Origin of the sequence: Acetobacter syzygii (assembly GCF_000964225.1) — a bacterium.
GTDB classification, from domain to species: domain Bacteria; phylum Pseudomonadota; class Alphaproteobacteria; order Acetobacterales; family Acetobacteraceae; genus Acetobacter; species Acetobacter syzygii.
Genome location: NZ_BAMZ01000006.1, coordinates 1 through 57,671, shown reverse-complemented (window position 1 = coordinate 57,671; position 57,671 = coordinate 1). Strand labels below are relative to the sequence as shown.

Here is a 57,671-nt window from a genome sequence, read left to right as displayed (position 1 = left end):
TTGTGACCATGCCCAGAAAGTCGCGGCGGCCGGGAGCCTGTTCGGGAGCTGGGGTGGTTTCAGTCTCACGTGTCATGGTTGTGCGTGCTTTCTGTTCTTCACTGCGTTTTCAGGCGTTTCCAGATTTTGCGTTTCCATGCAATGGCCAGCGCCAGCAACACGGCCAGATAGGCCATAACGGCCTTGCCAATGCTGTGGCGTTCATTGCTGTGTGGATCGGACGCCCAGACCAGAAAAGTCGTAATATCGCGGGCCTGCTGCTCCACTGTGGCAGGGGTGCCATCAGGGTATTGGATCATGCCGTTCATAAGTGGGGGGGGCATTCCAATCATGTGTCCGGCGACCCAGTCGTTATAAAACTTGCCCGGTACTATGGGGGCATCGGCTGGAGGCGGCATACGGTAGCCAGTCAGGAAGGCGTATAGCCAGTCCGCCCCGCCGGGGTGTGTCATGGCCAGACGGGACTGGTCCGGTGGAGCAACGCCCCCCATCATGGCGGCAGCCGCCGCATCGCTGGGGAAGGGGGAATGCAGGTGGTCATCGGGCAGGCCGGGCCGTGTTGTTGGCTGGCCCATGGCATCTGGGGTGCCTGCCTGTGGTTTGGCCTTGGCTGTTTCGGCTATCTGCTGCTGGGTCAGGCCAATGCCCGCCAGATCATTATAGGTCAGGTTGCGCATACCGTGGCAGGTTGAGCAGACCCGCTGGTACACCACAAAGCCGCGTTGCAGGCTGCCCTGATCATACTGACCCAATGGTCCATCAAAGCTCCATGGCTGATGGGGCGGGGCTTTGTCCGGCTCGTTGGCCAGTGCCACGCCAGAAAGACCAAGGGCAGATATTACCCCAAGGGCGGGAAGGGAAAAAAGACCCCGCATCAGTGCTCTCCTTGTGCGGCGGCAATGGAGGAGGGAAGGGGACGTGTTTTTTCCTTGCGGGAGACAAGGGGGAGCAACACGAGAAAATAGCCGAAGTAATAAATACCAGCCAGACGGGCCACAATAAGCCACCCCCCCTGAGCGTGGTGCTTGCCTGCCGCTGCGAGCAGAATAAATGCAGCAACCAGCCCGAACAGGCCAATACGGCACAGCGGGCGGAAGCGCATGGAGCGCACGGGTGAGCGGTCCAGCCAGGGCAGGGCAAAAAGGATAAGCAGGGAGGCCGCAGAGGCCAGCAGACCACCAAATTTGGAAGGCACGGACTGGAGCAGGCCATAAAAAGGCAGGAAGTACCACTCCGGTTCAATATCCGCCGGTGTGTGCATGGGGTCAGCCGGTGTGTAATTGTCGGCTTCGATCAGCACGTTGGGCCAGAAGAACATCAAAGCGGCAAACACCATGGCGAACACAATAAGCCCGACCAGATCCTTGCTGATGTAATAGGGGTAGAACGGTACCGTATCCTTGGGGGTGCGGGGTTCAATACCCAGCGGGTTGTTGGAACCGTTGACATGCACAATGGTCACATGCAGCCCCACAACCCCAACGACCAGAAACGCCAGCAAAAAGTGCAGCACAAAAAAGCGGTGCAGGAACACATCGCCCAGATGGTCACCCCCAGCCATAATATGCTCAAGGCTGGGACCAATGCCGGGAATGGCGCCAACGGCTTTGGTAATAACATCCGCTCCCCAGTAGGACATCTGCCCCCAGGGGAGCATGTAACCGGCAAAGGCCGTGGCCATGACCATAACCAGCAGCACAAGCCCGCTCAGCCACAACAGCTCGCGTGGGGCTTTGTAAGACCCGTAATACAGACCACGGAACAGGTGCACATATAGGGCGGCCAAAAACAGGTTGGCCCCCGTCATATGCATGGCGCGCAGCAGCCACCCCCCAGCAAGCTGGCGGTCTATGGCTTCGACCGACAAAAATGCCCCTGCATTGGTGGGGGTGTAGTTCATGGCCAGAAAAATGCCCGTAGCCAGCATCAGCAGCAGAACAACGGTCAGAATGGCGCCAAAATTCCACAATCCGTTCAGATTACGTGGCAGGCGGAAGTCAATATATTCAGCCCGGAAGGCAGAAATAACAGGCAGGCGGGCCTCTATCCATCCGGCAAGGCCGGTCATGGCAGGGGCGGCTGGGGTGGCTTTGTTCGCCGGGTCTGGTTGGGTCATGGTTGGTCCATGGAGGCTGATGGAACTCCGACATACAACGAGCACACAACAGGATAAAAATACAGGGCGCGCAAAAAACCTGCCTGAACTCGCGGTTACAAAAAACGGCCCGGCCAGGTATTTTCGGCCATGGCTCCATTTATGCCCTCTCTCATAACAGTGCCGGAACGTGTGGCAAGGGGGGCTGGGTATTTCCGCTCTGTTTTGTAACCCGTCATGCGGTTGTTCAGAATGAGCCATAACCAGATGTGAAGCGTTTTATTCTTGCAACCCGTGACTGTTAGCCCCATCATATCAGTTAGCAGTCGCCATTGTGCGGGTGCGACGTTCTCAGGGCAGGGTGTAATTCCCTACCGGCGGTAAAGGAGGAGCCTGCTCCTCCAAGCCCGCGAGCGCCTGTTTCGGCAGGGTCAGCAGATCCGGTGTAACTCCGGAGCCGACGGTCACAGTCCGGATGAAAGAGAACAAAGGAGAGACTCGCTTCCTGTCCGTTACGCCCGTATTGGGTGTGCGCAAGGAGCGGGAGAGCCTTTTTACGCCCTGAGTCCGTCTGTTGTGTGCAGGTCATGGACAAAGAGAGCAGGGTGAATAGCATTCCACAATCTTTTTCCCGCGCAATGCCAGCATGTGTTGGTGCAGCCTTTGATCTGGCTGTTTCCGAAGCATGGCGTTTTGCAGGGCAGACCGCGCCAAACCCGGCTGTAGGGTGTGTGCTGCTGGATGCGCAGGGAACTGTGCTGGTCATTGCCGCGCACCACAAGGCGGGCATGTTACATGCCGAGCGGCTGGCAGTGGAGCAGGCGCGGGCACTTGGCGTGGCGGAGCGGATTCATACTGCTGTGGTTACGCTGGAACCCTGTAACCACACGGGGCGCACGCCGCCTTGCACGCAGGCTTTATTATCGACCCCTGTTCAACAGGTCTGGATTGGATGTGCGGACCCCAACCCCCATGTGCAGGGTGGTGGAGCAGCCTATTTGCAGGCCAATGGTGTGGCGGTGCACTGGCTGGACCATGCTCCCAATGGCGCGGCCAGCATGGCTCGCTGCCGCGCGCTTTTGGCACCGTTTGCATGGCGTATGGTGCATGGCCGACCGTGGATAACAGTCAAGCAGGCTGTTAACGCACAGGGGAGCATGGTGCCACCAGCTGGCAGCACAACCTTTACCACGCCAGCATCGCTCCATTTTGCCCATGCCCTGCGGCGCGTAACCGATGGTATTGTTACGGGCACAGGCACAGTCAGGGCTGACCTGCCCGGTTTTACCGTAAGGCATGTGCCAGATCATGCGGAGCGGCGGCGCGTATTGGTGGTGTGTGGCGCACGGCACAATGTGCCTGCACACTGGCTGGCACAGGCGGAAGCGCGGTTTGATGTGCTGTTCTGCCCCGATGTTGCCGCCCTGCCCACTCTGCTGGCCAGTACCCCGGCCCTGTGGATTATGGTGGAAGCAGGGCCAGCCCTGCTGCGCGCCATCCATGAGCAGGGGCTGTGGGATGACTGGCTGAGTATTCGGCAGGATGCCCAAGGTCAGGACCATTTTTCTGTTTCAACCCGACACGATATCTCTCCCCTTTCTCTTTTTCCAGAATGGGCACGATGCACGCAGGAGCAGGCATGTTTTCCGGTATTATAGAATCCCTCGGTCAGGTCCTGAAGGCGGAGCAGGGGGCCCAGTCCCTTATGCTGGAAGTCGAGACCGGGCTGACCGATGTGGCAGAAGGGGAGAGCATTGCCGTTAACGGTGTGTGCCTGACTGCCGTGGCAGAGGCACAGAATGCGCCTGTCCGCTTTTTTGTCAGCAGTGAAACACTCGACCGTACCATGCTGGGCAGGCTCAGGGCCGGGGCGCGGGTCAATCTGGAACGTGCGGTTACGCCTTCCACCCGTCTGTCGGGGCATATTGTGCAGGGGCATGTGGATGGGCTTGCCCGGTTTGTTGGGGCAACCCCGGTGGGGGATGCCCGGCGCGTGGAGTTTGAGGTGCCCGCCGAACTGCGGCGCTATATGGTGGAAAAAGGCTCGGTTGCGCTGAACGGAATCAGCCTGACACTGAACGAGGTGGGGGCGGTGCAGGACGGCGTATTCCGCATTGCCCTTATGATTATTCCCCACACATGGGACCACACCACACTGGGCACAGCGCAGGTGGGGGATGCCGTGAATGTGGAAGTGGACATCATTGCAAAATATGTGGAGGCACAATGTCAGGTAAAATGACAGAGGGGCAGAAGAGCGTGCCGTTCCAGCCTTCCGTGCGCCTGCTCCGTGCCGTAGCCGCCGTGCGTGCGGGCCGCATGGTTGTGATGGTGGATGATGAAGACCGCGAAAATGAGGGGGACCTTGTTATGGCTGCGGAGTTCATGACCCCGCAGGCCATGAACTTTATGATCACCCATGCCCGTGGCCTTGTCTGCCTGCCGCTGACTGCCGAGCGGGTTGCGCAACTGGAATTGCCCATGATGGTGCGCCAGAGCGATAACACCGCCCAGTATGGCACAGCGTTTACGGTCTCGATCGAAGCGCGGGAAGGTGTGAGCACAGGCATTTCCGCCGCAGACCGGGCGCATACCGTTTGTGTTGCCGCTGCGGATGATGCAAAGCCTGCGGATATTGCAACTCCGGGCCATATTTTCCCCCTTCGTGCCGATCCCGGTGGGGTTCTGGCACGTATAGGCCATACCGAAGGCTCCATTGATCTGCTGCGCCTTGCAGGGCTAAAGCCTGCCGCCGTCATTTGCGAAATCCTGAACGAAGACGGCACAATGGCCCGCCGCCCCCAGTTGGAAGTGTTTGCCCGCCAGCACGACATGCCCATTATTTCCATTGCGGAACTGGCTGCGTGGATTGCCGCGCAGGGGCTGACACCGCTGGAACAGCCAGATCAGGGCAAAGCTGCGGATACAGAAGCAGAGCATGTGCCTGATCTGGCCGAAGCCGCCCTGCCCAGTGTGTATGGCGGCGATGACCTGATGATCCACGCGTTTAAGGATGATAACGGCGTGGAACATGTGGCGCTGGTCAAGGGGCATGTCAGCCCCACTGGGCCAGTTCCTCTTGTTCGCCTGCATTCCGAATGTGTGACGGGCGATGCGCTGGGGTCTTTGCGGTGCGACTGTGGCTCCCAGCTTCAGGCCGCATTACGGGCTATTGGGCAGGCGGAATGTGGTGTGCTGGTTTACGTGCGCGGCCACGAGGGCAGGGGGATTGGGCTGGTCAACAAGATCCGTGCCTACGAATTGCAGGATGCAGGGCTGGATACGGTGGAAGCCAACCATAAACTTGGCTTTGCGACCGATGCGCGCGACTGGCGTGCAGCAGCTGGAATCCTGCGCAGTCTTGGTGTTGGTCAGCTTGACCTGCTGACCAACAACCCGGACAAGGTGCGTGCGCTGGAAAGCCGGGGTTTTGTTGTGCGCAAAAGACTCGGCCTGGAAATTCCGGCCAACACCTTTAACCGGGCGTATCTTCACGCCAAGCGCAAACGGATGGGCCACCATTTGAGCTGCGATACCGTAACCCCTGCCACGCACACGGTCCCAGCCTGAGTTTTTGTTGACTTCAAAACGCACTGTTCAAGGATAATAGCACTTATGGGTACACGTTCCCCGGTCAACCTGCCTGACCTCAAAGCTCTTACCCCCGCTCCCCGTCTGGCGCTGGTTGTCAGCCGGTTTAACGAGACGGTCACCGGCGGTCTGCGTGATGGTGCCATTGCATGGCTGGAAGAGCACGGCATTACTGTTTCTGACGCAGATGTGTTTGCAGCTCCCGGCGCGTTTGAAATGCCCTTGCTGGCGCAGGCTCTGGCCAAAAGTGGACGATATGAAGGGGTCATCTGCCTTGGCTGCGTGGTTAAGGGAGACACCGCCCATTTTGAATTTATCAGTCTGGGTGCGACCATGGGCATTATGCAGGCAAGCCTTGCCACGGAAGTGCCCGTAGCGTTTGGTATTCTCACAACCTACACGGAGGAACAGGCAACTGTGCGTTCCTCCGATGATGTGCATAATAAAGGGCGCGAAGCCGCTGCGGCATGTGTGGAATCTCTTGCTCTCCTGCGTCAGATCAGGGAGGGATAACAGGAGCAGCATACCAGTGTAGGCTGCGGGCCTTGCGGGCGTGGGAAGGGAGACTGCATGAAGCGCATCACTCTTGTAGCCGGTATTCTGGGGCTGGGGCTGACGGTCTGGATGCTCTCGCGCTTTGGCGCTCATGCCATTTTTGCGCTTGTTGTGACTGGCGGCTGGGGACTCCTTGCCGCCATTGTTTTTCATGCTGTTCAGGTCTCATTATCCGCGCAGGCGTGGCGGGTTATTGCCCGGCGTGACCTGCCCCCCCACCTGCCATTGCGTGATTTTTTTATTCTGCGCTGTGTGCGTGAGGGTGTGAACAACCTGCTACCCGTGGCGCAGGTTGGGGGGGAGGTTGTTTCCAGCCGTCTGCTTGCCCGTCGTGGTTTGGGTTTGCGGCGTGCAGCCGCAGCCACAATCTGCGACCTTACGCTTGAACTGCTCAGTCAGGTGCTGTTTACGGTGGCGGGGCTGCTTTTGTTGCTGGCTCTGGTCCAGCGCTCTGCCGTGACCGACCGATTGCTCGAAAGTGCCATGGTGCTCGCTGTTATTGGTGTGGCCGTATTTGCCAGCCAGTGGCTGGGGGCTGTTGCCGTGGTGGAAAAACTGCTGGAGCGGATAGCCACCCATCTGGGCTGGGGCGGTGTAGAGGGCATTCGCGGCATTCATCAGGAAGTGCTGGGGCTTTACAAAACCCGCAACAATGCTGTGACAGGTCTGATCCTGCAATTTTCCGCATGGGCGCTTGGTGCGGTGGAAGTCTGCCTGATCCTGCACTTTATGGGGCATGACTGCTCTTTGGCGACGGGTTTTGTAATCGAAGGTGTGGGCGAGGCGGCCAAGTCCGCCGGATTTGCGGTTCCCGGTGCATTGGGTGTGTCCGAAGGGGGGTATCTGGTTGTGGGGGGGCTGTTTGGAATTGCACCTCCCGTGGCCATTGCGCTCTCGCTTATCAAACGTCTGCGCGAAATTGCTTGGGGTGTGCCCTCACTGGTATTGTGGCAATGGCTGGAACATGCTTGGTCAGGCCGTGCAAATAACACGGAAAAATCTCATTTTCCTCACTCAGGCCGGTAAAAGAAGAGTGGTCTGTGTATATCCTCCCTTGCATCGTGCGACGCTGTTAGGCAAACCAAGGCGGTTTTGTGCCTGACGCCATGACTTTTCTAGGATCCTGTCGTTTATCATGCTCTTTGCACCCATAGGTCGTTTTATCACCCTTTGTGCGCGCCATGCGTGGCTGGTCGTGGCACTCTTTTGCGTGTTGTCCGGCGCAGGCGTTTATGCGGGCATGACCCAGCTTGGCGTGACCACGGACACGAGCAAAATGCTCTCGCCCCGACTGGAGTGGAAGCAGCGTTCGGATGAGATGGGGCGCCTGTTTCCACAGAAGGAGAACCTTCTGGTCGCTGTGGTGGAGGCCGATCTGCCGGAAGAAGGGCAGGAGACTGCCCGGCAGCTGGCCGAAAAGCTGGGGGCGGATCATCAGCATTTTTCCTTTGCCAACAGGCCGGATGCCAACCCTTACCTTGAGCGCAACGGGCTTATGTTCCTGGAGCCCAAGCCACTGGCCAGCATCCTGAACGATACGATCGCAGCCCAGCCCTTTTTGTCTGCCCTTGCTCAGGACCCATCCGCCCGCGGGTTGTTTGGTGCGCTTTCGCTTATTGCCGAGGGGGTCAAGGCAGGGCAGGCCAATCTGGCAGGTTTTCAGGCACCATTGACCGGCTTTGCCAACACGTTGGAAAAAGCAGCCGATGGCAAGGCGGACCTTATGTCCTGGCAGCGCCTTCTGGGAGGGCAGCTGTCTGATCTGGCGGGGCGCTACCAGTTTGTCATTACCAAGCCTGTTCTGGATTATGGGTCCTTCCAGCCCGGTGGCGCTGCGGCGGATGCCATGCGCGATGCCATAAAAACTCTAGAGTTTGTTAAAAATGGTCATGCCAAAGTGTATCTGACCGGGCAGGTCCAGCTTGATGATGAAGAGTTTGCAACCGTGGCGGAGGGTATGGTTGCCGGGCTTATTGGGTCTTTGGCGCTGGTAACACTGTGGCTCACACTGGCGGTGCGCTCATGGCGGGTGGTGCTCCCCATTGTGATCACACTGGTTGTGGGGCTGTTGCTGACAACCGGCTTTGCAGCCGTTGCAGTTGGTACGCTGAACCTGATCTCTGTTGCATTCGCCATTCTGTTTGTGGGGATTGCGGTCGATTTTGCCATCCAGTTTTCCGTTCGCTTCAGGGCACAAAGCCCTACCGCTACGGGTAAGGATGGAATGTACGAAGCCCTGCGCATGACGGGGGAAGAAACCGGACATCAGATTCTGGTCGCCTCCCTTGCCACTTCCGCTGGTTTTCTGGCGTTTACGCCCACAGCCTTTCTGGGGGTTGCGCAGTTGGGGCTTATTGCAGGCATTGGCATGTTGGTGGCGTTTATCTGCACCACAACCTTGCTGCCCGCCCTACTGTGCATTTGCCACCCCCCCCTGAACTGCCCCAGCATGGGATATGTGTGGATGAAGCCGGTGGATGTTAAAATCCGCCACCACCGCAAATGGCTGCTGGCATTTTTTGGTGTGATCGCCATTGCGGGGCTCGCACTTGTGCCAGCCCTACAGTTTGATGGTGACCCCCTGCACACCAAAAACCCTAATTCCGAGGGTATGCGCGCGCTTAGCCTGCTGATCAATAATCCGCAGACATCACCTTACAGCGCAGAGCTTTTGGTTAAATCGCTGGATGAGGCCCGGAAGGAGGCTGATCGTCTGGATGAACTGCCTGATGTGCATGACGTGATGTGGCTTGGGTCTTACGTACCAACCCAGCAGCCAGAAAAACTCGCTCTTATTCAGGATGCAGCCTCCATGCTGCTGCCAACCCTGATTGTGCCCAACCCCAAGCCCGCACCCGATGCCGCAGCCCTGCGTGAGTCTGCGGCCAGTACGGCCAAGGCACTGGGCGAGGTGCTGGATAAACTACCTGCTAACGACCCGCTGCGCAGGATTCAGGCTGCGCTGGCCCGTCTGGCCACTGCACGGGACGAAACCGTGCTGGCTGCCAATACGGCGCTGGTACGCTTTTTGCCGCCAGAACTTGCGCAGCTCAAAAGCATGTTGCAGGCAGGGCCAGTAACCATTCATGATGTGCCACCCGTTATTGCCAACGACTATCTGTTGCCAGATGGTCGCGCCCTTGTGGAAGTGCACCCCAAAGGAGTCATGAGCAGTTCTGGCGCGCTCCGCAAATTTGTGGGTTCTTTGCAAAAAATCGAACCGGATATGGCCGGTACGGCAGTCGATATTGTGGAAAGTGCACGCTCCATTGTGCGGGCATTCGAGCAGGCCGCCGGAGCAGCGGTGGTCATGATCGCCATTATTCTTATGATCGCCCTGCGCAGGATCAAGGATATGGCATTGGTGCTGGCACCGTTGCTGCTTTCGGCCCTGATGACGGTCATACTGGTTGTGCTGCTGCCCGAAACGCTCAACTTTGCCAATATTATTGCCTTGCCGCTGCTGCTGGGTGTTGGCGTATCGTTTAATATCTATTTTGTTATGAACTGGCGTGATGGGGTTCAATACCCACTGGCTTCCCCCACGGCGCGGGCTGTGCTGTTCTCTGCCCTGACAACGGGTACGGCTTTTGGTTCCCTTGCCTTGTCGCATCATCCCGGAACGGCCAGCATGGGGCGGCTGCTCCTGCTTTCTCTGGCGTGTACTTTGTTGGGAACACTGGTGTTTGTTCCGGCCCTGCTACCCAAGCGCCCGGAGGATGAGGCCTAAGCCACAAGACGGGTTTTGTTGGCAGAACAGATTAAATTCAAGGTTGTAGGTTATCAGCGCCAGTATAAAAAAACCTCCCCATAACGTGGGGAGGTTTTTTATTGGCACTGCTGTATCTGGTCACCCCTGCAGGAAAGAGATCCTGCCGGGGAGGAGAAAGCGGGAACGATCAGCTTTTGGACCATTCAGGGTGGTGTGGCACCTCAATGTCGCGGCCTTTTAGCATCATATCCCAGTAAACACGGGGGAATACGGTTGTTTTGAGGAACCATGCAAATCGGCTGGGTTTGCGCTGATCGTAGGGGAAGCTTGGCGCGGGTTTGCCGCCATACAGGAACTCGGCCAGAACAATTTTACCGTATGCCACAGTAAGCGGACATGCGCCGTACCCATCGTACTGCCCGGTAAGGGGACGACCATCGAGGGAGGCCAGAACGTTCTGGGCAACCAGCGGAGTTTGTGCGCGGGCAGCTGCCATGGTTTTGGCGTTGGAGGTATTCATAACATCGCCAATGCCAAAAATGGCCGGGTATTTGGCGTGCTGGAGTGTTGTGGCGTTTACATCCAGCCAGCCAGCGGCATCGGCCAGGGGGCTTTTCTTAACAAAATCAGGTGCACTCTGGGGTGGGGTTACGTGGAGCATGTCAAACTCCTTTACCACCTTGGTCACTTTGCCATCCGGGCCGGTTACGGCAAAGGTTGCCTTGCGTTCGGGGCCGTTTACCGCAATCAGATTGTGTTTGTAGTGCAGGTTAATGCCGTAATAATCCACCGCTTCCTGCAAAGCAGGGCGGAAGTAGGCCACGCCAAACAGCGCATCGCCAGCAAGGCAGAATTCAACATTGGTGCGGTTGAGCGTACCCTGCTTGCGCCAGTGGTCGGAGGCAAGATAGGCAATTTTCTGTGGCGCACCTGCACATTTGATTGGCATGGGGGGCTGGGTAAACAGAGCGGTGCCACCAGCAAGGGACTGGATGCAGGTCCATGTGTATTCCACAGTGTCTTTGGAATAGTTGGAGCAAACGCCGTTGCGCCCCAGGGTTTCGCTCAGACCCTCAATCTTATCCCAGTCCAGTTGCAGGCCGGGGCAGACAATAAGGCGACCGTAGCCAACGGTGCGCCCGTCTTCGAGTGTGAGGGTATTGTTATCAGGCTGGAAGGTGCTGACCGCAGCGCGCAACCATTTGCAGCCTTTGGGAATCACTCCACCTTCCTGCTCCAGTGTGTCACGCAGCTTCATGACTCCTGCGCCAACCAGTGTCCAGCCCGGCTGGTAGGCATGGGTGGTGGCGGGGTCAATAATGGCAATATCCAGTGTAGGGCGTTCGCGCAGCAGGCGGGCTGCAACGGCAATGCCAGCGGAACCGCCACCAACAATAACAATGGTGTGCCGCAGGTCGGGTTCCGTGCTGGGTGCTGTTTGGGTCATGGAGTGGTTTCCCTCTTGGTCTGCCATAAATTATGCGTGACACTATTCCAAACACTGACAATTAAATAAAGTATTTAATTGTCAGTGCGCCATGTTCTGGCGACAGGTCAGTCCTTAAGCCAAACTTCAACCGGGCCGCTGAGTTTCATGGTCAGGGGGTTGCCATGGCGGTCAACTGTTTTGCCAACAGCTACTCGGACCCAGCCTTCGCTGACGCAATATTCTTCAACATTGTTTTTTTCCACGCCCTTGAACCGCACGCCCACGCCACGTTCGAGCAGGGCTTCGTTGTAGAATGCGCTGTTGGGGTTAACGGAAAGACGGTCAGGCATTGCATCGGACATAGTGCATATTCCTTGATAAAACGGTTGTTCGGACCCTGTTTTAAAAGCTTTTGGGCAGAAAGGCCATGCAATGCCCGCCGCGTTATGGTGCGGTGTTGGAACGTGCGCCCCGGTCGTGTGCCAGCCAGTGCTGCAGGGAACTGACCTTGTTTTGCGTAAAAGCCGCAAGCCGGTGCATCAGCAGATAAACAACGGGTGTTGAGTAAAGGGTCAGCAACTGGCTGGTCGCTAGCCCGCCCAGAATGGCAATGCCCAGCGGCAGGCGCAGTTCTGCGCCGTAGCCTTGGCCAATAATCATGGGAATGGCGGCAAAGGCTGCTGCCATTGTGGTCATGAGTATGGGGCGGAAGCGTGTCAGGCACGCTGTTTTTATGGCCTCATGCGGGGGCAGGTTTTGTGTGCGCTCGGCATGAAGGGCAAAGTCGATCATGAGAATGGCGTTTTTTTTCACAATCCCCACAAGCATGATCACGGCGATCATGCTGATCAACGAAAAAGGCTGACCTGCCAGCCACAGGGTCAGCACTGCGCCAAATGCGGCAGAAGGCAGGGTGGAAAGAATGGTCAGCGGCTGAATATAGCTTTCGTACAGAATGCCAAGTGTAATGTACATGGTGGCAATGGCTGCCACAAACACCAGCAGTTCGTTCACAAGGTCTTTGTGCAGGTCACCTGCTTCGCCCGAAAAATCTCCCTTCAGGCTTTCGGGGGCGTGCAGATCACGCATGACCTTGCGAATTTCCGCCTCGGCTTCGCTCAGCGAATGCCCCGCGGCAAGGTCGAAGGAGAGCGCTCCGGAGACAAATCCGTTTTCATGGCTGACCTGTAGCGGTGTTGGTGCGCTGGCAATGCGCGAGACCGTGGGGAGGGGCACCATTGTCTCGGAGGAAGAGGAAACCGCCGAACCATTGGATGCACCGGCGCCCCCACCCGCCAGCCGGTTGGCAATGGCGTTGCGGAAGGATTGTTCGGACAGGGAGGCGCTCAGGCTGTCTGTGGCATCAGTCGGTTTTTTAACCCGTATGGTATTGGATGCCACGGCACCAGATGCGGTACCACCTGCGGTAGAGACCCAAAGGGTTTTCAGCATTTCCGGGTTATCACGGAACTGCTTTTGCACTTCCATGATCACATAATACGTGGTGAGCGGGGTAGAAATGCTGGAGGCTGTGCGCTGGCCGTAGGCATCGTACAGGGCATTGCCAATAAGCTGCGGTGTTATCAGGTAGCGGGCTGCATTATCGCGGTTGATCAGAACGTGCAGCGCCATACCATGCCCGGTTGTGTGGCTATTGACTCCGGTCAGAACGGTGCTTTTGCGCAGAGCCTCGGTAACGCGTGGGACCCATTGGTCAATATCGGCCTCGTTCTCGCTACGAAAAACAAAGCTGTAGGCCCCTTCATGTACACGTTGGCCACCACCATTAATGTCCCCGGCATTGGAGATGCTGGCTGTCAGTCCGGGTATGGTGCGGACTGCCTGCTGGATGTGCGTGGCAATGGCTTCCGGCGTTTGTGTGCGCTGGCTTTTGGGGGTGAGCTGGGCATACACCTCGGCTTCGTTGGCGGCATCTTCCCCCGTAAAGCCAATAACTCCTTCAACCCCCGGTGCGGCCTGCATGGCATCCAGAACCTTGCGGGTTTTGGCGGACATGGCAGCAAAGGAGGATGTCTGGTCCACGCTCAGATAGCCTTGCAAAAGAGCAATATCTTCTGCCGGTAAAACGGTTTTGGGAATAATGACGACCAGCCCGATTGTGGCAACAAAGCTCAGGGGCAGGGAGAGCAGCGTAAGCCATGGGTGGCGCAGGGCCACATCCAGCGAGCGGCGGTATACGCGCATCATCCATGCCAGAGCATGGTCCGTACCATCGGCCAGAAGGTGCGCTGCCCGCACAAACGGATTGGCCGATCTGGCAGGGCCGGTATGGGTTGGCGGATGCACTTCCAATAAGTGCGCGCACATCATGGGGGTTAGGGAAATTGCCAGAAAAAAAGATACCGAGACAGCGATTGTCAGGGTCATGGCGAATTCAAAAAAAATCTTGCCTGCAATGCCGCCCATCAGCAGCAGGGGCAAAAATACGGCAATGAGTGAAATGGTAATGGAAAGAATGGTAAAGCCAATTTCCTGCGCACCAAGCAGAGTTGCCTGCACGCGGCCCATGCCTTCTTCCATATGGCGTGCAATATTTTCCACGACCACAATGGCGTCGTCCACCACAAAACCAGTGGCAATGGTCAGCGCCATGAGCGAGAGCGTGTCCAGTGAAAATCCCAGAAGATGCATAAAGGCCAGCGACCCCGCCAGCGAGACAGGGACCGTAACCGCGGGAATAAAGGTGGAGCGCCAGCTCCGTAAAAATGCCAGCACCACCAGCACTACCAGCAGCACGGAGCCCAAAAGCGTTTCCTGCGTATCTTCCAGCGCACCACGGATGGAAATGGATCGGTCGGAAACCAGCGTAAATGCCACATCCGCTGGTAGGGCATTGCGGAGCAGGGCTGCACGAGCACGTATGGCGTCTGTAACCTCAATAACATTAGTGCCCGGTTGTGCGCGAATAATGGCCAGTACTGCGGGCTGCTTGTTGTACCACCCCGCGGTACGTTCGTTCTGTGGGCCGGAGCGGACGGTTGCAACACTGTTCAGCCGCACAGGCCGGTTGTTGCGGTAACCAATAACCAGATCGCGGTATTGTTCGGGGCTATGGGCCTGATCATTGGTCTCCAGCATCAGGCGCTGGCCGCCGGTTTCTATAAATCCTTTGGGGGTGTTGGCATTGGCCGAAGCCAGTGCGGAACGTACATCCTCAAACCCGATGCCGTACTGGTAGAGGAGCTGGGGGTTGACCTCCACCCGTATGGCGGGCTTGTCGGAGCCGACCACATCGACCCAGCCTACTCCCTTAACACCTGCCAGCATGGGTTTAAGGTGGGTTTCTCCCAGATCGCGCAGGGCGGTAACACTGCGGGTGGCAGATGTAAGAGCTGCCACCATAATAGGGCTGTCAGAAGGATTGGCCTTGTAATACTGTGGCTGGTCAAGCAACGTGTTGGGCATATCCGCGCGGGCAGCACGCAGGGCGGCCTCCACATCACGTGCGGCTCCGTTGATGTCCCGGTTATTATCAAAAAACAAAAGAATAAAAGCGCTGGAATCTGTCGTATCCGAGCGCATACTGCTTATCCCTGCAATCTGGCCAAGCCGCCGTTCCAGCGGAGTGGTCACGGCACTGGCCAGTTGCTGCGGCGAACTGCCGGGCTGGGAGGCAATAACATAAATAACCGGCACGGAAATATTGGGCAGATCCGCCACCGGCATGGCGCGGTATGCAAACAGGCCAGCCACCACAAACGCAACCGCCATAAGGGTTGTGCCAACGGGGCGCATAATAAACAGCCGACTGATCGACACCGGCAGGGCTCCTTGTGGCTTTGCGGGAAAAAAGCTTGCTCGGCTGTCTTCAGTTCTGTTGTTCGGTAGAAGGTGGGGGAAGATTAACGTCTATCCGCCCCGCTCCATCGCGTTCTGTTGCCAGCGTGCCTGTGGCCTTGCGCACACTAATGTTGCCTTTGCCCTGCACATGCAGGGCCGCAACACTCGTGGTACCCCCAAAGCTGGCATTCCCTTGCCCGGCATTGTTAATGTCCAGCGCCTTGAGTGTGCCTGCTGGCACGCTCAGGCTGGCTGTGCCAGCAAGGTACACTGCGAGTGCCGGAGCATTGGCCTGATGGATGACAATAGGGGCCGATACCGTGGAGCGCAGGCGTGCGGAACCCGCCAGCGTGCCAATGGTAATGGCACCAGATGAGTCCGATGCCAGATCAATCGGTCCACTTCTGCCAATATCGATCGCACCAGACCCGGACCGGATGGACATAGGCCCCGAGCGGTTATCAATAACAATGCGTGTTGCCTGTGGGCTGTCAATCGCAAGTGGCATGGCAGCGGGAGTGCGCAGTTCCAGGTTGCCTCCTGCGGGGCAGCCTTTTTGCGTAAGGGTTATGGTGCCATCCGGGGCTGTGGAACTTTGCAGGGCAGCAGGATCCGCACCACGAAGATCAATTGCATCGGATAAGGCTGCGTCCGTTACAACATGCAGGCTGTTCAGGCAGGGTGCGCTGACCTGCACCCGCTGGCCGGGTATGGGCCGCGCAAGGGCAGGGGCAGTCAGGCACAGGCCTGCTGCACAGAGCGTAAGGGCAAACGGGAACGGAGAGGCACAATTAAGCATACTGGCATTTGTGCCAGTATGGGGGGCGGGCGTCCATACTCTTCCTAGTGCCGTGTGCCGCTGCCACCTGTGCCGCCCATGAGTGCGTCATGCAGCCTGTCCAGTGCTTCGCTTAGCGTGTCATGTGCGCGTTTGCCCTTGCTGCCAACAATGGTCACGGTGGTCGTCATGCCTGCGGCAAGCTGCGTACCGGGAGGAATACTGTCTATTTGCACCCGGACCGGAATACGCTGTGCCAGTCGCACCCATGTATAAACCGGGTCCACCGAGGGCAGCCCCTGTGTGGAGGGGGTGGCGTTGGGTGTGGCAATCCCGCGTGTAATACTTGTAACATGCCCCCACATGGGCTGCCGGTAGCCCATAAGGTCCAGCCGTGCCCGGTCCCCAATATGAATGGAGCGGATTTTGGTTTCCTCAAAATAACCATCCACCCAGTAGGACGAGGCATCAATGACCTGAATGTTGGGTTTGGCTGCTGTTGCGTAGTCCCCCACGCGCATGATCAGGTTGGTCACATAGCCCGTAACCGTGCTGCGGACATGGGTTCGATCAAGGTTGATATTTGCCTGGGAAAGAGCCGCCATGGCCGAAGCATACTGGGCTTTGGCAACTTCCGCCGTGGCTTGGAACACCTGCTTTTCCTCGCGGGATGCGGCGGCATCGGTCAGGTTGTTGCGCCGGTATTCCTGCGATGCCTTGAGCACCATGTCGGCCTGTCGTTCATTGACCAGAGCGGTGGCAGAGGCAACGTCCACCTTGAAGTCAAAAGGGTCTATATCGTACAGAATATCGCCTGCGTGGACAAACTGGTTATCTCGGACCTTTACATCAATAATCTGGCCGGAAACACGCGGAGCAATATCGGCGACCTGCACACGGACCTGACCGTTACGGGTCCAGGGGGCGGCGGTGTAATAATCCCACAGCACAAGGCAGACCACGGCCGCAATGGCCAGAATAATGCCGGTCGTCACAAATTGCAGAAGGCGGCGCGCACGTTCAAACACGGCGGAAAAGCCCTTTCACAGCAGGATGGTGTAAAGGCCGATAAGGCAGATAAGAATGCCAAATTCGGCCAGCGGCAGGTTCCAGACCACACGACGGGCCCGCACCTTGGCTAAAAGCGGATTAAGTGCCAGCAGGGTGGCAATGGCCAGCCCCGCATGTACCACAAAGGACGAAACAAGCAGGCCGCCAATATCCAGCACAGGTTGAAGTTGCATGTTAGCGGGCCTTCCATTGCTGGTCGGGTATGGGCAGCAGGTCATACAGGTGCAGGGCCGAACGGTTGTGTTCCAGCAGGCGGATTGCCCCCACCATGGCAGAAACAGCTGCCAGTGCCGTAGCCATCTGACCGTGGGGCAGGTCAATGGCATGGTCGAGCAGAATGCGGGCCTTGTGCCGCATACGGACCAGAGCAGCATCCACATTGTAAATAATGGTAGCGCGATAGGCAGATTCCGCATCCAGCCGTATGGCGGGAATGGTGGCAGCACGTTGCAGGTGGCGGCGTGCGCGGGCCAGTTCCAGATTGAGGGTGTCCAGGCTTGCAAGGCGGGCAAAAACCCGCTGGCGGGCCTTGTTGGCTGGCAGGTAACGGTTCCATTCCAGAATACGGCATAGCCGGTCATAGTGGCGGCTGATCAGGGCGGAACCTGCCTGCTCGCCGTGGCCTTCAAACTGGAGCAGCAGGTCATGCCCTATGGTAATGCCAACCCGGAACCGCCTGCGCGATGCGGAGGGTGGGAGCAGCAACACCAGCGAAATAAAGATGATGATCGCAGCAAATAGGTAAAGCACATTGCGATCTATAAAAGCCGATGGTTCGTAATTCTGCTGGTCTGCAACGCCTAAAATAACAAAGAAGAAGACGCCGGCATTAAATCCGATGGTGGCCGTTCTCGGGTGCATCAGCAGCAGGCATCCGCCAAAAATCACCGGAATAATAGCCATGGCCAAAAAGGGCATATCCGCCCCTTTGGGCAGGATGCCAAAGTTCAGCACCGCTGCGACAAAAATAGCCAGTGGCGTGCCCAAAAGGGCCCCCATGCCAAAGCCACGTACATTATAGGTCGTGGCGGCAAGGGTCAGGATAATGGCAACCTGAGACAAGGCGGAATATGTGGCTGGAATATCGGAAATAATGCACAGGCCCGCGGCAACGGAAAAACCAATGAGTGTGCGCAGCCCGTTCAGCAATGCGGCAATCACGTCATCATGCTGTTCAATTTTAAGCTCTGGAGCCTGCGTTCTGGCACGTTGGCCATGTTCAAATGCGTCAATGCCATCCACCGCCCACCGCGCATCGGATAAAAGGGCCATGGAGCGTTCGATCAGCCAGGCCTCATCCAGGGTTGGACCAAGGCTGAGTTCGTTCGTATGGGCCTCGCGCGCCAGATCTTCCAGATCATGCACGGCCTGAGCGGGGGAATTTACGGGCGTACCATCGCCAAAAGCATCACGGATATGCTTGAGCACCGTGGTCGAGACTTCTCCCTTGCGTAGAACAAGCGCAATGGCCTGACTGCACGAGAGCATTTCCAGCAGCGCCACCATGGCCGAGCGGGCCCCGGCAAGCCGCAGGCGTGCATCGGGCAGTTCGGTTTTGGCAAAGGAAATTTGGGAGGTCAGGGCAATAATTTCCCCCGCCAGTCCGGCGCAGGCCATGCTATCGGGAATGCTGTGGCCTGCCAGCGCATCCTTGGCAATGCGGCGCACCATGTCCGATGTGCGGCGCAGGTTGGCGGTCAGTTTTTCAAAGGCTGTTGGGGAGCCAAAAATATCGTTAATCGCAGCGGTGGAGGCAATTCCCACAACAATGCAGGACACACGGTTAACCGTAACGTCAAAAATACCTGCCGGGTTATCAATGCAACTGATCCCCACAATGGCGACCGTATAGCCCGAAAGCATGGCGGCATACGCCCGAAAATCCCGCTCCAGAGTGCCCACAATGGTGCATAGCGTTAACCATAGCGCCACACCGCCCAGAAAAACTCCCCGCTCCTGATTGAAGCAGGCGGTCAGGAAGAGCGCGACAAAAGCCCCAATAATGGTGCCAGCCAGCCGGTACAGCGCTTTGGAGAGCACCTGTCCACGCAACGGCTGGGCCAGAATCATAACCGTAACAGCCGCTGTGCCGGGAGAGGAAAGCTGGAGCCAGAAGGCGGTAGTCAGGGCCAGAACGGCGGACAGCCACGTGCGCACGCAAAACAGGAACCAACCGGGGGAAAACACGGATGGTGGAAGCTGGAGGAACCACCCCTTCCACGCGGGTCTGTGCATAAAAGCTGTTTTCTCGGCGGTCATTCCGGTTCTGCTTTTGTTGTGGCCACTGAGGTGGAATTGCCCCCGAATCCAGACTGTTAGATGTATATTAAAATAAAATATAATGTTTGAGAAAAGTTCTGCCCAGCGTTTGGTATTGCACCAAGCGCGCACCAGACCTGAAGCATAAGCCTGCACACTATCATGTGGCGCATCAACTCCGGCCCAAACCGAACAGCCATGCGTGGCATCAGCCTGATGACGGAGCACCATGCCATATTCTGCCTTGTCGAGCTATTGGTGGAGCGGGCACAACACTGTGTATGAAAATTGTTCATACCTCCGACTGGCAGATTGGCCGGACCTTCAGCTTTGTGGATGACGAGGCATTGGGCGCGCTTCAGGCAGAGCGGCTGAATGTTATCCAGCGGATAGGCACGCTGGCCCGGCAGGAGGGCGCGCAGCATGTGCTTGTTGCTGGCGATGTATATGAGCACGAAACACCATCCGAGCGTACATTGCGCCAGCCAATGGAGCGTATGCGCCAGTTTGGGGACATACAGTGGCACCTTATACCCGGTAACCACGATGCGCATACGCCACAAGGTGTGTGGCATCGCCTGCAACGCGATCATGCGGTGCCAGATAACGTCAGTCTGCACCTGCAATCCGGGCCTGTTCTGCTGGATAGCGGCCACAATGCCTGGCTTTTACCGGCCGTTCTGCAGCGGCGGCACACCGTATCCGACCTTACGGCCTATATGGATCAGGCTCCCACGCCTGAAGGCGCTTTGCGTATTGGGGTGGCGCACGGTTCGGTTGTCGGGTTTGGTCAAGGGGACGAGGCCCAGCATAACCCCATAGCCATTGACCGGGCAGCAAAAGCCGGTCTGGCTTATCTGGCCATGGGGGACTGGCATGGATTTTGCCAGATCAACGCGCGCACGGTCTATTCCGGTACACCGGAGGTGGACCGTTTTGGCACAGGTGGTGCTGGGGGTGGGGAATGTGTGGTGGTCACGTTTGATGGCCCGAATGCTCCCCCCGTTCTCAACCAGCACAGAACTGGCCGGTTTGTATGGCGTAAGTTGGAGAACGTGGTGCTGACCAGCCGGGCAGACATAGATGCGCTGGAAAACAGGGTGCGCGCCATAGCGCCTGACCAGCCCGATACCATTCTGGCATGGCTGGAAGTTGCGGGCATGTTGGGGGTGGAGGAACTGGCACTGTACGAAAACCAGATTGAGCGCCGTTTACGGAGTGCTGTGACCTGCCTGCGTTTGTCCGGTGCACCCCAGTTGGCTGCTGGACCGGATGATCTGGATATGCTGGGTGTTGGTGGCCCCGTGAGGGAGGCTGCCTTGGCGCTACTGGAACAGGTGCAGGCTGGAGGGCCAGAGGCAGCCGTGGCGCAGGAGGCGCTGCAAAGGCTGTTTCTGCTGTGGGGAGAAGTGCGGAGGGCAACAGCATGATCCTGACAGATATTCAGATCGAAGCCGTACGTCGCTTTGCCTCCCCCGTACGGGTTGAAGGGCTTGGCGCAGGGCTGAATATTCTGGCAGCCCATAACGAGGCAGGTAAATCCACCGTTCTTATGGCGCTCCGTGCAGCTTTGACGTTGCGGCATAGTTCCAAGGCCCAGCCAGTTAAAGACCTGTTCCCTTACGGAGGAGGATCGCCCCATGTGGGGGTTGCTTTCCAATGGAAGGGGCAGTCCTGCTGGCTGGAGAAAAAATTTGGTAACGGCAAGCTTGCCCGCCTTGATCTGGGGGCAGAGCGCTTTGATGGTGATGAGGCGGAAGAGCGCTTACAGGCCCTGTTTGAGCTGGAAAAAACCAGCAAAAGCGAGGCGGCCGGATTGTGGAATGCCCTTCTGGTTGCGCAGGGGGAGAGCTTTACGCAGCCTCCCTTATTGGGTGGGGGGCGCACAAGCCTGCAAAACTGCCTGCAACAGAGCATGGAAGGTGTAACCGGCACGGCAGAGGCCGGTGCTGTGCTGGCATTGGTCAACAGGCAGCTTGCCCAGTACCAGACAGCCACAGGCAAGGTAACCGGCCGCTTACGGCAGGTGCAGGAAGAGAGCGAAAAAGCCCGGCAGCAGGTGGCATTCCTGATAGACCGCAGACATGCGCTGGAGGAGGATATCAAGGCGCTGGAGCAGACCCGCCGTATGCTGCGCGAGAGCGAAAGCCCCGAAAGACGCAGGCATGCGGAGGAGGAACTGGCAGGTCTCAGGCAAACGCGGGACCAGCTGCGTGGCCTTGCAGCAGAAGAACAGGTGGCACAGGCCTGCCTGCGCGAGGCAGATGTAAGGTTGCAGGCCATTCAGGCTGAACAGGAGCGCCGCCAGGCCCATAAGGGGGAGATTGCTCGTCTGGAGCAGCATCTGGCCCATGCACAAGCCGAACAGGTGGATCTGGCCCGCAGGGCGCAGGTGGCGGACCAGAATCTGGTGGAGGCACAAAACAGGCTTGTGGCTGCCACGCAGCAGCACCGGCAGGCAAGGGCGGTGCTGACCCGCGCCATGCAAAGGGTGGAACGGGCCCGTAACCAGCAGGCGCTGGAACAGGAGCGTGCCGTATTCGAGCGTGCGCAGGCTGCATATGCACGGCTGGAAAAAGCACAGGCCGATCTGGCCATTATGCCCGTAGATCCCGCTTTTATGCGCCGTTTGGCCAAAGCCGTACAGGGTGTGCAGCAGGCCGAGGTGCGTATACAGGCGCAGGCCACGCGCTTTGTTGCAGATGTGCAGCCGGAGGCACAGGCCCGTGTGCGGTTGAATGGCAAGCCCTGCCCGGTTGGACCTCAGCTACTGACCAGTGTGACCGAACTGGTGGTGGAAGGGGTGGGGCACTTTACCATAACCCCTGCAACCCAACAGAGCGCTACCCTTCAGACCGATTTGGCGGCGGCGCAGGCTGCGTTGGACAAGATTTTGCAAGAGGTTGGCTGCCAGAGCGTGGAGCAGGCAGAACACCAGCATGAGGTCCGTAAACAGGCCGAGCGCGAGGTTGCACAGGCTGGTGCTGTGTGCATGGCGCTCCTGTCCATCCCCGATGCCAGTGGAGCTGCCGCAACCTTGGCGGCTCTGCGCCTTGCGCTGAACGAGCGGGAAGCCCTGTTTGCACGCCAACAGGGCGAACAGGAACATGCGCCGGAGGAAGAGGGAGCTGGTCTGGATGTGCAACAGGCCACCCATATGGAACAGAATGCAGGGCAGCAGGCGGATTTAGCCCGACAGCAGGAGCAGGATGCGCTGGCCCAGCGCCATGCGGCGCACACCCGGCTGGAGCAGGCTTTGGCGCAGGCAGGGCAACAGCAGCAGGCCCTGCAACGCTACCAGCGGGAGTTGATGGCATGGCATACGGAGGAATCTGACCTAACCCTTCTGAACCATGCGGTTCAAATTGAACAGGACCGGCAACAGGCACAGGCGGAACTGGCCCGCATAGCCCAGACGCGCCAGCAGGAGGCCCCTCTGGCTGTGGTCGAACAGGGGATTATGCGGCGCGAGCAGGATATGGACAAAGCGCGTGAGCAGGCCAAGACTCTATCCATGGACAAGCGTGAGCGCGAAACACGCATCCGTCAGGCTGAGGGAGAAGGGCTGGATGAGCAACTGGCCGGTGCACAACGGCACGCAGCACAGTTGCAAAGTGAAGAGGCCGCCTGTGAGCGGGAAAGAGCCGCTCTTGCCCTGTTGCAAAGCACGCTCATCCGGGCGGAAACCACACAGACGCAGCGGTATCTGGCGCCTTTGGTACAAGCTATGCAGCCTGCTTTTTCGGCCCTGTTCCATGGCGTAACCTTGGAAATGGATACCCAGTTTGCCCTGACAGGCCTAACCCGCCAGCGTGCGGAGGCCGTGCAGGACTTATCCGATGGAACACGGGAGCAGATTGCCGTACTGGTGCGGCTAGGGTTTGCAGAGCTGCTGCATAAACGGGGGGCTCCAGCCATTCTGGTGCTGGATGACGCGTTGAGTTTTTCTGACTCCCAACGGCTGGAAACCCTGTTTGATGTGCTGTCCGCTGCTGCAACACGGTTGCAGATCATTCTGCTGACCTGCCACGCGGAGCAGTTTGCTCCCTTGCGGGGCAGGATGTTAAGCCTGCGCCCGATGGAGCATTTTATGGCTCCGCGTTAATTACAGAACCGCGTTGAACTGCAGGCCCATAACGGCTGCATCGTGGAAGACGGTGCTGCCACCGGGGCGATTGATGTACTGGAAGTCCGGCTGCAACGAAATGCCCGGAGCAACGTGGGCATTGTAGAACACTTCGTAAATGTTCTCGTGCGTTTGAATGCCCCATACCGTACCCCACTGGTTGGAGGGGAAGGGAACACCAGCACTTACGGCGTATTCCTGCTGCAAGGTGGAGGCGCGGCTCATCAGTTCCCACTGGTACATGGCACCGATGCTGTCCATCGGGCGGCCCCATGCTGCCCCGGTTTCTACCATACCTGCCCAAATATGGTGGGACATGGCCGTTGTGTGCCCATCTGCCCACATCCAGCCAGCCAGGGCGATCAGGCCGTTGGTTGGGCCATCGCCATTACGGACCAGCATCTGGTCGGCCATGACCCATGCGCTGGCGCGGCCTGCACGGTAGCGTTTGGGCATACCGCTTGTAATCCATGGGTTACCATGAATGTCCTCCAGCAGGTCGGGGTAGCTGGAATTGTCATAACCAAAACCAGCTTTATAGTGGCCGTTCAGGTGGTGTTTGCCAAATTTTGGCAGCCAGCCCACTTCCACGGGGGAGGAGAACTTGCCCAGACCATCCTGCGCCCATGCCCAGCCGGAAATGCCGCCGTTAAAAGCATGGGGGGACACCGCAAAAAGCCCACCCATAATATAGGTTTCGCTGGTAGGCATGGCGCGCACCACAAAACCCAGATTGCCCGATGGCCAGTCACGGGCACCTTCGGTGTATTTGGTGGGGGCGGGGTTACCGCACATGGCAACGTTCATGTACATGCAGAACAGGGGAGACGCCGCAAAAAAGCTGCCCGGCGGAATCCAGCCTGCGCTGATGTCCAGATGGTTATGAAAAAAGGAATGCTCGGCATACAGGTACACAAGATGTGCGACCACGTTGCCGCGTGCCCCATAAATCTGCTGCACGCCACCAATGGAGTCCCCAATGTAGTCGGTGCTCAGGTTCCGGCCATGGCCGTTAACGACCATCATGTGGGTCCAGAAATTTTTGAACAGATCGGTATTGGTCAGTTTGCCCCAATCCACATCCAGTTCAACGCCAACCTGCCCCGCATTGGTCACGCCCTGTTTGCGACCACCGCGGAAGTTGCCCGCAAGTTCCTCATGCACGTCTGCCAGAATATGAATGCCGTGGTCCAGCAGCCAAGGCTGTGCGCCACCCCAGTTCCCAAAAAAATGGTCCTTGCCATAAGGGGCGGAAAACAGGGGCGCGGGATCTTCGACCAGATTGGCCTCGTTATCAACTTCCAGACTGGGTAAAAGACCAATAGAACTGTTGCCACCGGGCAGGAGCTGCGCCCGCGCTGGCACAGCCGCTGCCAGAAGAGGGAGAAGGAAGACGAAAAGCCATAAGGCGCGAAAAGGAAAAAAAATACGTTTGGTCATGATCCCAATTTTGTTGTCTTTGGATTGGTCTTTGGCGTGAGCCAAAAGATCAATCATGGTTTATCGGGGTGGAACAAGCCCAATCCCTAAATGTTTTTTTAGGTCGTTGCAGGCAAAAGGTTGCCGTTGTTTGGTTATTTTCTGCCTCAAACGGCTATTATTCATTCCTCTGATGCGTTTTTGCATCATACTTGCGGAGATATAACAGTCAGCCATGTCCAAAATTGATACGAACCGACCGTTTTTGCCTGTGCGTATTGCGGTTATGACTGTTTCGGATTCGCGCACGCTGGAAACGGATACATCCGGTGCCGCTCTTGTGGCGCGGATCGAAGGAGCGGGGCACAGCGTTGCCGCCCGTACCATTGTCTCTGACGATACGGATCTGATTGCAGCACAACTGCGCGCATGGATCGCTGATCCGCTGGTCGATGTGGTCATTACCAACGGCGGCACGGGTGTGACCGGGCGCGACGTAACACCAGAGGCGTTTGAGCAGGTCATGGAAAAGCGGATTGAAGGGTTTGGTGAACTCTTCAGAATGCTATCTTACCAAAAAATTGGCACATCCACCATTCAGTCCCGTGCGGTTGCGGGGGTAGCAGGCGGGACATACCTGTTTGCGCTGCCCGGTTCGACCGGAGCAGTCAAGGATGGCTGGGATGATATTCTGGTTTTCCAGCTCGACAGCCGCCACCGGCCTTGCAACTTTGTGGAGCTGATGCCCCGCCTGCGTGAAGGACTGAAGGAGAACACACACCATGACTGATGATGTAAAGCTGCTGATGCTGGCAGGCGATTATGTTGAAGATTACGAGATTATGGTCCCCTATCAGGCCCTGTCCATGCTGGGTTACAAGGTGGATGTGGTCTGCCCGGACAAAAAGGCGGGGGACAAGGTTCTGACCGCGATCCATGATTTTGAGGGCGCACAGACTTACAGCGAAAAGCCCGGTCATGCCTTTACCCTGACCGCAGATTTTAATGCGATCGATACGGACGAATATCTGGGGTTGATTGTGCCGGGCGGGCGTGCCCCGGAGTATCTGCGCCTGAACCCGCGCGTGCTGGAAATTGTGCGGGCCTTTGCGGACCGGCCAATGGCTGCCATCTGCCATGGGGCACAGTTGCTGGCGGCGGCAGGGGTTATTAAGGGGCGGACGGTTTCGGCCTATCCGGCATGTAAGCCGGAAGTGGAGCTGGCTGGCGGGATTTATGCCGATATTGCGGTAACGGATGCCGTAACGGATGGCGAACTGGTCAGTGCGCCCGCGTGGCCTGCCCATCCGGCATGGCTTGCACAGTTTTTAAAGGTGCTTGGCGCGAACGTCAGCATTTAAGCGGGGTTGCGCTCCTGCCCGGTGTGCGCGGGCAGGAGCGCAAAACCTTTGCCGCCAGAAAAAGCGGCGGCCGGTATGGTTTTTAGTAATCGCTTACGGCAGGGCGGTTGAGCATGGCCATCAGCTCGCGCCGTGTGTCGGAATTATCGCGGAATACGCCCAGCATGGTGCTGGTCACCATGGATACACCGGGTTTGTGTACGCCACGGGTGGTCATACATTCGTGTGCGGATTCAATAATAACCGCCACACCATGGGGTTCCAGCTCGTCATTGATGGTGTTGGCGATCTGGGCGGTCATGCGTTCTTGAATCTGGAGCCGGCGGGCATACGCATCCACCACACGTGCCAGTTTGGAAATGCCAACCACACGCTGCCGGGGCAGGTAGGCAACATGCGCACGACCAATAATGGGAGCAAGGTGGTGTTCGCAGTGGCTTTCAAACCGGATGTCACGCAGCAGGACAATTTCGTCATACCCATCAACTTCGGAAAAAGTCCGGCGTAGCAGGTTGGCGGGGTCAATCTCATACCCGGAGAAAAAGTCCGTGTAAGCACGGGCAACACGGGCAGGTGTGTCCAGCAGACCTTCACGCGTGGGGTCATCCCCAGCCCAGCGCAGCAGGGTGCGCACGGCCTGTTCGGCTTCTTTCTGGGTGGGACGGTCGGTGTTAGGCTCAGGCACGCTCATGCTGCTCTCCTGCTTCAGGTTATTGGAGCTGATGGTTCTGAAAAGGGCTGTCTAGGCTAAAGGCGGGGATGGTGGCATCAAACCGCGTTTTATCAGCAGTGTTTTGCAGCAGAAAAGATCCCCGCATAAACCCGCCGGGCGTGGAAAGGGATGCCCCGGACGTATATTCGTACAATGTGCCGGGCTGAATAACGGGCTGTTCACCCACCACGCCTTCTCCATGCACATATTCCGTGCGGCCGGATGTGTCGGTAATATGCCATGTCCGCTCCAGCAGCTGCACCGGCTTGCTGCGGTCGTTGCCAATACGGATGCGGTAAACCCAGCAGTAAGTATGCTCATCCGGTTCCGACTGGTCAGGCAGCCAGAAGACCTGCACCTGTATGCGAATGCCCTCGGTAATGGCTTCGTACACGGGGAGGGGGGAAAACAGTTCGTTCAGAGCATCTTCCGGGGATTGTGGAAGAGGGGCAACGGCCCAGTCGGCCATGGGTCTCCAGCTCCTGCAAAATGGAAAAAGGTTCGGCCAGACCAGCCGTTCCGTACGCCAGGTTCGCATTGGCTGCGAAGAGCGTGGCAGTATCATGAACAAGTCTGTTGTGCAAAGCGGCATAAACTCTGCCGGGCGTTACTTGCCCCACCAGATGGGCAGTATTGTCCTCCCCCGGTTTTGGTCTGTTCCGGGGGAGGTATGGTTTATGCTGGAGCTATATTGCGGTTTATAGGGCTTTAAGTGCTGCTACGCCGCGTGCCAGATCATCAATCAGGTCCGCGCTATCTTCCAGCCCGACGGAAAAGCGGATTGCACCATCCGTAATACCAAGGGCTGCCCGTTCTTCCGGGCTGATCTTGGAATGGGTGGTTGTTGCCGGGTGGGTTACCAGCGAGCGGGAGTCGCCCAGATTGTTGGAAATTGCGATCAGCTTGAGAGCATCCATAAAGGCAAAGGCTTCTTTTTGCCCGCCTTCAACCGCAAATGCGACCAGTGTGCCATTGCCGCTCATCTGGCGTTGAGCCAGTTCGTATTGTGGGTGGTCCTTGCGGCCGGGGTAGCGCACCAGCTTGATCCCCGGAGCCGATGCCAGATAATCCGCAACGGCTGCGGCATTGCGGGCCATGGCTTCCACACGCAGGGAGAGGGTTTCCAGCCCTTTGAGCATGATCCACGCATTAAAGGGCGAGAGCGCGTTGCCCGTATTGCGGGTAAAGGGTTGCAGGGTTTCGGTTATCCAGTCCTTGCGGCCCAGTACGGCCCCACCCAGCACACGGCCCTGACCATCAATGTGCTTGGTACAGGAATACACAACCACATCTGCTCCAAGTTCCAGAGGTTTTTGGAAAATGGGCGAAGCAAACACATTGTCCACAATCACAATGGCCCCGGCCTTGTGGGCGCGTTGGGAAATGGCGGCAATGTCCAGAATGTCGAGCATGGGGTTGGATGGGCTTTCCAGCAGCACGGCATCCGTGGGGACAGACAGAGCTTCATCCCATTCAGCCAGATTGCCGCCATCCACAAACACGGTTTCCACGCCGTAGCGGGGGAGCAGGTTGTTGACAATCCAGTGGCAGGACCCAAACAGCGCGCGCGAGGCCACAACACGTCCGCCAGCGGTTACGTGGGAGAGCAGAGCGGAGGAAACCGCTCCCATGCCAGTGGCTGTGGTTACGCAGGCTTCTGCCCCTTCCAGATCAGCCAGACGGCGCTCAAGCGCTGCGGTCGTGGGGTTGCCAAAGCGGCTGTACTGGTAATGTGTGACTTCACCTGTAAAGGTTTTGGCGGCCTGTTCGGCATTGTCATACACAAAACCGGAGGTCAGAAAGAGCGCCTCGCTGGTTTCACCATATTCGGTGCGCTCCAGACCGGCATGGAGCTGACGCGTAGCAGGGCGCCACGTCTGGGAAAAAGAAGTCTGGTTATCACTCATGGGATTAGTATCCGGTTCTTTCGTGCCTGATCCAAGCCATGGGGGCAGGCGCAGGACTTGCGTCTGTCCGCAGGGCTTATTCGCTTCAAACTGACCGTGGAAACCATGACGTCGGATAATGCGCGCCGTCAAAGCCTCTTTAGCGCGTTTCTTTTACCTCGCCGCAAGCCGGCCGAACAAATCACGAGGGAAGGTCTCCTTGTGGAAACATTCTGCCTTCTGGTTAATCTTAGTCCTTATCATTCGTCAAGAACGTATTTTATGCCGTTTGAGCAGTATTTTACATAATTTTTTGGTGGTTTTTTGACTAGAGCAGTTCTTCAAGGAGCGGAATAAAGGGCAGGTCTGCCTCCGGCATGGCGTAGTTGCGCAGGTCAGCCGGTGCGACCCACGCCAGTTTTTGCCCTTCCCGCGGGGTAGGGGTGCCTTGCCAGCGGCGGCAGATATACAGGGGCATCAGCAGGTCAAATGTCGGGTATGCGTGGGAAGCAAAGGTAAAGGGGGCAAGGCATGCGCGCGACATGTCCAGCCCCAGTTCTTCGTGCAGTTCGCGCACCAGAGCGGCCTCGGGTGTTTCCCCCGCTTCCACCTTGCCACCGGGGAACTCCCATAATCCGGCCATGCTTTTGCCTTCTGGCCTGCGGGCCAGCAGAATATGGCCCTGCGCATCAATCAGTGCGGCGGCGGATACCAGCACAAGTTTGCGTGGTGCGGGCTGTGCGGTGGCGGGGGTGCTACGCATATCCAGATCACTCCGGTTGGCTTCCATCACGGCAACGGGGAGTTCTGTTCCGCGTGCGGTAAACATCTGCCGGTCTGTGCCGCACTGGCGGAATCCGGCATGTTCAAGCACTTTAATGGAGGCAGGATTATCCTGTGCGGCAGTGGCGCGCAGGGCTGTAATGTCCAGATGGGCAAGAGCCCAGCGGGTTATGCGGGTGGCCGCGTGGGTGGCAATGCCCTGCCCCCAGTAGGGGCGTCCAATCCAGTAACCCAGCAGGCCAATACGGCCAGCCTGAGGCAATGTGTGAAGCCGGACACCAATGCAGCCCAAAAAAGTACCATCGGTGGCGGTAATGGCAAAATGGTAGCCCTCGCCCTCTGCCTGCATCTGGCATGTTGAGGCTATCCAGCTATCCGCCAGATCCCGCGGGTAGGGGAAGGGGAGGCGGCTGAGCATCCGCACCACCTCCCAGTCATTGACGAGGTGGTGCAGGGTTGTCGCATCATCCGGCTGGAGGGGGCGTAGCAGGCAGGGGCCAGCCTCCAGCAACAAAGGTCCTGTGTCAGGCATGGGACTCGCTGGCAGGGGGAATGCCACATTCGACCAGAAGAGCCCTGAGCGCGTTAATAACCGGGAAGACCTCTACGTTATGGTCTCCGCCAAGTTCGCGCCATGCGTTTTGCTCCAGTTCCACAATTTCGCGGTCTTCAGCAAAAATCCGCTCGGTAAAGGCAACAAGGAGGGGCCATGCCATATCCAGAATACCGGGAATTTTCGGCCGTTTGACCGAGAGCAGGCCAAATGTCCGGTTGGTCAGCTCATCCGCGCTTTGGGGTGTGTACACAATCCACAGGTCCATGACCGGGTCTTCATCCCCGGTCTGGATGCGCAGAGTTTGGTAGGGGTATTCCGTGCGGATGGTCATAACATCCCGGTGCTGGAATTTTTCCGACGCATCGCGCCGTTCACCAAAGATCAGCGCTTCACCAAAAGGTTGTTTGCCCCCTGTGCGGGCAAAGCTGTAGCGCGCCTCTACCAGCCCGGGTTCGCGCTTTTGGCCCAAAAAGCGGGGCTTCATCTGTCCCATCTGCTTGGAGTGCATGAACTGGTGGTTCATATCCATCAGGTTTTCATGCATGAAGCTGTAGTGGCAGGCGACCTTGCGGCCAAAATAGCGGGTTTTGTATGCGGGGTTATCGGCCTTGGCCAAATGTGGGGCCAGGGGAACACTCTGGGCTTTTTCCGGGTCGCCGGGGAAGACAAAGATCATACCGTTCTGTTCGCGGCAGGGAAAAGTACGGACCCCGTTGGGGAGCTTGCCCTTGCCCAGATAAGGCACATCAATGCACCGGCCAGAGCGGCCATAGGCCCAGCCGTGGTAGCAGCATTTGACCGAGCTGCCAGAAACAACGCCTTTGCTCAGTGGTACCTGCCTGTGGGCGCAGCGGTCCTCCAGCGCAAATACGGGACCATCCACGGGCCGTACCAGTGCTATGGGCGTGCCTGCGTAGCGGGTGCCAATGGTTTTGCCGGGCTTGAGCTCGCGCGACCAGGCAACCGGATACCAGTAATCCGGATTGGAACGGACCCTGCGGATGTCCGTTGTGCTGGAGCGGGTCTCAGCGTCAAAAGCCGTATCGTCAGAAGTGGGCGGTACTGTCTGGTTCATTTCGCCTCGAATCAAGGTAACCCCCGCAGCATCAGGCCGATGCTGCTATTTGCGAATGTTATCTCAACTCATAGCTTTGTCAGATGCAAGACTACAGAGGATAAGTTGGCCAAATTAATGTGCAGCCAGTTCGGCTGTCAGGGCTTCCATGAACTGGAACGCCACACGGCCGGAGCGGCTGCCTCGGGTTATGGCCCATTCGTTGGCACGGGCCAGAAGAACGTCTTCGCTTATGGGGAGGTTGCGTTCGTGCGCATAGGTTTTAACCATATCCGTATAGGTATCCTGCTCACAGGCATGGAAGCCGAGCCACAGGCCAAACCGATCGGAGAGGGAAACTTTTTCTTCCGTGGCTTCGGAAGGGTTGATGGCGGTGGAGCGCTCATTCTCAATCATGTCGCGCGGCATCAGGTGGCGGCGGTTGGATGTGGCATAGAACAGAACGTTATCCGGCCGTCCGGCAATGCCCCCATCGAGTACGGATTTAAGGGCTTTGTAATCGCGGTCTTCCTTCTCAAACGACAGATCATCGCAGAACAGAATAAAGCGGCGGGGGTTTTCGCGCAGTAAGCTGAGCAGCAGCGGCAGGGTCGTCAGATCCTCGCGCTGGATTTCTATAAGGGCAACACGCCCGGTGCCGGGGGGGCAGGGTTTGCCATCCACCAGATTGACCAGTGCGTGCGCGCCCTTGACCAGAGAGGATTTGCCCATACCACGTGCCCCCCACAGCATGGCATTATTGGCGGAAAGCCCTTGGGCAAAATGGCGTGTATTTTCCAGCAGGATCCGCCGTTGCAGGTCTATGCCTTGCAACAGGTCCACCCGCACATGGGCAACGTGGGGTATGGGCAACAACCGCCCGCGCTCTGGCAGCCAGACAAAAGCATCCGCCGTATCCACACCATCAAGTGTTGCCGGGGGAGGGGACAGGCGCTCCAGAGCCGAGGCAATACGGTCCAAAGTTGGCAGCAGGGTCTGGTCCATCGGCTTTTATTCCTTACTTTAAGGTCATTCTGGCGGTCTTTCGTCAGCATGGGAGCTTGACGCGGGAGGATTGAAAATTATGGTCACTTCTTCTGTTTTCGCAACCAGCCATTGTTGAAGGTCTGTACCCTTATGTCCAATTTTCTTATCCCCGCTGCTTACGCCCAGACAGCCGGAAGCTCTGGCAGTGCTTCGGGGATTATGTCTTTTCTGCCGTTCGTGGCTGTTTTTGCCATTATGTATTTCCTGCTCATTCGCCCGCAGCAGCAGCGCCAGAAGCAGCTGAAGGCAGAGCTCAAGTCCCTCCGTCGTGGTGACCGGATTGTTACTGCGGGCGGTGTTGTGGGTGTTGTGCAGCGCACAAAGGAAGAGTCGAACGAAGTTGAAGTGGAAATTGCTCCCAACGTGCGCGTTATGGTCATGCGGGACACCATTTCCACCGTGCTGACCAGCACAGCCAAACCCGCCAACGACTAAGCGCATCTATCCACCAGCGTAGCGGGCACTCGGGGCAGGCGTTAAAGGAAAGAGACGGGGTCCACATCCACCTCAACCCGGACATGCCTGCTGACCTGCACCAGCCCTAGCCAGCGGTGCAGAATGGGCTGGACCGCAATGCTACGCCATGTTCGCAGCAGCAGGCGGCGGCGGTGTCGCCCCCGCAAAATGGCCAGTGGTGCCGGGGCTGGCCCCAGAACCTGAATACCCTCACCATAAGGTGCTGTACGCCCAAACTGGGCTGCGGCCTCATCTGCGGCCTGGGGTGTGTCCGCACTAATGATCAGGGCGGCCAGTCGGCCATAAGGGGGCCAGAATCCGGGGCGGCGCTGCTCGGCCTCCTGCTCCATGAACTGGTCAAAATCCCCCGAAAGCAGAGCCTGCATAACCGGATGCTCAGGTGTGTAGCTTTGCAGCACAACCCGCCCCGGCGTGGAGGCGCGCCCTGCGCGCCCTGCGACCTGATGCAGGAGCTGGATGGTCCGCTCCCCTGCGCGTAGGTCCGCTCCCCCCAGCCCCAGATCCGCATCCACAATGCCAACCAGCGTAAGGTGGGGGAAGTGCCAGCCCTTGGCCACAATCTGGGTGCCTATAATCAGGTCCACCTCGCGTCGGGCTATTTTGGCCACGGCTTCTGCTGTCGCCGCAGGCCCGCCCAGTGTATCGCTCGACATAACAAGGATACGCGCATCGGGGAAAAGCTGGCGTGCTTCCTCGGTTATGCGCTCGATCCCCGGTCCAATGGCGGTCAGGCTGTCCTCACTTTTGCAGGTTGGGCATACGGCGGGCATTGGCTCCGTATGGTCGCAGTAATGGCAGCTCAGAACGTGGCGGTTGCGGTGTTCCACCAGCCACGCTGTACAATGGGGGCATTCCATGCGGTGGCCGCAGGTGCGGCAGAGGGTGAGCGGGGCATATCCGCGCCGGTTGAGGAAGAGCATGGCCTGCTCTTCGCGCGCCAATGTGCTGGCAATATCTTCCACCAGTTGGGGGGATAGGAACAATCCGCGTGGGGGTGGGGCTGCGCGCATGTCGAGCAGATGAGTCTGGGGCAGGCTTGCACCGCCGTGGCGGGTGGGGAGTACCAGGCGCTGGTAACGCCCGGCCTCGGCATTGGCCAATGTCTCAAGGCTGGGTGTGGCAGAGACCACAACAACGGGAAAGCCCGCCAGCCTGCCACGGAGCACCGCCATGTCCCGCGCGTTGTAGATCACGCCTTCTTCCTGTTTAAACAGGGATTCGTGCTCTTCATCCACAATAATCAGGCCGGGGTTGCAAAAGGGCAGGAACAGGGCTGAGCGTGCGCCAACCACCACTCTGGCAGAACCATCCGCCGCACCCAGCCATGTCAGGCGGCGGGCTTTTTGCCCGATTTCGGAGTGCCATACGGCAGGGCGTACGCCAAAACGGCGTGTAAACCGGTCCATCCATTGGGCGGACAGGGCAATTTCAGGCAGTAGCACAAGGGCCTGTTGCCCTTGCTCAAGGCAGGCGGCAATGGCTTCAAGGTAGATTTCGGTCTTGCCGGAACCTGTTACCCCTTCCAGCAGGGTAACGGAAAAGCATCTGGCATTGACGCTCTGGCGCAGGGCGGTCGCTGCCTCTTTTTGTGCACCTTCCAGCACGGGGGGATGGTGCAGCGGGTCTGGCTGGGCAAAAGGCCGTTCAGGCTCCAGCAGGATCGTGCGTAATGCTCCTGCATCCGCCAGCCCTTTGACCACGCCAGCACTTACCCCCGCAGCACTGGCAATATCGGTTGTGGTGCGGGCCACACCATCTGCCATAAGAGCCAGAACTTTTTGCCGGGCCGGGGTCAGGCGGAGTTCTGCGGGGGGGGGCTGTACTATCCATCCGGTTGCTGGTGTGGGTGTGGAGCCTTTCATGTGCAGGCGCAAGGTCATGGCAAGCACCATGCCGGGGGGGGATAGGGTATAGGCGGCCACCCAGTCCACAAACTGGCGTAATTCTGCATTTAATGGTGGAAGTTCCAGCCGTTCGGCCACGGAGCGCAGGCGGTTGTCCGCCACGGTTTTACCGGAAGGAGGGCGGGCCAGATCGGGGGGCAGGGTGTTGTGTGTGTCCCAGACCACTCCTGTTTCGCGCCGGTTGCCTAACGGCACACTCACAATATCGCCCGGTTGGAGCGCCATGGAGGCAGGTGCTTTGTAGTCGAACGGCCCTGCAAATGGCATGGGCAGCAGCACAGGCACACGCTGGCTTCCAACAGGGGCCGGGTCAGCGCCGGAACCATGTGTAAAAAGAGAAGGATGTGCTTGGGCCATGTTTTTCTGTTTAAGCGTGCAGGCGTGCAAAGAACAGGGGGTGTTTGCCGGGCGTTTTGTTCAAACGTAGAGTATTGGAAGGGCAGGGAGCACTATGAGCATGACGGCTGAGGACGCGGTACAGAAATTTCTGGCATGGATGGCGGTGGAAAAGCGGGCATCGTTGCGAACCATCGATGCCTATAGGGGGGATCTGGCCCGGTTTTTGGCATTCATGACCCTGCATATGGGGGGGCTGCCCAACATGCAGGGGTTGGGTAGCCTTACCCTGCGTGACTTCAGGGCATGGCTTGCGCATGAGCAGGTTCAGGCCCAGCAGCAGGCCAGCAGGCCGCTTGCGCGTAAAACCTCGCCCGATCAGGCTGCACGGACCCGCGCGCGCCGTGTGTCCGCCTTGCGGTCGTTTTTTAAATATCTGGCGCGCAGGGAAGGGGTGGAGAATCCGGCTATCTCTTTACTCCGGCTGCCCCGTACCAAAAAAACACTCCCCCGCCCCCTGGGGAGGGAAGATGCATTGGCTGCCCCGGAAGATATTGCCAGCATGGCCCATACCCCCATGGAAGAGCAGCGCAATGCGACCCTTTTTTTGCTGCTGTATGGTTGCGGGTTACGGATTTCCGAAGCGCTGAACCTGAATATGGCAGACCTGCACAGCATGAGCGCGGATGGTGTTCTGCGCATTCGTGGCAAAGGCAGCAAGGAGCGGCTGGTGCCCGTTCTGCCCGTTGTGCGTGCAGCGCTGGAAGCATGGCGCAGGCGGCACCCGGCTCCAGCACCCGATAGCCCGCTTTTTGTGGGGGTAAGGGGGGGGCGCCTGCAACCCGCCATTGCCCAAAAAGCCATGCGGGAGTGGCGGATAGGCAATGGATTGCCAGACCATGTGACCCCCCATGCCCTCCGCCATTCCTTTGCAACGCATCTTATGGAAGGCGGGGCGGATTTGCGGGTTATTCAGGAGCTGCTGGGCCATGCCAGCCTGTCCACAACGCAACGTTACACACTGGCGGACGAGGCGCGGTTACTCGATGTCTGGACGCGTGCGCATCCGCGTGCGCAAATGGAACGTAATGCGCATAAAAAAGAAGGTTGAGGGTTATGATCACCAACGCACACCGCACCCCATGGCCAGAAATAGAACCCTATGCACAGGGGTATATGGATACGGGGGAAGGGCATCAGGTTTACTGGGAACAGTGCGGTAACCCTAACGGTATTCCCGTTGTGTTTTTGCATGGCGGGCCGGGGGGCGGCTGTTCTGCAGCGCAGCGCCAGCTCTTTGACCCAGCACGTTACCGTATTGTGTTGTTTGACCAGCGCGGGTGTGGCCGTTCTCGCCCCCATGCTTCGCTCGAAGCCAATACAACGTGGCATCTGGTGGCGGATATAGAGCGCCTGCGCAACCTGTGTGGGGTGGATAAATGGGCCGTGTTCGGTGGTTCATGGGGGTCTACCCTTGCGCTGGCTTACGCGCAGGCCCACCCCGAACGTGTGAGTGCGCTGATGTTGCGGGGCATATTTACCCTGCGTAAGGCAGAACTGCTCTGGTACTATCAGGACGGTGCATCCTGGTTGTTCCCCGATAAATGGGAGGACTTTGTGGCCCCCATTCCCGCATCGGAACGGGGAGATATGATGGGGGCATACCGTAAACGCCTGATCTCTGAAAATCAGGAGGAACGGCTGGAGGCCGCTCGGGCATGGAGCCTGTGGGAAGGGCGCACGTTAACCCTGCTCCCCTGCCCGGAAATGGAACATCAGCATGACGAGGCGGATTACGCCTTGGCTTTTTCTCGCATTGAAAACCATTATTTTGTGCATGGTGGTTGGCTGGAGGAAGGGCAACTGATTGCTCAGGTCGATCGTATTCGCCACATTCCAGCCGTGATCGTGCAGGGGCGTTACGATATGGCAACACCCGTGCGCACGGCATGGGACCTGCATAAAGCATGGCCCGAGGCGGATTTTCAGTTAATTGATGCCGCAGGTCACGCCCTGTTTGAACCGGGAATTCTGACAGCCCTGCTCAATGCTACGGATCGTTTTGCACGGGAACTGGCATGAATTTTTTGCAGTGCGTGCAAAGGGGGCTAACAGGCTGGCTCATGTGTGTTGCCGTTATGGCTGCCATGGCTTTGCAGCCCCACAAAGGCAATGCCCAGTCCTGCCACCATCTGGTGGCACGGGTAGCCCTGTATAATGATCAGGGTTTTTTGAATGTACCTGTCAGCCTTAACGGGCACGTTGCGCGGATGATTGTGGATACCGGGTCGGAGGGGAGCCTGCTCTCGCCCGAGGCAGCGGCCCTGTTTGGCACACAGCTGGACAGTACCATGCATACCATTGTGCATGGGACCGGTGGTGTTGGCCGCATTGTACCCAATGCCGTGGTGCATTCCCTGACAATGGCAAAGCTGGAGTTTGGTCCGGTTTCCATGCCCGTTGATGCCCTGCCTGCCGTGCCAAGGACAGAACCTGCCGTGGAAGGGCTGGTGGGGGGGGATCTGCTCTCCCGCTATGATGTGGAATTTGATGTGGCGCACGGTGCGCTCACTTTCTGGTCGGCTGGATCGGCAGAGTGTTCAGGCCCGCAGGGGTGGCATTATATTTACCGGGCCGTACCGTTGCAGAATGCAGGCAGGCGGGTCATCGCCCGTGTGGAACTGGATGGCCACACCTTGCAGGCTCTGGTGGATAGCGGAGCCCGCTCCTGCATTGTTTCCACCCGTGCGGCCGAACGCATTGGGGTCAGCCAGTCCACCCTGGCTACCGACCCCGGCGGACTTACAAGCGGGGTGGATGGTCACCAGCAGACGTACCACTGGCACAGATTTGGTGTGATGCAGATTGGTCAGGAGCAGGAAAAATCCCCCGTGCTGACCGTCGCCCCCGTGCAGGATACGGTGGACATGCTGCTGGGGTCGGACTGGTTTGCAGCACATAGGGTGTGGATTTCGTACCGTACGCACACGCTTTATGTCATGCCCGCAACGGGGCGGGGTAAATAAAAACGGCACTTGGGAGGGTGCCCCCAAGTGCCGGGAAAGGCTTATTCGCCCTTCAGGCGTTTGTTGCAAACGCTATAGTAACCACCGCCTTTTTGAATCCACTTCAGCCCGCCATTGGCATTACTGGCTTTGTTGCTGTTGTACTGGTCAAGGCAGGTTTTCATGCGTGCCTTGCCGGGGCTGAGCTTGGCATACTGTGCTGCAACAGCCGTTGGCAGGGTGGCGTTGGAGGCATCTGCAACAGGTGCTGCTGCGGCCTTGGCAGGTTTGGCAGCTTCCGTGCTGGCTGGGGCTTCCGGTGCAGGAGTTTTGGCTGCTGGAGCCGTTGCAGCCCCTTCCGCCGGTGCTGCATCGCATGTGCTGGTTTTGAATTCCTTAAAGGACTGGCCTTTAAGCGTGTTGGCAGTTTTGGCTTCCTTAAATTTTTCGTGGCACTCCTTCACCGTCATGGCGTGGGCGCTGGGAAAGGAAAGAGCTGTAGCACAGCCAAGCAGCAGGGCAGCCAGTCCGGTGCGGGCAACAACAGTCATGAATAACCTCATGCAAAGAGGACAATTGAGCGGCAGCCCCATGCTGCCTGTTTGTATCAGTATCACGAAAAATCATGCGCAAGGAATGAAAGCATGATGGCTTTTTGCCCGGGGTGCAAAATTAAAGGCAAAGGACGCGCATATTCCCCCTGATCCGCAGCGAGGGAGCCGCTTTAGTCCTCAAAGCGACCGGAGCGACCGCGTTTGATGCTGGCGCGGTGGGCTTTACCATCCAGCCTGCGCTGGCGTGCTGCCCTGCCGGGGCGTGTAGCTACCCGAAATGCAGGGCGATGGGCGGCTTCGCGAATAAGAGCCACAAGGCGCTCAATCGCATCTTCCCTGTTACGGATCTGTGTACGAAAACGGCGTGCTGTAATGACAATAACACCATCCCGCGTGGCTCTGGTGCCTGCCAGTTCCAGCACCCGCGTGCGTATCCGTTCGGGGAGTGAGGGCGAACGTGCGGCATCAAACCGCAACTGCGCTGCCGTAGCAACTTTGTTGACATTCTGCCCTCCAGGGCCGGATGCCAGAATGTAACTGACCTCAAGTTCGGATTCAGGCAGGGACAGGGCAGGGAGGATCGGAATTGCCATGGATGGGGCATAGCATGGTTTGCAGGGCAAGGTGTGTACTCCATCCATAAAAAAAAGCCCCCGTGTTGATGGCACGGAGGCTTTTGCTGTTCAGGTAGAGGTTATGGATCAGTTATTAATCCGCTCACCATGCAAGGACATATCCAGCCCTTCCAGTTCCTGATCAGGGGTCACGCGTAGTCCGATCACCAGATCGACTGCCTTGAGGATAATGAAGGAGGCAACAGCACACCATACAATGGTGACGATCACAGCTTCGCACTGCACAATCAACTGGTGCACGGAGCCAACAATACCCGTGGGGTTGGCATCTGTTGCGGAAAGCGGACCATAGGCAAACAGACCGGTCAGCAATGCACCAACAATGCCGCCAGTGCCGTGCACGCCAAAGGCGTCCAGGCTGTCATCATACCCCATCATATGTTTGAGGGAGGTTGCGCCCCAGTAGCAGACAACGCCGGTAATCAGCCCGATAATCAGAGCACTTCCCGGCAGAACAAAGCCTGCCGCTGGCGTAATGGCAACCAGACCACCGACCGCGCCAGAGATCACACCAAGGACCGTCGGCTTGCCAGAACGCAGCCACTCAACCAGCATCCAGGAAACACCCGCACCAGCAGCCGCAATCTGGGTTGCAGCCATGGCCATTCCTGCACGGCCATTGGCACCAACGGCGGAGCCTGCATTAAAGCCAAACCAGCCAACCCATAGCAGTGCTGCCCCAATAACGGCGTAAGTCAGGTTGAAAGGGGAGAGGTCGTCCTGCCCGTAACCTTTGCGGCGGCCCAGCACCAGAGCGCAGACCAGCCCCGCCACACCAGCGTTAATGTGCACAACCGTGCCACCGGCAAAGTCTGCCGTACCCAGACCGGCCAGCCAGCCGATAGGGCTCCAGACCCAATGGGCGATGGGCGCATAAACGACCAGAGACCAGATAATGGAGAACGCACACATGGCGCTGAACTTCATACGTTCCGCATAAGCGCCGGAGATCAGGGCGGGGGTAATAATGGCAAATGTCATCTGGAACATCATAAAGATGCTCTCGGGGATGGTCATTGTGGTTGCGTTGGGGCTATCCGCACCCAGCGTAAAGCCCACATCCGTACCATTATGGATATGCGCACCAATACCGTTGAGGAACAGGCGGGAGAAGCCACCAATCCAGGGGGTGCCGGTAGTAAAGGCAAGGGAATACCCCGCAACCATCCAGACAATGGACATAATGCAGCACAGGGCAAAGGACTGCATGAGCGTTGCCAGTACGTTTTTCTTACGCACCATGCCAGCATAAAACAGGGCCAGACCGGGTATGGTCATCATCAGCACAAGGGCTGTGCTGGTAAGCATCCATGCCGTGTCCCCCGTATCGATCGGAGGGGGAGCATCCGCAGCAAAAGCCTGAGAGCAGCCAAGAGCTGCGGTAAGGCAGGCCGTCAGAAAAGCCGTGGTTTTGCGAATGGCTGGACCTCTCGCTGGATTGACAGCTTGGAAGGGTCGCGCTGACATGATGATGCGTTCTCCTTAAAATACGCAGCCATTGACGCTCGCCAGATTCGTGAAGGAGCGATGGGCCTAATCTTATCGTATCTATGCCGGAATGACTGAAGAGGCAATCCGGAATAGCTGCCGAATTCTCTCACAATCTGATCTGTTGCAGCAAAAAGCTATAAAAAACACAGCACGCAGATAAACCCGCAAGATAGGCTCCATACAAAAAGGGCGTGCACCCCCGTAGGTTTGCACGCCCTTATGCGTATTTTTGAGTGCTGGAGGAGGCTGATCAGGCCATCCCCCAAACATTCAAAATCCGGGTTGGGTGACTTAGAAGTCCATGCCGCCCATGCCGCCCATGTCAGGACCGCCAGCAGGGGCAGCCTTCTTTTCGGGGCGTTCAGCAACCATGGCTTCCGTGGTGATCAGCAGGCCAGCAACAGAAGCTGCATCCTGCAGAGCGGTACGGACAACCTTGGCTGGGTCAATAATACCGGCTTCAACCAGGTTCTTGTATTCGCCAGCCTGTGCGTCAAACCCGAAGTTGTAGTCGGTGTTTTCCAGCACCTTGTTGGCGACAACCGCACCATCTTCACCCGCATTCAGGGCGATCTGGCGCAGAGGAGCCTGCAGCGCGCTCAGGATGATGTTGCCACCAACGCGCTGGTCGTCGTTGTGGTAGTGCAGGTTGGCCAGAGCCTTGGTTGCGCGGGCCAGAGCCGTGCCACCACCGGGAACAATGCCTTCTTCCACTGCGGCGCGGGTTGCGTGCAGGGCGTCGTCCACGCGGTCCTTGCGTTCCTTGACTTCCACTTCCGTGGAACCACCAACGCGGATAACGGCAACACCGCCAGCCAGCTTGGCCAGACGTTCCTGCAGTTTTTCACGGTCGTAGTCGGAAGAGGTTTCTTCGATCTGTGCACGGATCTGCTTGACGCGACCTTTAATGTCGTCGCCGTTGCCAGCGCCATCAACAATGGTGGTGTTCTCTTTGTCGATGTGCACTTTCTTGGCGGTGCCAAGCATGTTCAGCGTAACCGTTTCCAGCTTGATGCCGAGGTCTTCGCTGATGACCTGACCACCCGTAAGGATAGCAATGTCTTCCAGCATGGCCTTGCGGCGATCGCCAAAGCCCGGAGCCTTTACGGCAGCAATCTTCAGACCGCCACGCAGCTTGTTGACAACCAAGGTTGCCAGAGCTTCGCCATCAACGTCTTCCGCAATGATCAGCAGCGGACGACCGGACTGAACAACGGATTCCAGCAGAGGCAGGATCGGCTGAAGAGAAGACAGCTTCTTTTCATGGATCAGGATGTAGGGGTTTTCCAGATCGGCGGTCATCTTTTCCGGGTTCGTTACGAAGTACGGAGAGATGTAGCCGCGGTCGAACTGCATACCTTCAACCACGTCCAGTTCGGTCTGGAAGTGCTTGGCTTCTTCAACGGTAATAACGCCTTCGGAGCCAACTTTCTGCATGGCTTCGGAGATCATCTTGCCAATTTCGCTCTCGCCATTGGCGGAGATGGTGCCAACCTGAGCGGTTTCCGCAGGGGTTGTAACCTTTTTGGCGTTCTTCTTGAGTTCCTCAACGACCACGGCAACAGCTTTGTCCACACCGCGCTTGAGGTCCATCGGGTTCATGCCAGCGGCAACAGCTTTCAGACCTTCGCGCACAATGGCCTGAGCCAGCACTGTTGCGGTCGTGGTGCCATCACCAGCCACATCGTTGGTCTTGGAGGCCACTTCGCGCAGCATCTGTGCGCCCATGTTTTCGAACTTGTCAGCCAGTTCGATTTCCTTGGCGACGGAAACGCCGTCCTTGGTGATGCGGGGTGCGCCGAAGCTCTTGTCCAGAACAACGTTACGGCCTTTGGGGCCCAGCGTTACCTTTACGGCATCAGCCAGAATGTCCACACCGCGCAGCATACGCTGGCGTGCGTCTGCACCAAACTTTACGTCTTTGGCAGCCATTGAATTTCTCCTGTGAAGATCTTTAGTAAAATTACGGTCGGATCAGAGCGGATCAGGCAGCAACAATGCCCAGAATGTCGCTTTCCTTCATGATCAGCAGCTCTTCGCCGTCGATCTTCACTTCCGTGCCGGACCACTTGCCGAACAGAACGCGGTCGCCAGCCTTGACATCAAGCGCCACAACCTGACCCTGCTCATTGCGTGCACCTGCACCAACAGCAACCACTTCGCCTTCCATCGGCTTTTCCTTGGCCGTGTCAGGGATAATAATGCCACCGGCAGTTTTCAGTTCGCCTTCAAGGCGACGTACAACGACCCGGTCGTGTAAGGGACGAAACTTCGTCATTATGGATCACTCCACATTCATTTGCTGTGATGACGCCCTTTGTCAGAAAGCAGCGCCACCCGTTTGAACCGCGCGTAACAGAACGCCGCGTTGCGTTAGCACTCCACCATCGGGAGTGCCAGAGCAGAAGGTAAGTTCGCCCTACAGGTGAGTCAAGGAATGGGGAAAAGTTTCTTTTTGTTTTAATGTCACGGCAGACAATGAGAGGGCGCATGGGACAGATCCGAACATTACAGGCCGCTGATGGCCATCATTTTTCTGCGTGGGAAACGGAGCGGGGTGCGGCCCCATACGCTCTTGTGGTGCTGCCGGAAATTTTTGGGGTTAATCACCATATCCGCACCGTATGCGAGCGTTTTGCCCAGGCGGGCTTTCATGCCATTGCGCCTGCTCTGTTTGACCGGGCAGAGCGTGGGGTTGAACTGGCCTATTCCACGGAGGGTGTGCAAAAGGGGCTGGCTCTGCGTGCCCGGATTCCTCTGGCCCAGACCCTTCTGGATGTGCAGGCGGCAGCCCGCGCGCTCAATGCGCGCAAGGTCGGGGTGATCGGCTATTGCTGGGGGGGTACGCTGGCATGGAATGCAGCATGTCGAACGCATGACTTTGCCGCAGCTGTGAGCTGGTACGGGGGCGGCATTGCAGCGCATTGCACCGAGACTCCGCATTGCCCCGTGCAATTACATTTTGGTGAGCGTGATACCAGTATTCCCCATACCGACATTGCCGCCATTCGCGCCGCACATCCTGAAATTGAACTGTATGTGTACGATGATGCAGGGCACGGTTTTGGCTGCCAGGAGCGGGCATCCTACAATGCAAAAGCCTTTGAAGAGGCACAGGAACGCAGCATTGCTTTCCTTAAAAGTACACTCAATCCGTAAGGTCCGTGTGATGGTGTAAATGCGGGCCAACTTGAATTGTGATTGACAAGCGGCCCCGGTCATGGGGGAGAATACCCTTATCTCCTCGTGGCACGTCGTGTGCGAGAGGAGTAATTGGCCGAATAAGGATGACTTCGCTCATGTCGACAGGTACCGTTAAATGGTTCAACGCCACCAAAGGGTTTGGTTTTATTGCCCCCGATGATGGAGGGAAAGACGTGTTTGTGCATATTACCGCTGTACAGGCAGCCGGTCTGCGCGCGTTGAATGATGGGCAGAAACTGTCCTACGACATGGTGGAGGAACGCGGTAAGCAGGCAGCCACCAACCTTAAGCCGCTCTAAAGGCGGTATGGGGTCGGGCCGGTCAGCTTTGTCCGGCCTGCTCCGCCAGAAAAGCGGTGATCTGGCGTGCCGTTTGGGCAAGCCCGCACCGCTCTATGGCCACACCATCAGGAAAAGCGCTTAAAAGCCGCGTGGGTGTGCGCCTGTCCAGAAGCACAAACACGCCCCGATCTGACTGACGGCGGATCAACCGCCCAAAGGCCTGCCTTAGGCGCAGTCTGGCTATGCGGTCATCAAAGCCTTTCGGGTCTCCGCCAGAAAGGTGAATACGCCGCTCGCGGTGCAGAATATCGGGCCGGGGCCATGGAACCCGCTCAAACACCACCAGCCGCAGGGCATTACCCGGAACATCCACCCCATCCCGCATGGCGTCCGTACCAAGCAGGCAGGCGTGTTCCTCAGTTCTGAAAATATCCACCAGAGTCGTATTGTCCATAGCATCGACATGCTGGGCATAAAGGGGCAGACCTTCCTGCTCCAGTGTTGGGCCTATGCGTTCGTACACCCCCCGCAGGCGGGATATGGCGGTAAACAGACCAAGCCCCCCTCCGCCAGAAGACTGGAATAATGTGCGGAACGCAGCAGACAGATCGACAAGGCTGCTATTATCCACATCCGTTACAATAAAGGCACGGGTCTGCCGGGCGTAATCAAATGGGCTGGCCAGACTGGCACGCAGGGCGGGGGAGGGAAAATGGTTGGCCCCTGTCCGGGCCTCTGCGGCTTCCCACGCGACCTCCGCGTCCTCACTGTCATTTTGCCCGCTTTGCTGGTCACGCAATGTGGCGGACGTCATAAGCATACCCTGCGCGGGCACAGCCATAATACCGGCAAAGGGAATGGTAGGGTCCAGCCAGTGGCGGTAAAGCCCTACGTCCTGTTCGTTCATGCGCTGTTTTTCGCGGCGTTCAAGGCGGATAAAGTGCACATGAGCGGGTGTGCTCCCCGGTTCCGGGGGCTGGTCCAGAGCCGCAAGCATGGAAATCCACGCATCCAGCCGAGAAATGGCGCGGCGGCGTAATGCACGTGTCATGGCCTCTATACGGCCACGGGTGGTGGTGTCCAGCGTGTCTGCATCATCTTCCAGGCGGGCTTGCAGGCGCTGGGTAAGGGTGCGCAGAGGCTCTACAATCCGGCTTAGGGCGCGGGCCAGTTGCTGGCCTGCTTCGGCCATGTCGGGCACAAGGGGGTGCAGGTCGCATTCCATGGCACCATAAATGGACTGTTTGCCTCCTTCGGTCGAGCGGGCCATGACCTGCTGGCGCAGCAGACGCAAAAAAGCCTCTGTCGGATTTTCCATAACAGGCTGTTCGGCCGGGGGCTCGGGTGGGAACAGACTGCTCAGGTCCATGGGCTCAGGGGGTGGAGGTTCCGCTGTGTTCTGGGGCGGCAGGCGGGTGGACCAGCCCGGTGCTGGGAGCGCTGTTGCTGCCAGCAGGGCCGCATCGAGCGGGTTTTCCAGCTTGGGATGCCCGACAACAAGATCATCCAGCCTGCGTTTAAGCCCCCTTGCGCGTGAACGCCGGCCTTCAGCGCCTAATAGCCAGCGGCGCAGCTCTGCGGTTTCCAGCCCCGATAGTTCGGCGGAAAAAGCACTGTCGGCCGCATCGGCCAGATGGTGACCTTCGTCAAACACATAGCGTGAGGGAATGGTGCTTTCCGTGCTGGCTTCATCATTATCGCTCATGCCTGCCTGTGCATAGGCTGCCTGTGTCATGACCAGTGCGTGGTTGGCAATGACCAGTGCGGCATCGTGCGCACGGCGGATGGAATGTTCTACAAAGCAGCGTTGGTAATGGGCGCAGGCACCGTGGATACATTCCCCCCGCCGGTCGGCAACACCAGCAAGGTTGCCGTGGCCAAACAGGTCGCCAAACCAGCCGGGGAGGTCTCCTCCAAACAGGTCTCCATCTGCTGTTGCCATGGCCCAGCGTGCCAACATGCACAGGGCAATGGTAATACCGGCTGGGCGCGAGGTCGCGGTATTAACGGCTTCTTCCATGTTCAGCAGGCAAAGGTAATTTTCCCGCCCTTTGCGCAGTACGACCTGCTGGCGATGCGTTGCGGGGTCGGGGTAAAGTCGTTTTGTTTCCTGCTCGATCTGGCGTTGCAGATGGCGCGTGTATGTGCTGATCCAGACCGCGCCATCATTACGTTCCGCCCATAGGCTGGCGGGGGCTATGTAACCCAGGGTTTTGCCTGTACCTGTTCCGGCTTCGGCCAGAACAATGGATGGATCGCCCCGCACGGTGCGGGGGGCAAAAGCCTCGGTGGAAACGCTGGCAAAATCGGCCTGCCCGGACCTGATCTCCGCATTGTTACCCAGAATTTTGCTCAGGCGCTCCCGTGCTTCCGCCGGACTAATGGGGTGGGAGGCAGGGGGAGGGCGCTGTGCGCTGTCCTCCCATTTGGGAAGGTGCCGCCATACCCGCAGGGCATCGGCTGATTGTGTGACCTCATCTGGCAGTTTGCCCTGATTGGTCAGTCTGGCAGGTAGGTCAATGGTTTCCGCTACCGTGCCAGTCCATAACCAGCCAGCCTGCCCAAGCCGTACGGTCAGGGCGGACAACAGTTCAATTTGTCCGGACCTGGCCTGCCGTGCCAGATCTGCCAGCAGAATGGATAGCAGCTCGGGTAACAGGTCAGCTTCTGCCGTGCCAATGTTTTGCTGATCCAGCCCAAGGGCAAGCGCTAATCCCCGCGGGGTAGGGGTTACAGGGCGCGCAGGGTAAATGAATGTAAAAAGTTCCAGCAGATCCAGCCATGGTGCAGGCTGGCCTGTAGGGGGAAGATCGAGTTTGCGTGCAAGCGCAGGTGCATGAATAACCAGCGGGCATGGCATGGAATGTAGCCGCTCGCGCACCTCATTTGCGGTTAAGGTCAGCAGTTCCCCGTCTTCGGTCAAAAGCGAAAACCGCCCCTGAAAAGAGACAAGAGCCGGTGCATCGTGCGCGGAAGGAAAGGATGGCTGCATGGGTTTACTTTACATGAGCTATTCTTGCTGCAAAGACCAGAGCAGAGCCGTAACCTTGATAAACTTTTGGGCAGAAGTCAGGTAGAAAAGCCGCAAGCGCGCAGGCATTATTCGGCCCGCAGTCAGAACATGGTCTGATAAAAATAAACAGCCCCCGGTAACGGGACGACGGCAGATTATATGAGATTTTTTGGGAGTGCCTGACTGGTTGGTGCAACCAGTCAGGCCAGAAGTGTTGGAGAGAATTAAGTCTCTCTCCAATAATGTTGAACGAGCGTTTGCCGCGTATTATTCAGCGTTTTTCAGGCTGTCCGCAACAATTTCCAGCAGTTTGCCGTGCATATGGCCATTGCCTGCAACAATCATGACATCATCAGGCATGTCGTCCAGATCGCGGCCATCGGGGTCTGTGACCTGCCCACCCGCTTCCCGCACGATCAGAATGCCAGCAGCGCAGTCCCATGGTTTAATGCCGAACTCCCAGTACCCTTCGTAACGTCCGGCTGCGACCCACGCCAGGTCCAGTGCAGCCGCACCAAAGCGGCGCACACCAGCAACGCGGGGCATAAGGTTGCCCAGAACCCGTGCAAATGGCAGGCGCTGACGGGCCGGAACCTTGGCAAAGGGAATGCCCGTTGCAAACAGGGATTCGTGCATGTCCCGGCGGGCAGAAACACGAATACGCCGTTCGTTAAGGTAAGCTCCGCTTCCTTTTTCCGCCCAGAACATTTCCCCCGCTGCGGGGTTGTAGATCAGGGCTGCTGCCAGTTCGATCTTGCCATCGGGCAAGCGGCGCTGGAGACCAATGGAAATGGCCCAGTGCGGAATACCGTGCAGGAAGTTGGATGTACCGTCCAGCGGGTCCACAATCCAGCGCCATGTCCAGTTATCGCTGCCTGATTCGCCGGATTCTTCCATAAGGAAGGCATAGCCCGGGCGGGCTTTTTCCAGCTCTTCGCGCAGGGTCTGTTCTGCACGAAGGTCCGCCTGGGAAACAAAGTCACCCGGCCCCTTGATGCTTACCTGAAGCTGCTCGACTTCGTTAAAATCGCGCAGGAGACGCTTGGCCGCCTTCTGGGCTGCGGTTTGCATCACCATCATGACGGGGGAGAGACGCATGGCCACTGTAATTTAAGTCCTGCTCTGGAGGAAAAACCTGAAAAAAATCAGTCCTTGGCGCGTTCAACGTAAGAACCGTCTTCCGTACGGACCACAATCCGTTCACCCGCTTCAATAAACGGTGGCACCATGGTTTTAACACCATTGGACAGCATTGCGGGTTTGTAGGAGGAGCTGGCCGTCTGGCCTTTTACAACCGGGTCAGCTTCCACCACTTCCAGTGTCACATGCGGAGGCAGGTCAATGCCAACCGGGTCCCCTTCAACCAGATGCAGGTTGATGGTCATGTTATCCTGAATAAAGGGAGCCTGATCACCCAGCAGATCGGTAGGAACCGAAAGTTGTTCAAAGGTTTCGGGGTCCATCAGAACCAGTAGCTCACCATCTGTATAGGAATACAGATATTCACGGTCTTCCGTCATCAGGCGTTCAACCGTATCGGCCGTGCGCCAGCGTTCATTGGTTTTGTTACCGGTCTTAAGATCGCGCATTTCAACCTGAATGAATGCACCCCCCTTACCGGGGGTAATGATCTGCTGTTTCAACACCGTCCAGCGACGACCGTCATGCTCAATGACCTGACCGGCACGGATCAGGTTTGCCTGCTGTTTCATACTTCGTTCCTGAGAGGAATGGCTATTCTGTCTGTGGCTTCTACAGTTCCACGGCGGGAAGGGCAAGCGCAGAGGGCAGAACTCTCCTGCCTTACGCCGCTAGACAGAACCACTGCATCCTGTTTATAAGGCATCCAATCCGCAGGTAAGGAAGGGTGGCCGAGCGGTTTAAGGCACCGGTCTTGAAAACCGGCGTGCGTGAGAGCGTACCGTGGGTTCGAATCCCACCCCTTCCGCCAATTTAATAAAATAACTATATTTTATAATGTCTTGCCTTCAATGGAAGCCGCACGAACCGCTTCAGGCGTACGTTGCGTCAAAACGGCGGCTGAGAGTCTGTTAGATGCCTCGAGCTGGTCGAGCGGCAGTTCAATCGTTCCCGCTATTTATTTCCCTGCATGTGACGCAGCCCCAGTCGCTTTTGAGAGGGGGGCAGCAGCTATGAGCCTCAGTGTAACCAAAGAACTACGTAGATTGGTGGAGAGTGCAGGTAAGACATTTTCTCGGTAAAATTGTTATGTTTTGGTATTAAGGTGTCATTTACGATCATTGTAGAGGATTTTAGGGGTGTGTCGAAAATATCAGTCAGTGGATTGAAGGTATCGAATTTATTGATTTACGCGGCCATATTTTTTGCGGGAATGGCTGTGGGGAGAGTATTGATGATGCGGATGTTATCTGACCCGATATGGAACGGGATGGAGCCATGACCGGATAAGCAAGTGCCCACTGACCGGACCTTGAGGAGCGGGTGGATTTGCTGATCGAAAAAAACGATACATAAAAATTCAAGATTGGAAAACGCTTTTGGAAATCGGGCGTTTGACCCATTGATTACGATCAAAATATCCCTCCGCCAGTGTTGCTAAAGCCAACGCGCTGCTTGATCGTGCATGGGGTAAGCCTGACAGAATAACGATGAATGGGTCGTTATTTACTGTTTGCACGGATTTGTGTGTATTATGATATTGATTCGCATTTGCGTTTATGAAAATGTTATCCCACGTTAACGTGCGGAGCTTTGTCGCGTTTGTAAAAACGTCGGGTACGGGGCTTTGTGCAGTGTGGAGGGGCCGAATGTTTATAGCCATGAACCGTTTTAAAGTCCGTCCGGAAAAAGAAGCTGAATTTAAAAGCCGTTGGCTGGACCGGGAGGTGTTATTGAAAACGGCTCCTGGTTTTTTAATGATCCAGTTTATGCGTGGCGATGTGCTGCCTGACCACGTGGTTTATGCCTCCCAGACCATTTGGGCATCGCGCGCAGCTTACGAGGCATGGCGTAAGTCAGAACTGTTCCATACCGCCCATAAAGATATGGGGCAGGGAGAGGTTCTAACGCTCGAAAAGCGCGAATTCAGTGGTTACGATGTGCTTCGTACGGTCGAAGCGCAGGAGCAGGCTGCGTGATGAAAGTAAAAAATGCAGCACGCTGGAGCCACAATCCGCAGCAGAATGTGGGGCAGTTCTCCCGCCGGTTTTTGGGGACCATGCTGGTTTCTGGCGTGGCAGCGGTTAGCCTGCCACGTGCAGGGTGGACACAGGGGAGTCGCTCAAACGCAGTAAATGGCCCTGAATCCCGGAGTGTAACGGACTGCCGGGGACGGCACGTAACGCTCCATGGAACAGCAAGAATAGCCAGTATCGGTGGCCCCATAACCGAAACATTGTATGCGCTTGGGCGATCAAATGCGATTTTGGCAGTAGACCAGACCTCGACATGGCCAGAGCAGGCCCAAAAAGAGAAAAAAGCTCTTGGTTATATGCGGGCTATTTCATCCGAAGGTGTGTTGTCTTTACAGCCAGACCTTGTGCTGGCCATGAATGATGCCGGTCCGCCTGCTGCTATGGACCAGCTTGTGGCATCGGGTGTGCCCGTTGTGTTTGTGGATGCCACTCCTTCGCCCGAAGCGATTGAAGGGCGGACCCGCTTTTTGGCGGACATAATGGATGCGCAGGCACAGGGCGAACAATTATGCCGTAACATTGCCGAGCAGTTTCGCCAACTGGCGGCATGGCGCACCACACATACGTGGATGCCGCGTGTGTTGTTTGTCATGCGTATGACAAACAACCGCCCTATGGCCGCAGGCAAAGGAACAGCAGCAGATGCCATGATCCGCCTTGCAGGTGGGGTTAATGCAGGGGGCGATATGCAGGGTTATAAAATTGTAGATCAGGAAAATCTGGTAGCGCTGCAACCTGATGTTGTTCTGCTTATGGACCAGACTGCAACACCTATCCGCTCTACCCTTCAAGCTGACCCCGGATTCAAGCTTACACCAGCGGGGCGGAACCATGCTTTTGTAAGCATGGAGGGGGAACGTCTGCTGGGGTTTGGGCCGCGTACGCCTCAGGCGGCTCTTGATCTGGCCAGAATGCTGGCAGCAGTGGAACACCCTGCATGACCTTGGCGCAGCGGCGTGGAGTTCTGCTTTTGTGCGCTCTTTTGCCATTATTGCTGCTTGTTACGGCTGTTTCGCTTAATGTTGGGGCAACCGGGGTGCATCTTACGGCTTTATGGCAAAGCGATGCACATGGAAGCCTTTATGCCGAACGGGTCGTATTGACCCAAATCCGTGGCCCCCACGTGGTCATGGCGGGACTGACTGGGGCAGCGCTGGCGGTTGCCGGGGCTGTTATGCAAGGGTTGTTCAGAAACCCTTTGGCAGATCCAGGCTTAATCGGCGTATCGTCCGGGGCAGCGCTGGCAACGGCCTGTATGATTGTGCTGGGCGGTGCCGGGCTGGATGTGGCGGTCGGGGGCGTGCACGCCTTTATAACCGGAACAGCTTGGTCTGTGCCTGTAGCAGGCACACTGGGGAGTTTTGCCGCGGCATGGTTGCTTTACCGGTTTGCAACGCGTGGTGGCATGACCTCTGTCAGCATGATCCTTCTGGCAGGTGTGGCCCTCAGTGCATTCGCAGGTGCTTTAACGGGTATTCTTATTTTTCGTGCCAATGATGCAGCATTACGCGACCTGACTTTTTGGACCATGGGGAGTTTTGCGGGCGCAACATGGGCACGGATTGGCATGTTATGCCCTTTTTTGCTGGTGGCTGCGTGGATAACGGCAGGCTTGGCCATGCCCCTGAATGCCCTGTTGTTAGGGGAGAGTGACGCACGGTTAATGGGCTACCCCGTAGAACGCATTAAGCGGCTGGCCATGTTGCTGGTCGCCTGTAGTGTTGGTCCTACGGTTTCCTTTGTCGGGGCAATCGGATTTGTAGGGGTTGTTGTGCCCCATCTGGTCAGATTGGTAACCGGGCCGGACCACCGCTTTGTACTGCCAGGCAGCGCTTTGCTGGGTGCCGCGTTGTTAATTGCGGCAGATACGCTGGCAAGGGTTATTGCCATGCCAGCAGATGTGCCTGTGGGAATTGTGACTGCAGTGCTGGGTACGCCTGTTTTTGTCTGGCTGCTGACCCGTGCGCATGAACGCGAGGTGCTGGCATGAAGCTTTCCTTGCATAACGTAAGCTGGTGCGCTGGTGGCAAAACCATTGTTCACGCGGCCTCGTACGCTTTTGGGGCTGGGCAGGTTACGGCCATTGTTGGTCCAAACGGTGCGGGCAAAAGTACATTACTCCGCCTTGCCAGCGGGTTGCTGCCAGCAGAGGTGGGTGCTGTACGTCTGAACGATGTGCCCATAACCGCCCTTTCTCCGGCGCATCTGGCGGGTGGGCGGGCTATGTTAACGCAGGATAGTCCACTCCGCGCCCGGTTTACACTGCGCGATCTGGTAGCAATGGGGGGGCAGGTGTCCGCACCGCTCATGGGGGCATCCGCCCGGTTGGAACTGGCCGGGCTACTACTGGAGCGCGTAGGACTGGGCGCGTTTTCCGAGCGTGACATTATGGGGTTGTCCGGTGGGGAGCGCCAGAGGGCGCATCTGGCACGGGTGATGATGCAATTGGAAGCGGCCGTGCATGGCACGGACAGACATCCGGGCTTTTTGTTGCTGGATGAGCCAATTTCTGCGCAGGATTTGTCCCGGCAGCATCTGGTGCTTGATCTGGCACGTGCCCACGCCCGACGTGGCGGAGGTGTTGTGCTTGTTATTCATGACCTGAACTGGGCAGCAGCCTGTGCGGACCAGATTGTGGTACTGCATGAAGGACGGATTTATGCGCAGGGACCACCAGAGCATGTTTTGACCAATGCGTTGGCCAGCCATGTGTTTGGGCTGGAGGAGGGGCAGGTGCACAAACATGCGGCTACCGGCAAACCCTACATTCTACCGCATAATATGATTGACCAATAATGATTATGGGAAAGAAAGCGCCTATGTCTCAATACATTGCAATGAATCGTTTTCTGGTTGCGCCTGAAAATGAGGAAGCCTTCCAGAAGCGCTGGCTGGATCGGGAGGTATTGCTAAAAACCGTTCCCGGTTTTGTCAGTTTCCAGTTTCTGCAAGGGCCGGAAAAAGAGGATGGGCGGCTTTATGCCTCTCACACAGTATGGGATTCATACGATGCTTTTGTAGGCTGGACCCAATCCGAGCAGTTCCGTCAGGCGCATGTTGGCGCAGGGCAGGGCCGTGCGCTGACTGCTGGCCCCCCGGTTTTTGAAGGGTTCACGGTCTTACAGGACGTAACAGCCTGATACAGCATCAGATGGCCTGAAAATTATGAGTGTTTTCAGGCCATTTTTTCTGGTGAATTAGGCTGGTGTGCTGGTTTTTGCATTAGAGGCGAGCAGATAAGTTTTAACCCGTAAAAAACCAGCCCGAGCGCCCGTTGCTGCTAAAGCGGGGTCAAACCCCGCATGGTCAATCGCGCTTTTGAACGCATTCCACGATGGCCCTCGCCCTGCAGGGTCGGCCGCAAGGTGGCGTGCACCAAATGATTCGGTAAAGCCCAGTTTTTCGGCAAGTTTTGTTAAAAAATTAGCCCCTAGCTTGGACCCTTCGGCAACATAAAGCCAGCCAATGGCAGTTGAGGCATCTTTGTTATCTACAGGGTTCGGTTCATCGGGCAAAGAAAAACCCAGATCCTCCATGTCCTGACAGACCTGTGCAAAGCGGTTTCTGGCACTCAGATCGGGAATGATCTCTATGAGCTGGGCGTGATTATAAAGCGCGTTGATATCCCGGTGGAACTGATACTGGAGCTGCACAAAATTCCGGTATTTATCTGCGCTGGAAAACAGGCCCTGCGCCATAATGCCTCTGTCCAGATCTTCATGAATTGTGTGGGTGGCATCTTTAAGGCGTAGAGAAAGGGAGAGTGTATCAGGCATTCTGGTCATTTTAGGAGCCTCTACGACATTAATGGCAATTTGGAAGATACGAAAGTGTGACTCATTTACCGCAAATGAGAATCATACGCAATAAATGCTTGTCGAGTGCGTGAGTGAGGTGCATCATAAAATGGTAATGATTCCTATTTGCAATTAATGGATGCACAATGACAAGGCCGCCGCTTTTCTGTCGGGTTGTGCGTTACCGAATGCTGGCAACAACAGCACTGGTTTATGCCTGTACAACACCCGCACTTGCCGCAACACAGGATTCCTCCGCACCGACCGGGGCAGGGACTGTTACGCAGATCAATACAGATAAAAAGGATCAAAAGCCCAAAGCTGCTGGTTCCACTACAGTCATGTTAAGGGCTGTAAAGGTCGGTGGAACAGCAGATATTCTGGATTCCATGAAATACGATCCCGATAAGGATCATAGTGCTGTTGGTAAGGCAAGTGTGCTTACCACCACAACAACGCTCAAAACATTCCGTGATCGGCAGATAGATAGTCTGGAAGATTTTGCACGGCGTGTTGATGCCTCAGTGAACTACAGTAGTGGCAATTCCAGCATTAACATTCGTGGGTTGGATCAGAACCGTATTCTGACCACCATAGATGGTGTGCGTATGCCGTGGGCAAACGATGGTGCCTATGCCGGGTCCTTTAATTCGGCACAGGGTGGGGTAAGCAATTTTGACTTTAACTCCCTTGGCGCCATTGATGTTGTTAAAAGTGCGGATTCCAGCTTTTTTGGTACAGGAGCGCTGGGTGGGGTTATTGCCCTGCGCACACTGGACCCGGAAGATCTGCTTAAACCGGGCAAAACCTTTGGTGGCCTGACCAAGCTGACTTACAATGGTGCGAGCGAAGCGGCATTGCTTAATCAGGCTTTTGCCGCACGTTACAAAAATACGGTATTCCTGCTGCAAGGGGGATACCAGAACGGGAGCGAGACCGGAAACCGGGGCGAGATCGGCGGTTATGGCCGCACGCGTACTGCCAAAAACCCTGCTACGTATGATCAGGGTAGTTTTCTGGGTAAAATCCGTCATTATTTTGAAGGTGGTCACAGGGTCGGGTTAACGGGGGAGTGGTTTGATAAAAACTACAACGAACGCACCAGAACATCCGAAACAACAGCAACAAATGTTTACCGCACTCGCAGTGAAAACCAGCGTTCACGCGTGTCCGGCCAGTATGATTATCAGGCAGAGAGTCCGACAGCGCTTTTCAGCGAAGCCCATTTTCTCGCATACTGGCAGAGTATCAAAACCGATACCGATATAACCAACAAAGATCCGGCCCGGCCAACGGCCTATGTGCATCAGCATCTGACTTTGCCTGTGCAATCCTACGGGGTTACGGGGTCTGCGACCAACAATATCTTTACCGGTCCTCTGCACCATGTTGTGACGTACGGCGGTGAAGTCTTTTTGACCGATACGTACCAGACGCAAACAGGCCAGAGAGCTGTGTCCAATGCCTACACGCACGATAATTTTTCGGATATGCCCAAAGTGCATGGTACGGATATGGGGGCGATTGTACAGGACCGCATTGGCATAGGTCGGGGGGAATGGCTGCATATTACACCCGGATTCCGGTTCGATTACTTCCAGCGTGATACGCATAATACCGCCTCCTATATGGCTAACGCAGGCTATGCAGGGTTACCGCATGGAGCGCATGGTTCCCACTTTTCGCCCAAGGTTTTGGTAGAAGCCCGTATTGCCAAAGACCTTGTTCTGTACGGTCAGTACGCGGAGGCATACCGTGCACCATCTGCAACGGAAGAATATCTGAACTACAGCACACCACCAGTTTATCAGGTTGTTGGTAATCCAAACCTCAAACCCGAAAGCAGCCGTGGGTGGGAAGTCGGGATGAAATATGGAAACTCGGAACGGGGAGCCAAAATTTCTTTCTACGACAACCATTACCATAACTTCATTGATATGATGGGTATGAATGGCTGCACCGGTTATATGTTGTGTTACGGTTATACCAATCTGGCGCATGTGCGTATTTACGGAGTGGAAGCCAGTGGTAACTGGGCGTTTGATGACCACTGGCATATGTGGGGATCGCTGGCATATGCGGATGGTCGCGATCAGGACATGAACTTCCATCTCAGTTCGGTGGCACCGTTCCGTGGTATTATTGGATTTGGCTATAAAACCCAGCGTTGGGGGGCAGATCTGTCGGGTACATTTGCTGCCGGGCGGGATAATGCCAAGTATCTGACATCTACAGGAACATTAACGAACCAGTGGAAAACCCCAGGTTACGTTCTGTTCGATCTGAATGGCTGGTACAGCCCATCTTTTTACAAGCCGCTGCGTATTCAGGCTGGCATGTACAATATTTTTGATAAAGCCTATTATAACGCGGCATCTTTGCCTTACGGCCAGTCGTCCACCTCGCTGTCCGAGCGGTATTACACGCAGCCGGGGCGTTCCTTTAAAGTAACAGCCAGAATTGAGTTCTGATTAATTGTTTGGACTGGAAGCAGGGTTGTGGTTTTATTCCAGTCCAGCATGAGTATTAAAGGGCAGTCCATAGCAGGGCTGCCCAGCCAGTTGAGCTGGCGTTAACAAAAGCGGCAGAGCTTTTACATAAAAGTAATAATGCTCTGCCCGTAAAAACAATCGCCTCTAATTCCGATGAATATAAAACTCTACGGGAACCGTAAGAGTAATGGGGTCTCCTGGCACACTGTCCGGTGGTACAGGCAAAGGCTGTGCGCGTTTGGGCAGTGCTACAGCCTCGGCATCAAGTTCCGGGTGGCCACAGCTATGGGTGAGCGCAACGGACACAACATGTCCTTTCCGATCTATGGAAAAGGTGATGACTGGCGCACCTTCCTGATGCTCAGCCATGGCATCTGCGGGGTAGCGCTTAAATTTTTCAAGCTGGGCTAACAGTGCGCCCTGCCAGGTTACAGGCGTTTGCGAAGCTTGGGAGGAGGATGCACCTGATGTCGATGCAGCCTGTGCTGGCGCAGGTGCAACATTTGCTGTGGGGGGGGCGGTTGTGGTTTCGGCAGGGGGCGTTTTTTGCGGAACTGGTTTTTGGAGGTTGAGTGTAGGTTTGTGCTTTTTTGCCAGCTTATGTGGTTTTTCCGGTTGAGGCACCGGCACAGGTGGACTGGGTGCTGGAGAAGGAGGGGCCGAAATTTTGGGCGGCTCAACCGGAGCAGGCTCATCTGGCACGGACAACATCTGCTGCGGCCCCGGAGGCACATCGGTTGGTGGTGTGGGGGAGGAAACGGCCACTGGAGTCATATCTATGGCAATGGCAGCCGGGGGGGGCTCCGATGCGATGGCGGGTGTAGATTGTAAATGCACACTCCACCAGACCACACCGCCACATACCGCCATAACGGCGCAAAAGGATACACCCCATCGGCGTGTGTCCTCCCATTGCGTCTGGCGTGCCTGCCAGCGTTGCCATTCAGTAAAAGTTATGTTTCCAGAGCCTTGCTTTACAAAACTGTTCATGGGTTTGCTCCAGTTGCGAGTACTGGGCCTGATGTATTATTGGCAGCGCTTTCGCTCCCCTGCTCCTGCCCCTGAAGGTTG

The 57,671-nt window shown here is 57.1% G+C and carries 50 protein-coding genes, 1 tRNA gene and 2 riboswitches (1 of these 53 running past the window's edge); of the genes, 23 read left to right on the top strand and 28 right to left on the bottom strand.

Features of this window, described 5'->3' with window-relative positions; genetic code table 11:
* The 3 genes in view from petA to Absy_RS02325 are tightly spaced (at most 22 nt apart) and all read right to left on the bottom strand, a layout consistent with a single transcriptional unit that may run on beyond the window.
* On the bottom strand, positions 1-76 hold the beginning of the coding sequence (petA, locus tag Absy_RS02335) for a ubiquinol-cytochrome c reductase iron-sulfur subunit (RefSeq protein ID WP_048853122.1). It extends 563 nt beyond the left edge of the window; the window shows 76 of its 639 coding nt (coding positions 1-76); the start codon lies at positions 74-76; the stop codon falls past the left edge of the window.
* Between the two features lie 22 nt (positions 77-98).
* Positions 99-875 carry a cytochrome c1 gene (locus Absy_RS02330; RefSeq protein WP_048853121.1) on the bottom strand — a complete coding sequence of 259 codons (777 nt, stop codon included), beginning with the start codon at positions 873-875 and terminating at the stop codon, positions 99-101.
* Complete coding sequence (locus tag Absy_RS02325; protein ID WP_048853120.1) at positions 875-2,116, bottom strand: cytochrome b; 1,242 nt, start codon at positions 2,114-2,116, stop codon at positions 875-877. Before Absy_RS02325 ends, Absy_RS02330 begins: the two co-directional genes overlap by 1 nt.
* Before the next feature lie 322 nt (positions 2,117-2,438).
* Positions 2,439-2,586, top strand: a riboswitch (FMN riboswitch).
* 147 nt (positions 2,587-2,733) lie between these two features.
* On the opposite strand from Absy_RS02325, the gene ribD reads away from it, so the two are divergent.
* The 6 genes from ribD (at position 2,734) to Absy_RS02295 (ending at position 9,971) form a co-directional block, all read left to right on the top strand.
* Positions 2,734-3,753, top strand: coding sequence for a bifunctional diaminohydroxyphosphoribosylaminopyrimidine deaminase/5-amino-6-(5-phosphoribosylamino)uracil reductase RibD (gene ribD, locus Absy_RS02320; RefSeq protein ID WP_048853118.1), 1,020 nt, complete (start codon positions 2,734-2,736; stop codon positions 3,751-3,753).
* Positions 3,735-4,337 (top strand): riboflavin synthase, encoded by a 603-nt coding sequence (locus tag Absy_RS02315; RefSeq protein WP_048853117.1) that lies wholly within the window; start codon positions 3,735-3,737, stop codon positions 4,335-4,337. The genes ribD and Absy_RS02315 overlap by 19 nt, the downstream gene beginning before the upstream one ends.
* Positions 4,322-5,665 carry a 3,4-dihydroxy-2-butanone-4-phosphate synthase gene (gene ribB / locus Absy_RS02310; protein WP_371263681.1) on the top strand — a complete coding sequence of 448 codons (1,344 nt, stop codon included), beginning with the start codon at positions 4,322-4,324 and terminating at the stop codon, positions 5,663-5,665. Before Absy_RS02315 ends, ribB begins: the two co-directional genes overlap by 16 nt.
* A gap of 45 nt (positions 5,666-5,710) precedes the next feature.
* Positions 5,711-6,199: a 6,7-dimethyl-8-ribityllumazine synthase gene (gene ribH / locus Absy_RS02305; protein WP_048853115.1), complete on the top strand. Its 489-nt coding sequence runs from the start codon at positions 5,711-5,713 to the stop codon at positions 6,197-6,199.
* Positions 6,200-6,256: 57 nt separating this feature from the next.
* On the top strand, positions 6,257-7,267 hold the full coding sequence (locus Absy_RS02300) for a lysylphosphatidylglycerol synthase domain-containing protein (RefSeq protein ID WP_048853114.1): 1,011 nt from the start codon (positions 6,257-6,259) through the stop codon (positions 7,265-7,267).
* Between the two features lie 109 nt (positions 7,268-7,376).
* Positions 7,377-9,971 (top strand): MMPL family transporter, encoded by a 2,595-nt coding sequence (locus Absy_RS02295; protein WP_048853113.1) that lies wholly within the window; start codon positions 7,377-7,379, stop codon positions 9,969-9,971.
* A 169-nt stretch (positions 9,972-10,140) separates the two neighbouring features.
* Here the strand turns inward: Absy_RS02295 and Absy_RS02290 are convergent, their stop codons facing one another.
* From Absy_RS02290 to Absy_RS02260, 7 genes are all read right to left on the bottom strand, one after another.
* Positions 10,141-11,400 (bottom strand): NAD(P)/FAD-dependent oxidoreductase, encoded by a 1,260-nt coding sequence (locus Absy_RS02290; protein WP_048853112.1) that lies wholly within the window; start codon positions 11,398-11,400, stop codon positions 10,141-10,143.
* A 107-nt stretch (positions 11,401-11,507) separates the two neighbouring features.
* Positions 11,508-11,744, bottom strand: coding sequence for a DUF3297 family protein (locus Absy_RS02285; protein ID WP_048853111.1), 237 nt, complete (start codon positions 11,742-11,744; stop codon positions 11,508-11,510).
* Between the two features lie 82 nt (positions 11,745-11,826).
* On the bottom strand, positions 11,827-15,162 hold the full coding sequence (locus Absy_RS02280) for an efflux RND transporter permease subunit (RefSeq protein WP_048853110.1): 3,336 nt from the start codon (positions 15,160-15,162) through the stop codon (positions 11,827-11,829).
* 49 nt (positions 15,163-15,211) lie between these two features.
* On the bottom strand, positions 15,212-15,982 hold the full coding sequence (locus Absy_RS02275) for a DUF4097 family beta strand repeat-containing protein (RefSeq protein ID WP_052945681.1): 771 nt from the start codon (positions 15,980-15,982) through the stop codon (positions 15,212-15,214).
* 44 nt (positions 15,983-16,026) lie between these two features.
* Positions 16,027-16,989 (bottom strand): efflux RND transporter periplasmic adaptor subunit, encoded by a 963-nt coding sequence (locus tag Absy_RS02270; RefSeq protein WP_048853109.1) that lies wholly within the window; start codon positions 16,987-16,989, stop codon positions 16,027-16,029.
* A gap of 15 nt (positions 16,990-17,004) precedes the next feature.
* A complete protein-coding gene (locus Absy_RS02265) occupies positions 17,005-17,205 on the bottom strand; it encodes a DUF1656 domain-containing protein (protein WP_048853108.1) in 201 nt (66 codons plus the stop codon).
* A gap of 1 nt (position 17,206) precedes the next feature.
* Complete coding sequence (locus tag Absy_RS02260; RefSeq protein ID WP_048853136.1) at positions 17,207-19,291, bottom strand: FUSC family protein; 2,085 nt, start codon at positions 19,289-19,291, stop codon at positions 17,207-17,209.
* Positions 19,292-19,572: 281 nt separating this feature from the next.
* Here Absy_RS02260 and Absy_RS02255 point away from each other — a divergent pair, with 281 nt between their 5' ends.
* Positions 19,573-20,721 carry a metallophosphoesterase family protein gene (locus tag Absy_RS02255; protein ID WP_048853107.1) on the top strand — a complete coding sequence of 383 codons (1,149 nt, stop codon included), beginning with the start codon at positions 19,573-19,575 and terminating at the stop codon, positions 20,719-20,721.
* Positions 20,718-23,396, top strand: coding sequence for an AAA family ATPase (locus tag Absy_RS02250; RefSeq protein ID WP_048853106.1), 2,679 nt, complete (start codon positions 20,718-20,720; stop codon positions 23,394-23,396). The genes Absy_RS02255 and Absy_RS02250 overlap by 4 nt, the downstream gene beginning before the upstream one ends.
* Here Absy_RS02250 and Absy_RS02245 read toward each other — a convergent pair whose 3' ends face one another.
* Positions 23,397-24,857 (bottom strand): carbohydrate porin, encoded by a 1,461-nt coding sequence (locus Absy_RS02245; protein ID WP_048853135.1) that lies wholly within the window; start codon positions 24,855-24,857, stop codon positions 23,397-23,399. It lies immediately after the preceding gene.
* Between the two features lie 214 nt (positions 24,858-25,071).
* Between Absy_RS02245 and moaB the strand changes: the two genes are divergently transcribed.
* The gene (gene moaB / locus Absy_RS02240) at positions 25,072-25,626 is read left to right on the top strand and encodes a molybdenum cofactor biosynthesis protein B (RefSeq protein WP_048853105.1); all 555 of its coding nucleotides are present in this window, start codon (positions 25,072-25,074) and stop codon (positions 25,624-25,626) included.
* A complete protein-coding gene (locus Absy_RS02235) occupies positions 25,619-26,197 on the top strand; it encodes a DJ-1/PfpI family protein (protein ID WP_048853104.1) in 579 nt (192 codons plus the stop codon). The genes moaB and Absy_RS02235 overlap by 8 nt, the downstream gene beginning before the upstream one ends.
* 82 nt (positions 26,198-26,279) lie before the next feature.
* Here Absy_RS02235 and folE read toward each other — a convergent pair whose 3' ends face one another.
* The 6 genes from folE to Absy_RS02205 form a co-directional block, all read right to left on the bottom strand.
* Complete coding sequence (gene folE, locus Absy_RS02230) at positions 26,280-26,888, bottom strand: GTP cyclohydrolase I FolE (RefSeq protein ID WP_048853103.1); 609 nt, start codon at positions 26,886-26,888, stop codon at positions 26,280-26,282.
* Positions 26,889-26,907: 19 nt separating this feature from the next.
* Entirely contained in the window at positions 26,908-27,378 is a 471-nt protein-coding gene (gene apaG, locus Absy_RS02225; RefSeq protein ID WP_048853102.1) for a Co2+/Mg2+ efflux protein ApaG, read from the bottom strand.
* A 229-nt stretch (positions 27,379-27,607) separates the two neighbouring features.
* Positions 27,608-28,816: an O-succinylhomoserine sulfhydrylase gene (metZ, locus tag Absy_RS02220; RefSeq protein ID WP_048853100.1), complete on the bottom strand. Its 1,209-nt coding sequence runs from the start codon at positions 28,814-28,816 to the stop codon at positions 27,608-27,610.
* A gap of 118 nt (positions 28,817-28,934) precedes the next feature.
* Positions 28,935-29,014: riboswitch (SAM riboswitch) on the bottom strand.
* Positions 29,015-29,123: 109 nt separating this feature from the next.
* Entirely contained in the window at positions 29,124-30,110 is a 987-nt protein-coding gene (gene mutT / locus Absy_RS12845) for an 8-oxo-dGTP diphosphatase MutT (protein ID WP_048853098.1), read from the bottom strand.
* Entirely contained in the window at positions 30,103-31,209 is a 1,107-nt protein-coding gene (locus tag Absy_RS02210; protein WP_048853097.1) for an aromatic ring-hydroxylating oxygenase subunit alpha, read from the bottom strand. Before Absy_RS02210 ends, mutT begins: the two co-directional genes overlap by 8 nt.
* A 114-nt stretch (positions 31,210-31,323) precedes the next feature.
* Positions 31,324-32,193: an ATP-binding protein gene (locus tag Absy_RS02205; RefSeq protein ID WP_048853096.1), complete on the bottom strand. Its 870-nt coding sequence runs from the start codon at positions 32,191-32,193 to the stop codon at positions 31,324-31,326.
* A 132-nt stretch (positions 32,194-32,325) separates the two neighbouring features.
* On the opposite strand from Absy_RS02205, the gene yajC reads away from it, so the two are divergent.
* Positions 32,326-32,670, top strand: a complete 345-nt coding sequence (gene yajC / locus Absy_RS02200) for a preprotein translocase subunit YajC (protein ID WP_048853095.1) — start codon at positions 32,326-32,328, stop codon at positions 32,668-32,670.
* 41 nt (positions 32,671-32,711) lie between these two features.
* Here the strand turns inward: yajC and Absy_RS02195 are convergent, their stop codons facing one another.
* Positions 32,712-34,973: a primosomal protein N' gene (locus Absy_RS02195; protein WP_048853094.1), complete on the bottom strand. Its 2,262-nt coding sequence runs from the start codon at positions 34,971-34,973 to the stop codon at positions 32,712-32,714.
* Between the two features lie 100 nt (positions 34,974-35,073).
* Here Absy_RS02195 and Absy_RS02190 point away from each other — a divergent pair, with 100 nt between their 5' ends.
* Genes Absy_RS02190 through Absy_RS02180 form a run of 3 tightly spaced genes read left to right on the top strand, consistent with a single transcriptional unit; the run spans position 35,074 to position 37,978 of the window.
* Positions 35,074-36,063 (top strand): tyrosine recombinase XerC, encoded by a 990-nt coding sequence (locus tag Absy_RS02190; protein WP_048853134.1) that lies wholly within the window; start codon positions 35,074-35,076, stop codon positions 36,061-36,063.
* 5 nt (positions 36,064-36,068) lie between these two features.
* A complete protein-coding gene (gene pip, locus Absy_RS02185) occupies positions 36,069-37,034 on the top strand; it encodes a prolyl aminopeptidase (protein ID WP_048853093.1) in 966 nt (321 codons plus the stop codon).
* 41 nt (positions 37,035-37,075) lie between these two features.
* Positions 37,076-37,978: a retroviral-like aspartic protease family protein gene (locus Absy_RS02180; RefSeq protein ID WP_181015889.1), complete on the top strand. Its 903-nt coding sequence runs from the start codon at positions 37,076-37,078 to the stop codon at positions 37,976-37,978.
* Between the two features lie 41 nt (positions 37,979-38,019).
* Here Absy_RS02180 and Absy_RS02175 read toward each other — a convergent pair whose 3' ends face one another.
* The 5 genes from Absy_RS02175 to groES all read right to left on the bottom strand — a co-directional run bounded on the left by Absy_RS02175 (position 38,020) and on the right by groES (position 42,915).
* Positions 38,020-38,508, bottom strand: coding sequence for a hypothetical protein (locus tag Absy_RS02175; RefSeq protein WP_048853092.1), 489 nt, complete (start codon positions 38,506-38,508; stop codon positions 38,020-38,022).
* 173 nt (positions 38,509-38,681) lie between these two features.
* Positions 38,682-39,104, bottom strand: a complete 423-nt coding sequence (gene arfB / locus Absy_RS02170; protein ID WP_048853132.1) for an alternative ribosome rescue aminoacyl-tRNA hydrolase ArfB — start codon at positions 39,102-39,104, stop codon at positions 38,682-38,684.
* Between the two features lie 108 nt (positions 39,105-39,212).
* Positions 39,213-40,613, bottom strand: coding sequence for an ammonium transporter (locus Absy_RS02165; RefSeq protein ID WP_095351023.1), 1,401 nt, complete (start codon positions 40,611-40,613; stop codon positions 39,213-39,215).
* Positions 40,614-40,928: 315 nt separating this feature from the next.
* Positions 40,929-42,569, bottom strand: a complete 1,641-nt coding sequence (groL, locus tag Absy_RS02160) for a chaperonin GroEL (RefSeq protein ID WP_048853091.1) — start codon at positions 42,567-42,569, stop codon at positions 40,929-40,931.
* A 52-nt stretch (positions 42,570-42,621) separates the two neighbouring features.
* Entirely contained in the window at positions 42,622-42,915 is a 294-nt protein-coding gene (gene groES, locus Absy_RS02155) for a co-chaperone GroES (RefSeq protein ID WP_048853090.1), read from the bottom strand.
* 212 nt (positions 42,916-43,127) lie between these two features.
* Between groES and Absy_RS02150 the strand changes: the two genes are divergently transcribed.
* Together Absy_RS02150 and Absy_RS02145 are read left to right on the top strand one after the other, a co-directional pair.
* On the top strand, positions 43,128-43,796 hold the full coding sequence (locus Absy_RS02150; RefSeq protein WP_048853089.1) for a dienelactone hydrolase family protein: 669 nt from the start codon (positions 43,128-43,130) through the stop codon (positions 43,794-43,796).
* Between the two features lie 140 nt (positions 43,797-43,936).
* The gene (locus Absy_RS02145) at positions 43,937-44,140 is read left to right on the top strand and encodes a cold-shock protein (RefSeq protein ID WP_025827469.1); all 204 of its coding nucleotides are present in this window, start codon (positions 43,937-43,939) and stop codon (positions 44,138-44,140) included.
* Between the two features lie 22 nt (positions 44,141-44,162).
* On the opposite strand, the gene Absy_RS02140 is transcribed toward Absy_RS02145, so the two are convergent.
* The 3 genes from Absy_RS02140 to efp all read right to left on the bottom strand — a co-directional run bounded on the left by Absy_RS02140 (position 44,163) and on the right by efp (position 48,847).
* A complete protein-coding gene (locus tag Absy_RS02140; protein ID WP_048853088.1) occupies positions 44,163-47,114 on the bottom strand; it encodes an ATP-dependent DNA helicase in 2,952 nt (983 codons plus the stop codon).
* Positions 47,115-47,402: 288 nt separating this feature from the next.
* Entirely contained in the window at positions 47,403-48,233 is an 831-nt protein-coding gene (locus Absy_RS02135) for an inositol monophosphatase family protein (protein ID WP_179287800.1), read from the bottom strand.
* A 47-nt stretch (positions 48,234-48,280) separates the two neighbouring features.
* Positions 48,281-48,847, bottom strand: a complete 567-nt coding sequence (efp, locus tag Absy_RS02130; RefSeq protein WP_048853086.1) for an elongation factor P — start codon at positions 48,845-48,847, stop codon at positions 48,281-48,283.
* A gap of 149 nt (positions 48,848-48,996) precedes the next feature.
* Here efp and Absy_RS02125 point away from each other — a divergent pair.
* From Absy_RS02125 to Absy_RS02100, 6 genes are all read left to right on the top strand, one after another.
* A tRNA-Ser gene (locus tag Absy_RS02125) sits at positions 48,997-49,086 on the top strand.
* An 850-nt stretch (positions 49,087-49,936) separates the two neighbouring features.
* Entirely contained in the window at positions 49,937-50,254 is a 318-nt protein-coding gene (locus tag Absy_RS02120; RefSeq protein WP_371263682.1) for an antibiotic biosynthesis monooxygenase family protein, read from the top strand.
* 80 nt (positions 50,255-50,334) lie between these two features.
* On the top strand, positions 50,335-51,252 hold the full coding sequence (locus tag Absy_RS02115) for a heme/hemin ABC transporter substrate-binding protein (RefSeq protein WP_048853130.1): 918 nt from the start codon (positions 50,335-50,337) through the stop codon (positions 51,250-51,252).
* Positions 51,249-52,301 carry a FecCD family ABC transporter permease gene (locus Absy_RS02110; RefSeq protein WP_048853084.1) on the top strand — a complete coding sequence of 351 codons (1,053 nt, stop codon included), beginning with the start codon at positions 51,249-51,251 and terminating at the stop codon, positions 52,299-52,301. Before Absy_RS02115 ends, Absy_RS02110 begins: the two co-directional genes overlap by 4 nt.
* On the top strand, positions 52,298-53,107 hold the full coding sequence (locus tag Absy_RS02105) for an ATP-binding cassette domain-containing protein (protein WP_048853083.1): 810 nt from the start codon (positions 52,298-52,300) through the stop codon (positions 53,105-53,107). Before Absy_RS02110 ends, Absy_RS02105 begins: the two co-directional genes overlap by 4 nt.
* Positions 53,108-53,130: 23 nt before the next feature.
* Positions 53,131-53,451, top strand: a complete 321-nt coding sequence (locus tag Absy_RS02100; RefSeq protein WP_048853129.1) for an antibiotic biosynthesis monooxygenase family protein — start codon at positions 53,131-53,133, stop codon at positions 53,449-53,451.
* Positions 53,452-53,508: 57 nt separating this feature from the next.
* On the opposite strand, the gene Absy_RS02095 is transcribed toward Absy_RS02100, so the two are convergent.
* On the bottom strand, positions 53,509-54,096 hold the full coding sequence (locus Absy_RS02095) for a biliverdin-producing heme oxygenase (protein ID WP_048853082.1): 588 nt from the start codon (positions 54,094-54,096) through the stop codon (positions 53,509-53,511).
* A 158-nt stretch (positions 54,097-54,254) separates the two neighbouring features.
* Between Absy_RS02095 and Absy_RS02090 the strand changes: the two genes are divergently transcribed.
* Entirely contained in the window at positions 54,255-56,579 is a 2,325-nt protein-coding gene (locus Absy_RS02090; RefSeq protein WP_048853081.1) for a TonB-dependent hemoglobin/transferrin/lactoferrin family receptor, read from the top strand.
* Between the two features lie 165 nt (positions 56,580-56,744).
* Here the strand turns inward: Absy_RS02090 and Absy_RS02085 are convergent, their stop codons facing one another.
* Positions 56,745-57,590: a TonB family protein gene (locus Absy_RS02085; protein WP_048853080.1), complete on the bottom strand. Its 846-nt coding sequence runs from the start codon at positions 57,588-57,590 to the stop codon at positions 56,745-56,747.
* Positions 57,591-57,671: the final 81 nt, after the last annotated feature.

Coding starts and splice junctions, on each gene's coding strand:
- Absy_RS02330 (WP_048853121.1), bottom strand. CDS start 875: ATGCGGGGTCTTTTTTCCCTTCCCGCCCTTGGGGTAATATCTGCCCTT.
- Absy_RS02325 (WP_048853120.1), bottom strand. CDS start 2,116: ATGACCCAACCAGACCCGGCGAACAAAGCCACCCCAGCCGCCCCTGCC.
- ribD (WP_048853118.1), top strand. CDS start 2,734: ATGCCAGCATGTGTTGGTGCAGCCTTTGATCTGGCTGTTTCCGAAGCA.
- Absy_RS02315 (WP_048853117.1), top strand. CDS start 3,735: ATGTTTTCCGGTATTATAGAATCCCTCGGTCAGGTCCTGAAGGCGGAG.
- ribB (WP_371263681.1), top strand. CDS start 4,322: ATGTCAGGTAAAATGACAGAGGGGCAGAAGAGCGTGCCGTTCCAGCCT.
- ribH (WP_048853115.1), top strand. CDS start 5,711: ATGGGTACACGTTCCCCGGTCAACCTGCCTGACCTCAAAGCTCTTACC.
- Absy_RS02300 (WP_048853114.1), top strand. CDS start 6,257: ATGAAGCGCATCACTCTTGTAGCCGGTATTCTGGGGCTGGGGCTGACG.
- Absy_RS02295 (WP_048853113.1), top strand. CDS start 7,377: ATGCTCTTTGCACCCATAGGTCGTTTTATCACCCTTTGTGCGCGCCAT.
- Absy_RS02290 (WP_048853112.1), bottom strand. CDS start 11,400: ATGACCCAAACAGCACCCAGCACGGAACCCGACCTGCGGCACACCATT.
- Absy_RS02285 (WP_048853111.1), bottom strand. CDS start 11,744: ATGTCCGATGCAATGCCTGACCGTCTTTCCGTTAACCCCAACAGCGCA.
- Absy_RS02275 (WP_052945681.1), bottom strand. CDS start 15,982: ATGCTTAATTGTGCCTCTCCGTTCCCGTTTGCCCTTACGCTCTGTGCA.
- Absy_RS02265 (WP_048853108.1), bottom strand. CDS start 17,205: ATGCAACTTCAACCTGTGCTGGATATTGGCGGCCTGCTTGTTTCGTCC.
- Absy_RS02260 (WP_048853136.1), bottom strand. CDS start 19,291: ATGACCGCCGAGAAAACAGCTTTTATGCACAGACCCGCGTGGAAGGGG.
- Absy_RS02255 (WP_048853107.1), top strand. CDS start 19,573: ATGAAAATTGTTCATACCTCCGACTGGCAGATTGGCCGGACCTTCAGC.
- Absy_RS02250 (WP_048853106.1), top strand. CDS start 20,718: ATGATCCTGACAGATATTCAGATCGAAGCCGTACGTCGCTTTGCCTCC.
- Absy_RS02245 (WP_048853135.1), bottom strand. CDS start 24,857: ATGACCAAACGTATTTTTTTTCCTTTTCGCGCCTTATGGCTTTTCGTC.
- moaB (WP_048853105.1), top strand. CDS start 25,072: ATGTCCAAAATTGATACGAACCGACCGTTTTTGCCTGTGCGTATTGCG.
- Absy_RS02235 (WP_048853104.1), top strand. CDS start 25,619: ATGACTGATGATGTAAAGCTGCTGATGCTGGCAGGCGATTATGTTGAA.
- folE (WP_048853103.1), bottom strand. CDS start 26,888: ATGAGCGTGCCTGAGCCTAACACCGACCGTCCCACCCAGAAAGAAGCC.
- apaG (WP_048853102.1), bottom strand. CDS start 27,378: ATGGCCGACTGGGCCGTTGCCCCTCTTCCACAATCCCCGGAAGATGCT.
- metZ (WP_048853100.1), bottom strand. CDS start 28,816: ATGAGTGATAACCAGACTTCTTTTTCCCAGACGTGGCGCCCTGCTACG.
- mutT (WP_048853098.1), bottom strand. CDS start 30,110: ATGCCTGACACAGGACCTTTGTTGCTGGAGGCTGGCCCCTGCCTGCTA.
- Absy_RS02210 (WP_048853097.1), bottom strand. CDS start 31,209: ATGAACCAGACAGTACCGCCCACTTCTGACGATACGGCTTTTGACGCT.
- Absy_RS02205 (WP_048853096.1), bottom strand. CDS start 32,193: ATGGACCAGACCCTGCTGCCAACTTTGGACCGTATTGCCTCGGCTCTG.
- yajC (WP_048853095.1), top strand. CDS start 32,326: ATGTCCAATTTTCTTATCCCCGCTGCTTACGCCCAGACAGCCGGAAGC.
- Absy_RS02195 (WP_048853094.1), bottom strand. CDS start 34,973: ATGGCCCAAGCACATCCTTCTCTTTTTACACATGGTTCCGGCGCTGAC.
- Absy_RS02190 (WP_048853134.1), top strand. CDS start 35,074: ATGACGGCTGAGGACGCGGTACAGAAATTTCTGGCATGGATGGCGGTG.
- pip (WP_048853093.1), top strand. CDS start 36,069: ATGATCACCAACGCACACCGCACCCCATGGCCAGAAATAGAACCCTAT.
- Absy_RS02180 (WP_181015889.1), top strand. CDS start 37,076: ATGTGTGTTGCCGTTATGGCTGCCATGGCTTTGCAGCCCCACAAAGGC.
- Absy_RS02175 (WP_048853092.1), bottom strand. CDS start 38,508: ATGACTGTTGTTGCCCGCACCGGACTGGCTGCCCTGCTGCTTGGCTGT.
- arfB (WP_048853132.1), bottom strand. CDS start 39,104: ATGGCAATTCCGATCCTCCCTGCCCTGTCCCTGCCTGAATCCGAACTT.
- Absy_RS02165 (WP_095351023.1), bottom strand. CDS start 40,613: ATGTCAGCGCGACCCTTCCAAGCTGTCAATCCAGCGAGAGGTCCAGCC.
- groL (WP_048853091.1), bottom strand. CDS start 42,569: ATGGCTGCCAAAGACGTAAAGTTTGGTGCAGACGCACGCCAGCGTATG.
- groES (WP_048853090.1), bottom strand. CDS start 42,915: ATGACGAAGTTTCGTCCCTTACACGACCGGGTCGTTGTACGTCGCCTT.
- Absy_RS02150 (WP_048853089.1), top strand. CDS start 43,128: ATGGGACAGATCCGAACATTACAGGCCGCTGATGGCCATCATTTTTCT.
- Absy_RS02145 (WP_025827469.1), top strand. CDS start 43,937: ATGTCGACAGGTACCGTTAAATGGTTCAACGCCACCAAAGGGTTTGGT.
- Absy_RS02140 (WP_048853088.1), bottom strand. CDS start 47,114: ATGCAGCCATCCTTTCCTTCCGCGCACGATGCACCGGCTCTTGTCTCT.
- Absy_RS02135 (WP_179287800.1), bottom strand. CDS start 48,233: ATGCGTCTCTCCCCCGTCATGATGGTGATGCAAACCGCAGCCCAGAAG.
- efp (WP_048853086.1), bottom strand. CDS start 48,847: ATGAAACAGCAGGCAAACCTGATCCGTGCCGGTCAGGTCATTGAGCAT.
- Absy_RS02120 (WP_371263682.1), top strand. CDS start 49,937: ATGAACCGTTTTAAAGTCCGTCCGGAAAAAGAAGCTGAATTTAAAAGC.
- Absy_RS02115 (WP_048853130.1), top strand. CDS start 50,335: ATGCTGGTTTCTGGCGTGGCAGCGGTTAGCCTGCCACGTGCAGGGTGG.
- Absy_RS02110 (WP_048853084.1), top strand. CDS start 51,249: ATGACCTTGGCGCAGCGGCGTGGAGTTCTGCTTTTGTGCGCTCTTTTG.
- Absy_RS02105 (WP_048853083.1), top strand. CDS start 52,298: ATGAAGCTTTCCTTGCATAACGTAAGCTGGTGCGCTGGTGGCAAAACC.
- Absy_RS02100 (WP_048853129.1), top strand. CDS start 53,131: ATGTCTCAATACATTGCAATGAATCGTTTTCTGGTTGCGCCTGAAAAT.
- Absy_RS02095 (WP_048853082.1), bottom strand. CDS start 54,096: ATGACCAGAATGCCTGATACACTCTCCCTTTCTCTACGCCTTAAAGAT.
- Absy_RS02090 (WP_048853081.1), top strand. CDS start 54,255: ATGACAAGGCCGCCGCTTTTCTGTCGGGTTGTGCGTTACCGAATGCTG.
- Absy_RS02085 (WP_048853080.1), bottom strand. CDS start 57,590: ATGAACAGTTTTGTAAAGCAAGGCTCTGGAAACATAACTTTTACTGAA.